The 57181-nt window shown below is 37.3% G+C and carries 69 protein-coding genes, 1 tRNA gene and 4 pseudogenes (2 of these 74 cut by a window edge); 9 read left to right on the forward strand and 65 right to left on the reverse strand.

The features are described from left to right. The 4 genes from AAAT26_RS06725 to AAAT26_RS06740 all read right to left on the reverse strand — a co-directional run. A protein-coding gene (locus tag AAAT26_RS06725; RefSeq protein WP_302682651.1) for a DUF805 domain-containing protein crosses the window boundary here: on the reverse strand, positions 1-954 show its 5' portion. It extends 45 nt beyond the left edge of the window; 954 of the gene's 999 nt are visible here — the first part of the coding sequence; the start codon lies at positions 952-954; its stop codon lies off the left edge, out of view. 820 nt (positions 955-1774) lie between these two features. Further along, positions 1775-2956, reverse strand: a complete 1182-nt coding sequence (locus AAAT26_RS06730; protein ID WP_349209021.1) for a metallophosphoesterase — start codon at positions 2954-2956, stop codon at positions 1775-1777. A 16-nt stretch (positions 2957-2972) separates the two neighbouring features. Continuing rightward, entirely contained in the window at positions 2973-4070 is a 1098-nt protein-coding gene (gene mutY / locus AAAT26_RS06735; protein ID WP_195213336.1) for an A/G-specific adenine glycosylase, read from the reverse strand. A gap of 203 nt (positions 4071-4273) precedes the next feature. Further along, a complete protein-coding gene (locus AAAT26_RS06740; RefSeq protein ID WP_128114475.1) occupies positions 4274-4795 on the reverse strand; it encodes an 8-oxo-dGTP diphosphatase in 522 nt (173 codons plus the stop codon). Positions 4796-4912: 117 nt separating this feature from the next. Here AAAT26_RS06740 and AAAT26_RS06745 point away from each other — a divergent pair, with 117 nt between their 5' ends. The 3 genes from AAAT26_RS06745 to AAAT26_RS06755 all read left to right on the forward strand — a co-directional run bounded on the left by AAAT26_RS06745 (position 4913) and on the right by AAAT26_RS06755 (position 6759). Further along, a complete protein-coding gene (locus AAAT26_RS06745) occupies positions 4913-5686 on the forward strand; it encodes a DUF4931 domain-containing protein (protein WP_227037290.1) in 774 nt (257 codons plus the stop codon). Between the two features lie 65 nt (positions 5687-5751). Continuing rightward, on the forward strand, positions 5752-6519 hold the full coding sequence (locus tag AAAT26_RS06750) for a metallophosphoesterase (RefSeq protein ID WP_227037289.1): 768 nt from the start codon (positions 5752-5754) through the stop codon (positions 6517-6519). Positions 6520-6528: 9 nt separating this feature from the next. Next, positions 6529-6759, forward strand: coding sequence for a hypothetical protein (locus AAAT26_RS06755; RefSeq protein WP_004698256.1), 231 nt, complete (start codon positions 6529-6531; stop codon positions 6757-6759). Positions 6760-7002: 243 nt separating this feature from the next. Here the strand turns inward: AAAT26_RS06755 and AAAT26_RS06760 are convergent, their stop codons facing one another. The 3 genes from AAAT26_RS06760 to crcB all read right to left on the reverse strand — a co-directional run bounded on the left by AAAT26_RS06760 (position 7003) and on the right by crcB (position 11366). Beyond that, positions 7003-9501, reverse strand: coding sequence for an S-layer homology domain-containing protein (locus AAAT26_RS06760; RefSeq protein ID WP_155085872.1), 2499 nt, complete (start codon positions 9499-9501; stop codon positions 7003-7005). A 419-nt stretch (positions 9502-9920) separates the two neighbouring features. After that, complete coding sequence (locus tag AAAT26_RS06765) at positions 9921-10901, reverse strand: molybdopterin-binding protein (protein ID WP_118091249.1); 981 nt, start codon at positions 10899-10901, stop codon at positions 9921-9923. A gap of 84 nt (positions 10902-10985) precedes the next feature. After that, complete coding sequence (gene crcB, locus AAAT26_RS06770; protein WP_004694851.1) at positions 10986-11366, reverse strand: fluoride efflux transporter CrcB; 381 nt, start codon at positions 11364-11366, stop codon at positions 10986-10988. A gap of 189 nt (positions 11367-11555) precedes the next feature. Here crcB and AAAT26_RS06775 point away from each other — a divergent pair, with 189 nt between their 5' ends. Then, entirely contained in the window at positions 11556-11939 is a 384-nt protein-coding gene (locus AAAT26_RS06775; RefSeq protein ID WP_024060888.1) for a helix-turn-helix domain-containing protein, read from the forward strand. A 228-nt stretch (positions 11940-12167) separates the two neighbouring features. On the opposite strand, the gene AAAT26_RS06780 is transcribed toward AAAT26_RS06775, so the two are convergent. After that, a complete protein-coding gene (locus AAAT26_RS06780; RefSeq protein ID WP_004694848.1) occupies positions 12168-12875 on the reverse strand; it encodes a GntR family transcriptional regulator in 708 nt (235 codons plus the stop codon). Positions 12876-13083: 208 nt separating this feature from the next. Between AAAT26_RS06780 and AAAT26_RS06785 the strand changes: the two genes are divergently transcribed. Then, on the forward strand, positions 13084-14025 hold the full coding sequence (locus AAAT26_RS06785) for a diacylglycerol/lipid kinase family protein (protein ID WP_004694845.1): 942 nt from the start codon (positions 13084-13086) through the stop codon (positions 14023-14025). Between the two features lie 80 nt (positions 14026-14105). On the opposite strand, the gene addA is transcribed toward AAAT26_RS06785, so the two are convergent. Together addA and AAAT26_RS06795 are read right to left on the reverse strand one after the other, a co-directional pair. Beyond that, positions 14106-17861, reverse strand: coding sequence for a helicase-exonuclease AddAB subunit AddA (gene addA / locus AAAT26_RS06790; protein ID WP_349209022.1), 3756 nt, complete (start codon positions 17859-17861; stop codon positions 14106-14108). Next, a complete protein-coding gene (locus AAAT26_RS06795) occupies positions 17851-21381 on the reverse strand; it encodes a PD-(D/E)XK nuclease family protein (RefSeq protein ID WP_349209023.1) in 3531 nt (1176 codons plus the stop codon). Before AAAT26_RS06795 ends, addA begins: the two co-directional genes overlap by 11 nt. A 351-nt stretch (positions 21382-21732) precedes the next feature. Here AAAT26_RS06795 and AAAT26_RS06800 point away from each other — a divergent pair, with 351 nt between their 5' ends. Continuing rightward, positions 21733-22725, forward strand: a complete 993-nt coding sequence (locus AAAT26_RS06800) for a hypothetical protein (protein ID WP_004694840.1) — start codon at positions 21733-21735, stop codon at positions 22723-22725. A gap of 168 nt (positions 22726-22893) precedes the next feature. On the opposite strand, the gene AAAT26_RS06805 is transcribed toward AAAT26_RS06800, so the two are convergent. The 21 genes from AAAT26_RS06805 to AAAT26_RS09630 all read right to left on the reverse strand — a co-directional run bounded on the left by AAAT26_RS06805 (position 22894) and on the right by AAAT26_RS09630 (position 34778). Then, a complete protein-coding gene (locus AAAT26_RS06805; RefSeq protein WP_221741195.1) occupies positions 22894-23436 on the reverse strand; it encodes an SGNH/GDSL hydrolase family protein in 543 nt (180 codons plus the stop codon). A gap of 153 nt (positions 23437-23589) precedes the next feature. After that, positions 23590-24816, reverse strand: a complete 1227-nt coding sequence (locus tag AAAT26_RS06810) for an MFS transporter (protein ID WP_024060884.1) — start codon at positions 24814-24816, stop codon at positions 23590-23592. 360 nt (positions 24817-25176) lie between these two features. Continuing rightward, the gene (locus AAAT26_RS06815; protein WP_042986510.1) at positions 25177-25509 is read right to left on the reverse strand and encodes a hypothetical protein; all 333 of its coding nucleotides are present in this window, start codon (positions 25507-25509) and stop codon (positions 25177-25179) included. Between the two features lie 48 nt (positions 25510-25557). Continuing rightward, positions 25558-26103, reverse strand: coding sequence for a hypothetical protein (locus AAAT26_RS06820; protein WP_058948173.1), 546 nt, complete (start codon positions 26101-26103; stop codon positions 25558-25560). A 520-nt stretch (positions 26104-26623) separates the two neighbouring features. After that, entirely contained in the window at positions 26624-27025 is a 402-nt protein-coding gene (locus AAAT26_RS06825; protein WP_004694791.1) for an immunity 22 family protein, read from the reverse strand. A gap of 35 nt (positions 27026-27060) precedes the next feature. Continuing rightward, positions 27061-27696: an Imm43 family immunity protein gene (locus AAAT26_RS06830; RefSeq protein ID WP_004694790.1), complete on the reverse strand. Its 636-nt coding sequence runs from the start codon at positions 27694-27696 to the stop codon at positions 27061-27063. A gap of 285 nt (positions 27697-27981) precedes the next feature. Then, positions 27982-28347 (reverse strand): SMI1/KNR4 family protein, encoded by a 366-nt coding sequence (locus AAAT26_RS06835; RefSeq protein ID WP_349209024.1) that lies wholly within the window; start codon positions 28345-28347, stop codon positions 27982-27984. 66 nt (positions 28348-28413) lie between these two features. Continuing rightward, on the reverse strand, positions 28414-28773 hold the full coding sequence (locus AAAT26_RS06840; RefSeq protein WP_050774474.1) for a hypothetical protein: 360 nt from the start codon (positions 28771-28773) through the stop codon (positions 28414-28416). A 208-nt stretch (positions 28774-28981) separates the two neighbouring features. Continuing rightward, the gene (locus tag AAAT26_RS09620; protein ID WP_080552202.1) at positions 28982-29089 is read right to left on the reverse strand and encodes an HNH endonuclease; all 108 of its coding nucleotides are present in this window, start codon (positions 29087-29089) and stop codon (positions 28982-28984) included. A 188-nt stretch (positions 29090-29277) separates the two neighbouring features. Next, complete coding sequence (locus AAAT26_RS06845) at positions 29278-29673, reverse strand: hypothetical protein (protein ID WP_004694783.1); 396 nt, start codon at positions 29671-29673, stop codon at positions 29278-29280. Between the two features lie 131 nt (positions 29674-29804). After that, positions 29805-30122: a hypothetical protein gene (locus AAAT26_RS06850; protein ID WP_004694782.1), complete on the reverse strand. Its 318-nt coding sequence runs from the start codon at positions 30120-30122 to the stop codon at positions 29805-29807. A gap of 62 nt (positions 30123-30184) precedes the next feature. Then, positions 30185-30661 carry a hypothetical protein gene (locus AAAT26_RS06855; RefSeq protein WP_004694779.1) on the reverse strand — a complete coding sequence of 159 codons (477 nt, stop codon included), beginning with the start codon at positions 30659-30661 and terminating at the stop codon, positions 30185-30187. A gap of 343 nt (positions 30662-31004) precedes the next feature. Next, the gene (locus AAAT26_RS06860; protein ID WP_004694778.1) at positions 31005-31238 is read right to left on the reverse strand and encodes a hypothetical protein; all 234 of its coding nucleotides are present in this window, start codon (positions 31236-31238) and stop codon (positions 31005-31007) included. Between the two features lie 289 nt (positions 31239-31527). Further along, positions 31528-31803, reverse strand: a complete 276-nt coding sequence (locus AAAT26_RS06865; RefSeq protein ID WP_004694775.1) for a hypothetical protein — start codon at positions 31801-31803, stop codon at positions 31528-31530. Between the two features lie 55 nt (positions 31804-31858). Next, positions 31859-32086, reverse strand: a complete 228-nt coding sequence (locus AAAT26_RS09625; RefSeq protein ID WP_211205484.1) for an RHS repeat-associated core domain-containing protein — start codon at positions 32084-32086, stop codon at positions 31859-31861. A gap of 179 nt (positions 32087-32265) precedes the next feature. After that, positions 32266-32823, reverse strand: coding sequence for a DUF4303 domain-containing protein (locus tag AAAT26_RS06870; RefSeq protein ID WP_004694773.1), 558 nt, complete (start codon positions 32821-32823; stop codon positions 32266-32268). 64 nt (positions 32824-32887) lie between these two features. Then, the gene (locus AAAT26_RS06875) at positions 32888-33352 is read right to left on the reverse strand and encodes an RHS repeat-associated core domain-containing protein (RefSeq protein WP_349209025.1); all 465 of its coding nucleotides are present in this window, start codon (positions 33350-33352) and stop codon (positions 32888-32890) included. A gap of 97 nt (positions 33353-33449) precedes the next feature. Continuing rightward, positions 33450-33743: a hypothetical protein gene (locus AAAT26_RS06880; protein WP_349209026.1), complete on the reverse strand. Its 294-nt coding sequence runs from the start codon at positions 33741-33743 to the stop codon at positions 33450-33452. A 31-nt stretch (positions 33744-33774) separates the two neighbouring features. Beyond that, on the reverse strand, positions 33775-33948 hold the full coding sequence (locus AAAT26_RS06885) for a hypothetical protein (protein WP_349209027.1): 174 nt from the start codon (positions 33946-33948) through the stop codon (positions 33775-33777). 251 nt (positions 33949-34199) lie between these two features. Beyond that, the gene (locus AAAT26_RS06890; protein WP_349209028.1) at positions 34200-34487 is read right to left on the reverse strand and encodes an RHS repeat-associated core domain-containing protein; all 288 of its coding nucleotides are present in this window, start codon (positions 34485-34487) and stop codon (positions 34200-34202) included. Positions 34488-34505: 18 nt separating this feature from the next. After that, a complete protein-coding gene (locus AAAT26_RS09630; RefSeq protein ID WP_413085530.1) occupies positions 34506-34778 on the reverse strand; it encodes an RHS repeat domain-containing protein in 273 nt (90 codons plus the stop codon). On the opposite strand from AAAT26_RS09630, the gene AAAT26_RS06895 reads away from it, so the two are divergent. Further along, complete coding sequence (locus AAAT26_RS06895; RefSeq protein ID WP_349209029.1) at positions 34719-34844, forward strand: hypothetical protein; 126 nt, start codon at positions 34719-34721, stop codon at positions 34842-34844. The genes AAAT26_RS09630 and AAAT26_RS06895 overlap by 60 nt on opposite strands. A gap of 62 nt (positions 34845-34906) precedes the next feature. Here the strand turns inward: AAAT26_RS06895 and AAAT26_RS06900 are convergent, their stop codons facing one another. The 3 genes and pseudogenes from AAAT26_RS06900 to AAAT26_RS06910 form a co-directional block, all read right to left on the reverse strand. Beyond that, complete coding sequence (locus AAAT26_RS06900; protein ID WP_349209030.1) at positions 34907-35482, reverse strand: hypothetical protein; 576 nt, start codon at positions 35480-35482, stop codon at positions 34907-34909. Positions 35483-35884: 402 nt separating this feature from the next. Continuing rightward, entirely contained in the window at positions 35885-36460 is a 576-nt protein-coding gene (locus AAAT26_RS06905) for a hypothetical protein (protein WP_349209031.1), read from the reverse strand. A 201-nt stretch (positions 36461-36661) separates the two neighbouring features. Further along, positions 36662-37192 (reverse strand): annotated as a pseudogene (locus AAAT26_RS06910) (RHS repeat domain-containing protein); the annotation flags it as partial. A gap of 58 nt (positions 37193-37250) precedes the next feature. Here AAAT26_RS06910 and AAAT26_RS06915 point away from each other — a divergent pair. After that, positions 37251-37640 (forward strand): hypothetical protein, encoded by a 390-nt coding sequence (locus AAAT26_RS06915; protein ID WP_287513364.1) that lies wholly within the window; start codon positions 37251-37253, stop codon positions 37638-37640. A gap of 173 nt (positions 37641-37813) precedes the next feature. Here AAAT26_RS06915 and AAAT26_RS06920 read toward each other — a convergent pair whose 3' ends face one another. The 27 genes and pseudogenes from AAAT26_RS06920 to AAAT26_RS07035 all read right to left on the reverse strand — a co-directional run bounded on the left by AAAT26_RS06920 (position 37814) and on the right by AAAT26_RS07035 (position 52019). Beyond that, on the reverse strand, positions 37814-38182 hold the full coding sequence (locus AAAT26_RS06920) for a DUF7716 domain-containing protein (protein WP_021148633.1): 369 nt from the start codon (positions 38180-38182) through the stop codon (positions 37814-37816). Positions 38183-38240: 58 nt separating this feature from the next. Continuing rightward, on the reverse strand, positions 38241-38372 hold the full coding sequence (locus AAAT26_RS09650) for a hypothetical protein (RefSeq protein WP_349209032.1): 132 nt from the start codon (positions 38370-38372) through the stop codon (positions 38241-38243). Positions 38373-38379: 7 nt separating this feature from the next. Then, positions 38380-38556: pseudogene (locus AAAT26_RS09655) on the reverse strand (hypothetical protein); the annotation flags it as partial. Continuing rightward, complete coding sequence (locus AAAT26_RS06930) at positions 38501-38827, reverse strand: RHS repeat-associated core domain-containing protein (protein WP_349209072.1); 327 nt, start codon at positions 38825-38827, stop codon at positions 38501-38503. The pseudogene AAAT26_RS09655 and the gene AAAT26_RS06930, both read right to left, overlap by 56 nt. A gap of 262 nt (positions 38828-39089) precedes the next feature. Continuing rightward, positions 39090-39557 (reverse strand): hypothetical protein, encoded by a 468-nt coding sequence (locus AAAT26_RS06935; RefSeq protein ID WP_004694754.1) that lies wholly within the window; start codon positions 39555-39557, stop codon positions 39090-39092. Continuing rightward, the gene (locus tag AAAT26_RS06940) at positions 39551-40360 is read right to left on the reverse strand and encodes an RHS repeat domain-containing protein (RefSeq protein ID WP_349209073.1); all 810 of its coding nucleotides are present in this window, start codon (positions 40358-40360) and stop codon (positions 39551-39553) included. Before AAAT26_RS06940 ends, AAAT26_RS06935 begins: the two co-directional genes overlap by 7 nt. A gap of 19 nt (positions 40361-40379) precedes the next feature. Further along, positions 40380-40715, reverse strand: coding sequence for a hypothetical protein (locus AAAT26_RS06945; protein WP_349209033.1), 336 nt, complete (start codon positions 40713-40715; stop codon positions 40380-40382). A gap of 295 nt (positions 40716-41010) precedes the next feature. Beyond that, complete coding sequence (locus AAAT26_RS06950) at positions 41011-41370, reverse strand: DNA polymerase III (protein ID WP_349209034.1); 360 nt, start codon at positions 41368-41370, stop codon at positions 41011-41013. Positions 41371-41813: 443 nt separating this feature from the next. Continuing rightward, the gene (locus tag AAAT26_RS06955) at positions 41814-42206 is read right to left on the reverse strand and encodes a hypothetical protein (RefSeq protein ID WP_004694747.1); all 393 of its coding nucleotides are present in this window, start codon (positions 42204-42206) and stop codon (positions 41814-41816) included. Positions 42207-42297: 91 nt separating this feature from the next. Continuing rightward, entirely contained in the window at positions 42298-42555 is a 258-nt protein-coding gene (locus AAAT26_RS06960; RefSeq protein WP_281782525.1) for a hypothetical protein, read from the reverse strand. Between the two features lie 110 nt (positions 42556-42665). Next, on the reverse strand, positions 42666-42941 hold the full coding sequence (locus AAAT26_RS06965; RefSeq protein ID WP_058948186.1) for a hypothetical protein: 276 nt from the start codon (positions 42939-42941) through the stop codon (positions 42666-42668). A gap of 257 nt (positions 42942-43198) precedes the next feature. After that, positions 43199-43714 (reverse strand): hypothetical protein, encoded by a 516-nt coding sequence (locus AAAT26_RS06970; protein WP_058948188.1) that lies wholly within the window; start codon positions 43712-43714, stop codon positions 43199-43201. A gap of 82 nt (positions 43715-43796) precedes the next feature. Then, positions 43797-44900, reverse strand: a complete 1104-nt coding sequence (locus AAAT26_RS06975) for an ankyrin repeat domain-containing protein (RefSeq protein ID WP_281782526.1) — start codon at positions 44898-44900, stop codon at positions 43797-43799. 298 nt (positions 44901-45198) lie between these two features. Continuing rightward, positions 45199-45516, reverse strand: coding sequence for a hypothetical protein (locus AAAT26_RS06980; protein ID WP_004694732.1), 318 nt, complete (start codon positions 45514-45516; stop codon positions 45199-45201). A gap of 264 nt (positions 45517-45780) precedes the next feature. Next, the gene (locus tag AAAT26_RS06985) at positions 45781-46053 is read right to left on the reverse strand and encodes a hypothetical protein (protein ID WP_229055759.1); all 273 of its coding nucleotides are present in this window, start codon (positions 46051-46053) and stop codon (positions 45781-45783) included. Between the two features lie 109 nt (positions 46054-46162). Beyond that, the gene (locus AAAT26_RS09640; protein WP_432049349.1) at positions 46163-46444 is read right to left on the reverse strand and encodes an RHS domain-containing protein; all 282 of its coding nucleotides are present in this window, start codon (positions 46442-46444) and stop codon (positions 46163-46165) included. 522 nt (positions 46445-46966) lie between these two features. Then, the gene (locus tag AAAT26_RS06990; protein ID WP_050774472.1) at positions 46967-47278 is read right to left on the reverse strand and encodes a hypothetical protein; all 312 of its coding nucleotides are present in this window, start codon (positions 47276-47278) and stop codon (positions 46967-46969) included. A gap of 22 nt (positions 47279-47300) precedes the next feature. Next, complete coding sequence (locus AAAT26_RS06995; protein ID WP_349209035.1) at positions 47301-47822, reverse strand: tetratricopeptide repeat protein; 522 nt, start codon at positions 47820-47822, stop codon at positions 47301-47303. A 276-nt stretch (positions 47823-48098) separates the two neighbouring features. Next, a complete protein-coding gene (locus AAAT26_RS07000) occupies positions 48099-48380 on the reverse strand; it encodes a hypothetical protein (protein WP_004694725.1) in 282 nt (93 codons plus the stop codon). A 183-nt stretch (positions 48381-48563) separates the two neighbouring features. After that, positions 48564-48950, reverse strand: a complete 387-nt coding sequence (locus AAAT26_RS07005) for a hypothetical protein (RefSeq protein ID WP_270279006.1) — start codon at positions 48948-48950, stop codon at positions 48564-48566. After that, on the reverse strand, positions 48928-49476 hold the full coding sequence (locus AAAT26_RS07010) for an RHS repeat-associated core domain-containing protein (protein WP_349209036.1): 549 nt from the start codon (positions 49474-49476) through the stop codon (positions 48928-48930). Before AAAT26_RS07010 ends, AAAT26_RS07005 begins: the two co-directional genes overlap by 23 nt. Positions 49477-49505: 29 nt before the next feature. After that, positions 49506-49856 carry a hypothetical protein gene (locus AAAT26_RS07015; protein ID WP_270279007.1) on the reverse strand — a complete coding sequence of 117 codons (351 nt, stop codon included), beginning with the start codon at positions 49854-49856 and terminating at the stop codon, positions 49506-49508. A 251-nt stretch (positions 49857-50107) separates the two neighbouring features. Further along, positions 50108-50539: a DUF4265 domain-containing protein gene (locus AAAT26_RS07020; RefSeq protein WP_195394726.1), complete on the reverse strand. Its 432-nt coding sequence runs from the start codon at positions 50537-50539 to the stop codon at positions 50108-50110. Between the two features lie 96 nt (positions 50540-50635). Next, complete coding sequence (locus AAAT26_RS07025) at positions 50636-50968, reverse strand: hypothetical protein (protein ID WP_195394725.1); 333 nt, start codon at positions 50966-50968, stop codon at positions 50636-50638. Positions 50969-51040: 72 nt separating this feature from the next. Next, positions 51041-51463, reverse strand: a complete 423-nt coding sequence (locus tag AAAT26_RS07030; RefSeq protein WP_049514526.1) for a hypothetical protein — start codon at positions 51461-51463, stop codon at positions 51041-51043. 8 nt (positions 51464-51471) lie between these two features. Further along, positions 51472-51849, reverse strand: a pseudogene (locus AAAT26_RS09660) (hypothetical protein); the annotation flags it as partial. An 11-nt stretch (positions 51850-51860) separates the two neighbouring features. Further along, on the reverse strand, positions 51861-52019 hold the full coding sequence (locus tag AAAT26_RS07035; protein WP_229055754.1) for a hypothetical protein: 159 nt from the start codon (positions 52017-52019) through the stop codon (positions 51861-51863). A 46-nt stretch (positions 52020-52065) separates the two neighbouring features. Between AAAT26_RS07035 and AAAT26_RS07040 the strand changes: the two are divergent. Further along, positions 52066-52215 (forward strand): annotated as a pseudogene (locus AAAT26_RS07040) (helix-turn-helix domain-containing protein); the annotation flags it as partial. Positions 52216-52368: 153 nt separating this feature from the next. Here the strand turns inward: AAAT26_RS07040 and AAAT26_RS07045 are convergent. The 4 genes from AAAT26_RS07045 to AAAT26_RS07060 all read right to left on the reverse strand — a co-directional run. Further along, positions 52369-52457: transfer RNA gene (locus AAAT26_RS07045), tRNA-Ser, on the reverse strand. 188 nt (positions 52458-52645) lie between these two features. Continuing rightward, positions 52646-53599: a magnesium transporter CorA family protein gene (locus AAAT26_RS07050; RefSeq protein WP_287551696.1), complete on the reverse strand. Its 954-nt coding sequence runs from the start codon at positions 53597-53599 to the stop codon at positions 52646-52648. 445 nt (positions 53600-54044) lie between these two features. Further along, the gene (locus AAAT26_RS07055) at positions 54045-56174 is read right to left on the reverse strand and encodes a heavy metal translocating P-type ATPase (protein ID WP_349209037.1); all 2130 of its coding nucleotides are present in this window, start codon (positions 56172-56174) and stop codon (positions 54045-54047) included. Between the two features lie 256 nt (positions 56175-56430). After that, positions 56431-57181, reverse strand: the final stretch of a protein-coding gene (locus tag AAAT26_RS07060; protein ID WP_349209038.1) for an ABC transporter permease/substrate-binding protein. 782 nt of this gene lie beyond the right edge of the window; the window shows 751 of its 1533 coding nt (coding positions 783-1533); its start codon lies beyond the right edge, outside the window — the gene reads right to left on this strand; its stop codon occupies positions 56431-56433.

Below are 57181 nucleotides of genomic sequence, written 5' to 3' on the forward strand. Positions count from 1 at the left end.
TGCAGATGTTTTATTATATAGTAAATACAGCACATATATATTAACTAAAGGTACAAATAAGCAAATAAGCCAAAAAATACTACTATTGGTATCCATCAAGCGTCTACATATCATAGTAATTACAGTATATGTAAGATAAATGTATAAAGTATATCTTAGAATGGAGGGCTCAATAGTATAAGTTACAACAAAATTATACATAATAAAAGCTAAAAACACATTAAACATATGCCACTGACGAACAGTACTGCGTCCATAAAACCATAAACTATCTATTAAAATACTTTTATAGATATCAATCCAAAAAGGGTAGGACTCCTGTCGACTATAATATAACTTTAAGGTCTTAATTTGCCCATCGGTTAAATCATTTCTATTGCCCCACCACACATCAATAACTTTATTATCAAAAATAATCCCATTAGTTTCAATAGTATTATGAGCAGACCACAATTTATCGATTCCAAATGCCCCAAATAGTATCAGCCCCATCAGAAAAGGAAAGAACATCTCAGGTGTATCTACGCTCCATAGTACCTCATTCCCCAATATATAATCAGTAGTGCCTCTAAAGCTAAAATTAGAACTAGAAATAGTAATACTTTTACCCAAAAGTAAAACCATTACTAAAGAAATCATTATAATAACATTAAGCCAATTAAGAGAAGCCTTTTTATAATAATTCAACCGCATGTAATTTGTAATAAAAACAAAAAGAATATAAAGAGTATGCCCTACATAAAATAACATATTATAGTATTCTTGATTATATATTCTATCAAAAGGAAGAGAAAGCATGAAAATATTTGCTTCTATGCCCAAGAAAACTAAAATATTTATTGAAAGATAAGTTTGTACATTCATCGTAAGTGTTTTAAGCTTCCTTACATATTGAATTAACGCTATTACTTCAATCTTAAACTTACAAAGTTCATCAACTAAAAACTGTTTCATACTTTTAATTATCATATAGATACCAATAATGGTGAAAGTTTTTTAACAGTATTTTATATAAGCCAATATAAAACAATCACCGAAAAAAGATAGATTTCAGAACTAATGGTAAATGAATGTGCACAAATGCTACCCTCTTTTACGTCTTAAATAGTTATAAATATAGTTCCATACCACATAAAACAAAAGTATTATAACATATGCGATAACAAAGAAATAAAAATCTACTTCATCTTCAATCAACTCTGGATTTGTGACAAGACTATATGGAATACATATAAGTAAAAAAAGTACTAAGCCTCGCACAAAATAATTATAAAGTTTTAAAAACATATGCTTACTCCCAACATAAAACCTATATATTCATAACACAACCAAAATTTTTAATTCTAATATATCACACTTATTATATAAGTTCATATAATAAAAAGAGGTATTATATTTTCAAATACAATACCTCTTTTTGTTTGTACCCTATATTTTTCTAATATTTCACAAGGTTTATAGTCATTAATACAATCAAGAATATGATGAGAACAGCCTGTTTTGTATTTAACAGTTCATAGGTCTCGTTAAATGTATCATTCTTAAACGCCTGTATTAGCAGTATTTCTTGTTTACTAAGTTCCAGGTATAAATCTAAATGGCATCCAATTGCCACTAGTATTGCTATTTTGAGATATCTCTTATATATATCCGCTGTCATATCGTAGATTAGAGAGATATCAAATAGCATAAGCACAATAATACATATAAGGATTTTATAAATAAAGGATTTACTATACATTAATGTATACCTATAGTGAGTTTGTCTTTCAAACTAAGCTACTCCATCAAAGAATGTAATAACCGTAATTTCTCGTGGACAGTTGATACGAATTGGGAACCAGTGTCCTGTGCCGTTATTAACGTAGCATACGCTTTGTTCTTCTACATAGCGACCTTTTGTATATGGTGTGCCTGTTGGTACTAACGGCATACCCATAAATACGATTTGACCTCCGTGGGTATGTCCAGATAGAGTCAACGGAATCTTTCGTTCAATAGATTCTTCGAAGAATTCAGGGTGATGAGCCAATAGGATAACAAAGGCATAGTCTGGAATTCCAGATAAAGCCTTATCAATCATAGCTTCACGCTTTTCTTTTTCCCGATCGTTATCGTACGCAACGCCCGCAATATATACAGGTTGTTTGCCCCCCATGATTTGAATATTACTATTCACAAGAATATTCATAGGTGTATTTCGTTTAAGTGAATCCAGCACCTTATTTACATCGTGATGATACTCGTGATTTCCCAAGATAAAGTCAACCCCATCTGGGATTTGTTTTGCAAAGGTTGTCAGTCTTTCACAGACTTGCGGCAACCATGCAAGCTTATCAATGAGGTCACCAGTGATAACAACGCGATTAGGCTTTTGTAAAAGCGCTAGTTTCAGGATTTCATCAAAGTCATCTAAGTCGATACTCGGACCTATATGAATATCACTAAGTTGAACAATTTTATAGTTTTTCAAACCAGGTGGTAGATTCGTGTAGCCAAAGCTTTCATGCGTTACTACTACCTCTTGTTGACCTGCAAAGGCAGCATAGCTAGAACCACCGATAGTAGCCAACGGCACTATAGTTGCAGCAGTTCTAAAGAAAGCACGACAACCCGTTCTATTTTCCTCTGGTGTTTTGCTCCAAATCTTATTAATTGTCCAATATAATAGACTAAGTATGATAAATACAGGAATCGCTAGGAATACGCCAAAGAGGAATCCATAGCTTTCAGTACGGAACATATTCATCAAAGGATAGTACATCGTACCATATAAATCCACTTGATTGAGTATATAGTATCGGATAGCCACGAACCACGCACCGATAATGATGATATAGCCCACCCAGGCTGGCCATTTCTTTTTAGGCTTCCACAAGTTGAGGAATAGAGCCCAAAATCCTACCAGACCTATTGCGAGGATGGCAGAAAAAATGATATTAAATAGAATTCTCATTCATTGCTCCTACAAATTACTTTGCGATTTCCGTCAGTTTACCATGAGGTCCCGCCCAAGCATAGTCGGAAAACTCATCGCGCTTGATGAGCATCCAATCCTTTGGCAATTGCTGTTGGATATCTGCAATCGATATATTATTTGCGTCCCCTGTGTATGTTAAATCACCGCGGAATGCTTTCATAAACCATTTTCGGTGAGAGAAAACATGTGTTATTTCTTTCACAAGTACTGGTTGCAAAGATAGATCAAATCCAAGGGCCTGAACTAATTTCTCAAGGCCTCGTTCTCCGTCCTCAAAGGCAGATACCATTTCCAGAGATGGGAATTCCCACATGGATCGTAAAAGTCCACGATTCAGCCGTTTATGCAATAAATAATAGCCTTTATACTGCAAGATCCCCACGAATAAAGGCACCTCTACTACCTTTGTTTTCTTGATGCGCACAGGCAGTTTATCTGTATCCTCATGTTGATAGGCAGCGCACATATTTACAATAGGACATTCCCCACAACGTGGAGTTTTTGGAATGCACACAGCAGAGCCAAAGTCCATCAAGGCTTGGTTAAAATCACCAGGTCGATCGTGAGGCAAAGTCTCCTCTACGATAGCCGTAATAGCCTTTTTACCTTTAGTACCCAAGATATCGTCAAAGATGCGATATAAACGAGCATAGATGCGCAACACATTGCCATCTACAGCCACCTCTGGTTCGTTGTACGCCATGGATAGCACAGCCCCTGCCGTATAAGAGCCTACGCCCTTTAAGGATTCCATGGTCTTACGGTCATAAGGCACGATACCACCATAGTTTTCAACGACATCCTTTACACCGAGCCGTAAATTACGAGCACGGCTATAATAGCCAAGCCCTTGCCATGCGTGAACTACCTCATCTTCGGAGGCCTTTGCCAAATCCTCCAAGGTTGGAAATAGACGCATCCAGTTATCATAATAGGGTTTCATCGCCTCAATGCGCGTCTGCTGGCTCATCACCTCGGAAACCCAAATCTTATAAGGGTCCCCACAACCGCGCCACGGCAACTCCCGTTTATGTACATCATACCACGCCAATAGCTGTGGCACCCACTTTGGGTTCTTTTTATCAGTCATATTACCTCAAAATAGTATAAATTATGGAGCATATTACCACTCTCATGGTCATATAGCCCCTTTTTACATTTTAAAATCCACCAAACCATCATCTTGATGTTAGTAAATTTATGTTAATAATTAAATAGGTATACACTAAAATTCGTCGGCATAGTATAAAGAATACCTATATTCGACAATATAACGCAAATAATCTATACGTATCAGCCATTAATATACAAATCAATGCGCGCCAAGTGTTCGCTTTCAAGAACGGTATCAACAGTGGTCAAATCCATCTTATCCACCATATTATTATCTCGTCCAAACACAATAGGTCCTTTTAATTTCTTACCTTCTAACAACATCGGCAACCATCTGCAGTCACCATCCCACATATGTTCATAAGGAATTTGATTCGGCTCTAACCAATGAGGCTCCATTTCATCTGTTTCCTCTACAGTACCTGTGAAAGTACGCAAGAAATACACATAGCTTACGTGCGTTAAGCTCTCATCAAAAGGAAATTGAAAATCAAAAGCCGCTACACATTCTAAGTCTTCGACACGTCCTTGAAGGCCAGATTCCTCATAGAGTTCACGAATGGCACACTCTCGGAAGCTTTCACCATCATCAAGTTTACCACCGAAACCATTATATTTATTAGCCCCAAAACCACGCTTCTTACGCCCTAACAATATACGATTTTGTTCATCAATGGGAAATACGAGCGTCGTTGGTTTCATAGGGCCTCCTTAGTCACAAAAATAACACACTATTATTATACCATTATTTCATGTACGAATGCGCTAGTTGTGGTATGATTAAGAGTATAGAGTTTCTTACAAGGAAGGAGGCACATGATGAACAAACCACTTAGATTTAATATCGAATTAGGGCGCACAAAGCCCGTCAATATTCGCAATGAACAAGTGCGTTGTCCCTTCTGTGATCGTTCCAAATTAACGGATATTCTCGATACATCAGGTCATATTATATGGCTCATGAACAAGTATCCTGTATTAGAAAAAACTTGGCCTACCGTCATTATCGAAACGGAAACCGACGAAGGCGAATTTTCCACCTTACCTGCAAATGAAGCTGCCCACATTCTCCAATTTGGTCTCGATAAGTGGCGCGAAACTCGTCAGCGTAAAGAGTTCAAATCTGTACTCTTTTTCAAAAATTATGGCTATATGTCCGGCGGCTCTATTCGCCATCCACACAGCCAAATCATAGGTCTTGAAAATTATGATTACCACAAAGATATTACGGTTCAAAACATGGAGGGCTGGCTCTTGCACGAGGATCAAGATGTACGTATCACCTTGTCTACCCATCCAATTATCGGGTTCTTTGAGTACAATATTCGCTTCAAACCAGATTCACCGGTTCGTGCTGTAGCCCTTCGACTACAACAAATTTTGCGCTATGTATTGCATAGTGTAGCAAACTTTAGCCAGTCCTATAATTACTTCGTATATAATCTTGAGGACGGCTATGATTACATCAAGGTAGTGGCGCGTTATGTAACGACGCCCCTCTATGTAGGCTACAAAATTCCTCAAACTTGTGATGAGGAACGAGCTGCTAAAATCAAGCACGATATTACGCCTTATTTTCAAGCTACTAAATAGTTCTGACCATATACCGTACATAATTATATATATGGTTTTAACCATACATAATTGAAAGGATTTTTATGAAAGTATTTGCCATCGGCGACCTCCATCTATCTGGCAATCCTCCAACAAAGCCGATGGATATTTTTGGCCCTCACTGGAATGATCACTGGGCCCGCATCAAAGAGCATTGGAATACCAATGTAACCAACGAAGACATCGTCTTTCTTGTAGGTGACATGAGCTGGGCGCTCCGTCTCGATGAAGCTGCCTGCGATTTACAAGAAATTGCATCTTTACCTGGTAAAAAATATATGATTCGTGGCAACCATGATTATTGGTGGGCATCAGCAAACAAGATGCATAATCTCATGGGTGACGCTATTACCTTTATACAAGGTCACGGCACCGCAGAAGTCATCCAAACCGAAGAAGGTCCGCGCCTTATTGCATTTGGTGGAACACGTGCCTACCTCTGTCCTGGAGACTCCCACTTCTCCCCAGAAACGGACCAATCCATTTACGATAGAGAAGTGATGCGTACCGAAGCAGCACTACAGGAAATGGATAAGGCAACGGCCTATTTATCATCAACATCTGATTTAAGTATAGATATAGAAAATATTCCTGTAACAAAGTTATTGTTGCTACACTACCCTCCATTCAACGAGTCCAACGCACCTTCGGGCTTTACGGATCTCATGGAGCAATATAACGTAGATATCTGCATTTTTGGTCACTTACACGATCAAATTTCTTTTAACCGGATTCCAAAGGAATTTAGTACGACAAAACTAGAGTTGGTATCTGCAGACTATCTAGATTTTAAGCTAAAGCAAATTATTTAAGGAGAGACCATGAGTCGGATTCATAAAGAACATTTACAAGCTGGCTATATCTTTGGTGACAATGTTAACCAAGAATATATTTACTTGCCTTCTGGTGAGGTAGGCACGGAGCATCCGTTAGCAGTCCTAGAAACACCAACGAAGCGCGAAGATATTACATTGGACGAAGCAGTCCATATGATTGATACCCTAACACTAAAACGTTGTAGCCACCCTACACTAGGTAAAAAATCATTTTAATAACGCCATCAATAATGTAATTAATTGAACAAAACAATAAAATAGCGGATAGTTGACTATAATCTGCACTCCAGAAAAGGATCATAATTTCTAATTTCTGAAAGTGCAGATTGTTATTAACTCAACTATCCGCTAGATGAAAAGAGGCTGTTTATCACAGCCTCTTTTGTTTTTTCTTTAGTTTATACAAGAACTATTTTGTTGTCTTCCTTTTAGTTTAAAAGGTTAATTCATGACAAGTAATTACTTCGCATTACGCTCGATATGACTACCATAAACATCTCTGTAATCATTAGTTTGCTTATTGTCTTTATTGTTTACACGAAGTCGTTCTACCTTATGACGATCATTGTCTTTACCAGAGATTCGATCCACACGAATGCGATCCAAGTCACGAAGACGAGCCAATTCAGGATTAAATTCGTTAATCGCACGCCCCATTTTACCATCAATTGGAGCACCCAATTGTAAAGCACGGTAAATGATCGCAGCATACTCATAACGAGTCATCGTACGATCGCCTTTAAATTCGCCATCAGGATAACCTTCAACAAGACCTTTATCAGCCAAGTCTTTTACATATTCATAAGCCCAATGATTAGCCGGTACATCAGGGAAGTTCACATCTTTCTTGTCATACTGAGGTGCCATTCCCATGGATGCCTTCATTTGTTGAATCTCTACATTTTGGGCTTTTACAATGGCCTTTAAGTCCTGAACCTCTTTAGCCAAAGCTACTCTAGAAGTAGATACACCATTTTTTTGACCTAATTTCAAAGAAACGCCGGCATTGACCATGTTTTCACCGTTACCCATGGATCCAGCTACGCTGAACATAGTGTCTTCATTTGGTCTGTAGAAAGCACCTAATGCCATCGCATTTTCACCGGCATAGTTACCGTAACCAGCCGCAAAATTCCATTTATCATCAGGATCAAAATCCAATGGATGAATAGCCGCTAATGCAGCCGCACCAGCACCAACTTTTCCTATTTTGCTATTTAATAGGTTCACACCATTACTAATACCGCTAGTAGCTTGATACAATTGGCTACCGTTAACGGCATCTTTAGATGTAGCGGATACTTCACCATCGGCTACATTAGTGATTTTATTGCCACCATTATTTAGACCTTTATTGTCCAAAGAAACATTACCAAATTTAACTTTATCTACAGATACTTTGTAATCAGTACCACCAGCAGCATTTGTGCTTGTAGTTACAGTTACATTATTACCTGCAGAAATACTAGTATGTTTTTTAGCTTCTTTTAATGCTTCTGTGGCTAAAGTCTTATTATATTCAATACGACGTTCATGACTTTCGATACGCTCACTATGATTTTCAATTCGAGCATCATGATTATCAACACGATTATCTAAATAATCTAAACGCTTATCTTGATTGTCAATACGTTTTTCTTGATTATTCATACGTTCAGTTTGATTTTTTAATTGAATGTCATGATTTTGAATTTGATCTTCATGACGAAGTAAATCAGCATCTTGACGAAGATTTTCTTTAGTTAAACGAGTAATTTGATTATCATGATTTACAATTAATTTATTATGTTTTTCTAATTCTTGACTATGTCCATTTAAAATATCTTCATGTTTTTGTAAGACATCTGTATGATCTTTTAATTTTCGTTCATTGTCGGCAATTTTTTCTTTATTTTTATCGATTTCATTAATATTATTTTGAATTAATGTATTGTGATTATTAAGAATTCCGCCCACTGTATTTGCTACTGCATATAATTGACTACCATTTATAGCATCCGTGCTATCAGAAGATACTTTCCCAGATGCTACATTAATCACCTGACGTTCTTTACCAGATGCACCAACACTCGTAACGCCGTTACGAGCTGACCCTACCCCGGCAAAGCCGGAATAGTTAATACCATTTATATTAGCTTGTGTTTCTGTTGTGGCAGCTCTATCGGTAGATGCATTGCCTAAGAGAACACTATTTCCTTGTGTCGACGTCACATTACTACCCAGTACATATGTATTTGCTTGTGCTACGTTATTACTAACCCCAAAAGCACCAGAATCAATGCCAGAAACAGAATTACTGCTACCAATTCCAACTCCACCACGTGCAGTAATCGTATTACCTGAACCTAGTGCAACAGCATTTGCAGCACCAGCATTAGCATTATTACCTACAGCAGTTGCACTCTCTTCAGCTTTTGCATTATATCCAACGGCTACTGAACGATTTCCCTTTGCTCTAGCATCATTACCATATGCTGAAGAGAAATTACCAGATGCCTCAGCATTAAATCCAGTAGCGGTACTTGAAATACCACTAGCCTTTGTACTATTGCCAACCGCTGTAGAAGCTTCAGCAGATGCTTTAGCGGATGAACCAAAGGCATTTGAATTACGGCCTGAAGAAACTGATCCATGACCTATTGCAGTAGCATTTTCACCTTCTGCTCGTGCACTCCGACCAATAGCATTAGTATTATTAGCAGTTGCCTGTGCACTTCGTCCGATAGCTAGTGAAGTCTCACCAGATGCGGTAGAAGACTGTCCTACAGCAGTTGAATATGAACCGGATACCGTATTTCTGAAACCTACTGCTAAACTATGGTCACTGGTAACCGTATTTTCATCACCAAAGTGACGTGAATACTCTGTCGGATTTCCTTGTGCTTCTACATGTAATACAGTTCCCGTACCTAACGCAAGTAGTATTGCCAATGATAATGCAACTTGTTTGCTTTTCATCGTTTACTATTCCTCCCTACATCTAAAATTATAAATACAACGGATAATATATTATCATTTATAATATATATTCAACAAAACTCAGCATAAAATATGTCCATTATTAAATAATGTATTATCATTATCCTTAACTATTATTGTACTTTAAATATTAAATGAAGTAAACGTTTTTTTAACAAAATAGATAAAATTATCAATTTTATCGATAAATAAAAATTCTATCAAATTCATCATACTATAATTTAATAGCATAATAACAATATAAGGAGATAAGATTTATCTTATCTCCTTATATTGGCTATATTAACTATATTCATTATACTAGCTATACTAATTATTCTAGTTATATTATTTGCTTTAGCTATATTACTTAAAATAGCTATATTGGTTATTCTAGCTAATCTTGTTATACTAGCCTATTAGCCCAAGAATCCTCCATGACCCATAGCTATACAATCTTCTTTGGTGATTTCATCATCTGCGATGAGGCGTGGCACAATTTCATCAAAAGCAGTCGGTTTGCTGAACAATACACCACCTGGTACACCAAGAATTGGTGTGCCATCTGCACAGTAAGCAATGCAAACCATGGACCCTGGTAACACAGGTAATCCATAGGTAACTACTCGATTTGCATAGCGTTTAATCGCTCCTGGAGTGAGATCATCTGGGTCAACGCTCATACCGCCAGTGCAGAAAATGATATCTGCGCCTGCTGCTTTCACCTTGTCGATAGCCGCCACGATATCGTCTGTATTATCCGTTACAATTTCGTGAGCTACCTTTATAACACCAAATTCAGCACAACGTTCTTCAATGATTGGTGTGAAAGCATCTTTAATACGACCTTCAAATACTTCAGAACCAGTCGTAACGATACCCATTGTTTTGCGCACGAACGGCTTTACATGTAACAAAGGCTTACCATCAGCAATTTTCTTTGCATCTTCTACTTGTTGTTCTTCTAACAACAATGGAATACAACGCATGCCTGCTAGTTTATCGCCTGCTTTCACAGGTGTATTATTAAATTTTGTTACAATGGTCAACTCACCAATGCTATTGATAGCATGTAATCGGTCTACATCAACCTTAAAAAGGCCATCTACATCCGCAATGGCTTCAATTTTACCTTGTGCCATAGGGCCATCGTGCATGTTTTCACCGCCTGCCATATGGTATAAAGCACGAGCTACATCCTCTTCATGCAAGAACCCCTCATCTTCCGGCTCCATTACAAATACATGTTCCTTGCCAAGATCCAAGAGTTTAGGAATATCCTCTTCTGTAATTACATGGCCACGGCGGAAGGGCGTGTCTTTCACCTCACCTATGACGATTCTTACGAGATCGTGTAATAATGTTTGCCCTACGGCATCTTGTGTTCTAATAGATTTCATAATATCTCCCAAGTCATTAATAACAAAATACGCTATTATATAACATCAAAATGTATTTAATACTATTATTCAATATTAATATGTTTACATAGTACAGAGTAGACGCACTATTAGCATACCAACCCAACAGAGAATTAGGCCCCCTATTACTTGTACCACACCGTACCATAACGCTTGTACATAGGATTCAGCCATCATAAGCTGTAGCATTTCAAAGGCAAAGGTTGAGAAGGTGGTAAATGCACCTAACCCACCTACAACGAGGAAGAATCTCGCCCATTGAGGTAGATCTGGCTTTTGCATATAAAGGCCTAAGACTAAACCGATAATGAGGCAACCAACGAGGTTTACTACTACCGTACCATACGGAAACGAGCTGACCTTTGTCATCACCCATTCACCGAGAGCCATACGGCATAAGGCCCCAGTGGCGCCACCGAGGGCAACGGCTATGTATTTTTCCATATTGCCTCCTCTACTCAAGATAACATACTAAATGGTATGATCACATTACTATAGCATACATGTAATACTACTTTCACAATTCGTGTAATTATCTGTAATAGCCGATAATTATCTAGTTTTCTATATTAGTCAGATACTAACAATCTCAGTATACTATATTTAGAGAGTAGGGAAAAGGAAGGAGTCCCTATGCACCCCTCGTCTACACCACTCACCAAACTGCGGATCAACACATACGAAGACCCGTTTTTACAACATCAATATGTTTGTTTAGGTCATAAAATTGCCATTATTCGCGTATCCCTAAATATGTCTCAGCAAGAGTTAGCTCGTCATATTGGTATCAGTCGTAGTTATTTAAGTAAATTAGAATGTGGTACAGGCATCTCTGGCATGTCTTTGGAAATTCTTTTTAAAATCGCCCAAGCCTTTCAAATCAACGTAGGTCAACTCGTAAGACTGCGTGTTGTAGATTATAAAAACTGTAATGCGCACCTAACATCACACTATAAACGACTAGAGCTTCTGAACCACACCAAAAGAACGTCTCGAAACAAAACAAGAACAAACTAATCCGATAGACTAAAAGAACAGTTAATTAAATACAACAAATGATAACTAATTTATATCAAGATGCTCTAAATACTCTAAATGAAAATTGAATTTACTATTCAAAATAACAATCAAAAAAGCTCCGTCAATGGCGGAGCTTTTCATATGTCATTATGCCTATTACATCAGCATCAGCATCAGCATCAGCATCAGCATCAGCATCAGCATCAGCATCAGCATCAGCAGACATTATACTTCATTAAGTTTTTTATGTTGTACTTCTGCATTTGCTTTTTTAAAGATAAATGCATTGTTGATATGCTGACGCATAGCTGTTTCTGCAGCTACTTCGTCGTGACGTTCAATAGCGTCTACGATTTGATCATGTTCATCATCACAGTCATGTGTACGTACAGCATTGAAAGAACTGATGTACATGTCGCGATTTACGCGTTCACGGAAACCTGCTAAATAATCTACAATGCGTTCATTGCCAGAGTAATGAGCAATCATTGTATGGAATCGGCTGTTTACATCAACACGTTCTGTGGCATCTTCAATTTCATGCATTTCTTTACAAAGGGTTCTTAGCTCTTGTACTTGCTCAGGTGTAGCATGACGAGCACATAATCTAGCACCAAGTCCTTCCATTACTTCACGAACTTGGTAAAGTGCTACGATTTCTTCTGGCGTGTCAGCTTTTACAGTAACACCTTTCCAAGGAACGATAACTACGAGATTATCTTTAGCCAATTTGCGGAATGCCTCACGCACAGGTGTAGCACTCACTTGTAATTGTTCTGCAATCTTTACTTCGTTAAGCTTCTCTTGAGGCATCAATTCGCCTGTTAAGATAGCTGTTTTTAATGTTAAATATACTTGTTCACTGAGAGGTAATCTTTCGATAGAATCCACTGCGGACAATTTGTATTTATCTTTTGAACTTTGTCTTCCCATTACTAGCCCCTAAACCTTACTAACCATTCATGCTTTCAGACTTTCAAAGAACGGTTAAAATGAGTATAATATAGTATACAACATATCTTAGACAGTATGTTGTGCGAAATTAAGTGCATACATTACAATTATAGAACTCATCATTAAGACTGTCAATTTAACTATAGATAATAGCTATATCTCATTTTTGAAAGTAAGGAAGTATACTATGAGCCGTTGTTTGATTATCATCAACCCTGTCTCAGGAGGCGGTGCAGCGCGCCGTTACGCCCTCGATTTACAATGGAAATTGAGTACCTTGTTCGAAACGATTGAGGTCAAATTCACCAGAGGTGAAGGCGATGCTACACGTTTCGCTAAGAACGCTTGTGAGCGCGGGTTTGATGCCGTATTCTGCATGGGTGGTGACGGCACTGTTAACGAAACCGTTAATGGTATTGCCCAAGGTGGATTCTCCTGTACCTTTGGGTTTATCCCCGTTGGTACAGTAAATGATATGTCTCGTGCGCTCGGTATTCCCCAAAATCCAACACAAGCTATCAGGCGTATCGATATCAATGAAACTCGAACCATTGATATCGGCCGTTGTAATGATCGGTATTTCTGCAATAACATTGCAGCTGGCGTTATTCCTAAAGTTGTAGATGAGGTTACACCAAAGGAAAAAAGCATACTCGGCCCTCTCGCGTATTTCTTGAGAGCAGGCCAAGCATTGTTCACTACAAAGGACTACACGTACCGCATCAAAACAGAGGACGACGATTTCATTTGCAAATCTCCTCTCGTTTTAGCCCTACTTACCAATGTAGTCTCTAGCTTTGAGCGTTTTATGCCACAAGCCTCAGTAGATGATGGTTATATGCGTATCATTATCTTCAAGGAATATTTTATCCTCGATATTCTCAGCGTATTACCACTCATTATCAGTGGTGCCATCTATAATTCTCGTTATACAACGACATTAACGGTGAAAAAAGCTCATATCGAACTTCTATCTGACGTCGATGATTTATCGACCAATATGGATGGTGATGCGGGTCCGGATATGCCTGTGGATATTGAAGTATTGCCACGCGTACTCAAAGTATTTGCACCTGCAAAACACAAAAAGAAAAAAGCCTTAAATCTGCCTAAACTACCACATATATAACAAGTAATTGGTAACACAAAAGCTCTCTATCAAAAGATAGAGAGCTTTTGTGTTTATTAGTTTATAAGAATCTATGTACATTAGTCCACGATGATTGCATCATGCAAGCGGAAGCTATAAATATAGCATGCTTTCACGGGCATCCCCGTCAATCGCTGCAAGGCCTCTTTATAGAGGTCCATTTGGATTTTATATCGTTTAATGAGTTCTTCTCCGGATGTAACGCGATCCGTTTTGTAATCTACGAGAACCCATTCGCCATCCTCCTCAAAGGCCGTATCAATAATACCTTGAAGGAACAGATTTTCCCCGTCCTCTAAGGTGTCGTATACGCGTTTTCCTTCAAAGAGCATGCTAAACGGCAACTCTCGCTCGATACGTTTTGCATTGATAAGGCGCTTACCAAGATCAGAGCTAAAAAATTTATACAAACTCGTATCGCTTAATAAATTCCGTTCTTCCTCTGTAAAAGTCCCATTCGCCACCAGTGCATCGAGTTCTTTCGTCAAAGAAGCTTGCGTATACGTCACAAGAGGTAGCCATTGCATAGCCTCATGCATCAAAGTCCCCCATTGAGCACCGGTTAATACATCATCTTCAGACTGTAATGCTTGTGGCTTTCGACCGAATACGGAGTTTGCTAGGTCATCTGCTGAAACTTCTACCGTTGCGATTGGTTCATTCAAAGTATCAATAGTTCCTGCTTCAAGTTCTCGTTCTTGGAATCGTCGTTTTAATTCACTGACAGAAATTTTTGCGGTTCGGCGAGTAGCATCATTGTACGGATAGCTATAGTTGAAGCGGTCCACGATTTCCTGCGGTAATTCTACGGAATTAACAGCTTTTAACTCACGCACCTTGTTGATGGTTGTCTCGTCGATATCCGCTTTGTAATCGAGATCACCATAAAGAGAGCCATCATGGATTTCAACCTTTAAACGGCACTGTTTATCCGGTAAATCAAAATAAGTTGGCCCTTCGTACTCAATGGCTACGCGCAATGGATTGCCACCATCTAAATGACGAGCAAAGCCCATAATCATCCAGTCTAGATAGGTATTAGCTTGTGTAATAATATCTGTCGGTAACTGTTGAGTTTCTACGGAAGCCGCATTTTTAATGAGCTCACCTATGGTGCTTAACACACCTTTAGAATTTTTAAAGCCTTTAATAAAGCCTGTCATGAACAGCTTATCTCGTGCCCGTGTCAAAGCAACATAGAGAATGCGCTGCTCCTCCGCCTTGAGGGCCGCTTCTTTTACGTCTTTCACATAAAACCAAGGCATGGTCGGGAAGGATACTCGAATATCTGGGAAATACCCTTTCAAACCAAGACCTGCATTTTTATCGATAAGAAGTTCTGAACGCAAGTCCATCATGTTGAATCGCTTTTGTACACCAGATAGGAATACTACAGGGAATTCAAGGCCCTTGCTCTTATGGATGGTCATGAGGCGCACCACATTATCCGCCTCGCTCACCACATTGGCAAGAGGCATATCTTGGTTGCTGTCGCGCAAGCTTTCCACAAAGCGCAAGAACCTAAAGAGCCCACGGAAGCCAGAGGCTTCATAGCCCTTGGCTCTATCGTATAAGGCGAGCACATTGGCACGGCGAACGAGGCCATTCGGCATAGCTCCCACATAATTTACATAGTCTTGAGATTCGTAAATATCCCACAACAAGTCGGTCACACCGTGACGACGCGATAAGGTGCGCCACCTTTCCATATGTCCAATAAAGGCCAATAAACGCTCATCTTGAACCTCTTCTGCATAGGCTGGCATAAGAGACCATAAGGAGCCCTCACCAGACAGACGCAATGCACCTAGTTCGTTGGCATCAAGGCCTACCAGGCCAGAATGCAATACGGCAGCCATCGGCAAATCTTGTTCAGGATTATCTATGATGGATAACAACGCCAATAAGAGTTGAATCTCTTGGGCTTCAAAGTAACCGTCTCGCTCGTTTACCACCGCAGGAATCCCCGCTTGCCGCATGGCTTCTACGGCACGGGTGCCCCAGCCCGCTAAGGATCTGCGCAAAATAGCAAAGTCTCGCCACTCGATTTGACGGAATGTGCCATCTGGATTTTGCACCTGCTTCTTAGCCGCATGGATTTCTTTGATTTTTTGAATGATAAAATCTAGCTCACGCTCGTTATTTTCAGGGTCATCCCCTTCATCTTCGTCACTTTCACTAGCACCAAGGGTATCCTTACTCACATCTAAAAGCTGTAATTCCACGTCACCACCGACCCAATCCTCTGGCGCATCCTCTACGATGCGGCCAGGAATGAGCGATTCAGCCTCTGTGTAATTGAGCTCTGCCGCTTCTTCCGTCATGATTTGATAGAACAAGAAATTCGTTGCAGCCAAGATATTTTCGTGAGTTCGGAAATTCTTCGCTAGGTCGATACGACGTTCTACCGCATCATTGCCGCCGTACGTATTATATTTCTCCATGAACAGAGAACTGTCGGCCATACGGAAGCTATAAATAGCCTGCTTCACATCCCCCACGTAGAACCTATTATCAATGCGAGAAATCAAGTTAATAATCGTCTCTTGCACGCCGTTCGTATCTTGGTATTCATCGACCATGATTTCTTTGAACGTATCTTGCAGTTCCTTCGCCACTTCAGATGGCTGAGGATCATCCTCTGTGCCAGGCTCAACGAGAAGGGCCAAGCATAAATGCTCAAGGTCGCTGAAATCCATGATGCCTTGCTCTTGTTTCATATCCCGATACGCTTGATGGAACGCAATTGTGAGCTCTACTAACCCTTCTATGATTGGATATTGAGCCTTGAACTGGTCTTGCAAGGTAGCTTCCGGAACGGTAAATATAGCGGCTTGCATAGCTTTAAGGTCATCTTTATTTTGACCACCCAAAGATTTAAACTCTGCCACCAATATAGGGTCATAGGCTTGCGCCTCTTTTGAGCCCATACGGAACTGATCCTTAATAAAGGTATCCATATGTTTACAAACTTCCCCCATGTCGTCCCAAGTTTGAGCCGCTGAAAGCATCCCCAGTGCAGCCCGTTGATTATCGTATATATTTTGCCATTTATGAGGCCCTGTCGGATCGAGCAAGATTTGTTCCATCCGCTCTAAGCGCTCTCGAATGCGATCGATGACAGCCATGTGATTAGACCACATATATTGACCCCACAATGTATCACTAGGGTTTATAGTCATCGCCTCTTTATAAGGCTCTAAGGCTTTTCTTAGCCATCCATCGGGATTAGCGAGGGACATGGCGTAGTTATACAGTGACATAATCTTCGCCGTTAAGCCTGCATCGGATTTATCATCGCTGAAGAAATCCGCTAGCTCATAGATATTATAAAGGCCCTCTTCATAGGATTTAGTTAATAAATCGGCTAATACCTCTTGTTGTAGCAATGCCATTTCTGCTTCATTGCCGATGCGCGCTGTCGGATTAATGTCGAGCTTATAGAAATAGGACCGGATTACCCATTGGCAAAAGGAGTGCAATGTAGAAATATGAGCCGAGGGCAACAGATTGAGCTGTCGTTCAAGGCGCGCTTGTAGTGCAGCATCATCTGTAGATTCCATGGCTTTAGCCAAGGCAAGGCCAATACGAGCGCTCATCTCTTGAGCTGCAGCCTTTGTGAAAGTTACAACCATGAGTTCTTGAACAGATAAGGGATTATCCATGTCCTTAAGACGCGTAATAATGCGTTCTACAAGAACCGCAGTCTTACCTGAACCGGCAGCGGCCGCAACAAGTAAGGTCTGATTATCTAAGGAGGAATCCTTAGGCGCTATAATAGCAGACTCCTGCTCTGGCGTCCATTTAACACCCATGGTCTTCACCTCCTTCGCTACTATTATTTCTGTCGTTACTGTTATTACCTTCGTTGCTATTATTTCTGTCGTTTAAGACCTCTTTCATCCGTTCTAATGCGTCATTCTCGGACAATCTAGACAAATAATTATATCGATTACGGCTAGAGTCAAAGCGACATACCGTTCTGTAATCGCAGAATGTGCAAGGTCTAAGGCCATTCAATTGATATGGCTTAATCGGGAACTGCCCTTTCCCAATGTGACGACCCGTCTCAGCCATCACGTGATTTGTATAGCGGCACATTACATCAAATTCACCTGTAGACTTAACCTTTCGCAAATCTCTGCTAGAAATGGTTTGATCTTTTTTCGTAGCAATCGGCACATAAGGCCCACGCTTAGATCCATAGGACAAGAACTTATTGTCAATATGCGTCAACAACTCTATATCATCGGAGAAGTACCCACTGTTTTGCCAAGCATCGCTTTCATTAGCCAACGAAACGGCCTCTTCATAAGATATAGGCGCATCAGCAGGGATTTTAGGGTTCTTCACGTAGGAGTAAACCACCGCCGCAGGGGACATAGATCCGCCATGTGTTTTACCATAAGCGGACTCCAAAGCCAACAGATAGGTCATGAGTTGCAGTTTAAGTCCATAATACACATCTTGGGCCGTCACATGAGCACCACCCGACTTGTAATCGATAACCATGCCATAGGTTTGATCATCCCGTGTATATTCGTCGATGCGGTCAATTTGACCGATGAGTCGCAAGTAACGGTCTTCACCAAGAGGGACCCGAATAGGATCCCAGCCACCTTGACGACCAAAGTCTTGCTCTAAATACTTCGTATCAAAATCGCTGCGCTTAGACCACTCTACGAGACGATCTACCGTCACATGTAATGTTCTCTGTACACGCTGCTCGATGGCCTTTTGGTAGGCATCACTCGTTTCTTCACCTAGCTGATTTTCTTGCAAGATTTCATCTGCCACAGTACGGCATAGATTTTCTTGTTCCTCTTCGTCAAGGTCACGCCATTGTTTGTTATTTTCTAATAGATAATTACCTAAGCGCTCTAAATTAGCATGTAAGAACGTACCGATTTCAGGAGCTCCAAAGGAACGCACTGGACGCGGTTCTAGCTTCAAACCATATTGAGCATAGAACTTAAACGGACATTGTTGGTATCGTTCAAGGCGCGTCACAGAACCAGACATGTAGCCTTTAGACAAGAATAGACCATTCACTAAATCCTGCGTAATGACAGGCACATCGTTGTTATCTCGAATACCACGTGACACCTCCGCTAAACGAGGACGATATGTTTCACTTTCACGAGCCCAGTTATAGAGTCCCCACCAAAGAGGATTGACCTCATAACCACTAAAGAGCGCCCCCCAACGCTCCGATAACAATGACAGACTTTGGAGCGGGCGCCACACGTAATCTGCCTCTGTATCAGGTGCAATGGAGAGCGGAATATCTACTACCTGATCTATGTACCCAAGAGATTCTAATCGTTTCACAACGAGGGATGGCTCAAGACCTGTTCCATCCTCACCAGAGCCCGCATAGGACAAGGTCAACGAATCAGACGCCCGTGTCATGGCGAGATATAATAGGAAATTCTCGTTGAAAGCCTTCGGCAAGGCCCCTTCTGCTAAGGTAATGCCTGCATCGGCCAATTCTTGACGCTCCTTATCCTTGATGAGACCTTCATCTCCCATACTTTGAGGGAATACGCCTTGGTTGAGGCCCATTACGAACAGCTTAGGCCACCACTGGCTGTAACCACGTTCGATAGTGGTGATCACCACATGATCTAAAGACGGCGGAATCATAGAGTAGTTTACATCGCTAAGGCCTTCTTCGAGGAGGAGCATCATCTCATCCAGAGTCAATATTTCATCCTTCATGACCATAGAAATTTCGTCTATAAAGGAAAGAACCGCATTATACATCTGTTCATGACTAGCTTTGGATTCTTGATCACCTATAGTTTCTGCGTCCTTCGCCCATTCATAGAGCCGCTCTGGCACTTGTAAGATTTCTAATAAACCATAAAGTTGTGTACCCCACTCAGCCCCTGTATGACCCTCCGCATTAGCAGCAAAGTCAAACCATGGAGATAATATATCCATAATGGTTTGTCTTGCTTTGTTAACACGTGCTCTGCGTGGTGCATCTACGTGGCTCTCTTCATCTTGCCCCTCATGAAAGCCTCGTAAGTACGGCCAGCTTTCACGTTCCCATTTATAATGGTCGATACCAAACTCGAGAACGTAGTTCTCTAACTCATCTACAGCCTCACGAGTAAGCGGCATCAAGTCCGTCTTGAGCAATAGAAACATGCTGTCCCGACTATAGTTATGACGCACGATATCAAAGAGAGCCGTCAATAGCTCACCTAATGGATGGTTTTTCATAGGCCGCTGACGGTCGATAAAGTGCGGGATGCCGTAGCGAGCAAAAATCTTTTCTAAAGTGTCACCATAGGTTTCAGACTCGCGGAGCATGATACATACATCTCGGTAACGAGCCTCTTCAGATGATTCTATATAGGCTAAAATACGACGAGCCACCGCATCGGCTTCGCGTTCCCTGTTATAGCCTCGAATAAGCGGAATCGTTGCATCTGTAGTATTTTTCTTACTAGGGCTAGCAAAGTAATTAGCCTCTAGCTCTTGAACGATTTGAGGGCCTCGTTTCCCATCAAAGCCAACCCAGTTGATACTAGAGCCATAACGAGCAACTAAGGTGTCGTAAATCTCTAAAGGGCGGCTGAAGAGATGCTCCCCTCGACGAGCTAAATTTAACGCCTTTGGGGCCATCGGTAAATCGATAGTAATAACGGCTTCCTTTGCCAAGTCAAACAAGGTATAAATCAGCTCGTAGTGTGTGGGCGTAAACCAATGAAAACCATCGATAAAGACGTGGCTATTCTCCATGAGAGGAGATTGTGGCAAAGCCTCTACGATTTCCATGATAGGATCGATGTCGCGCTCCCCATGACGACTGAGTTCCTCTTCATAAGCAGACATACAGATAGCTAGCTCGCGTAATTTCTTTTGTAATACATTATTTTTAACAGATTCTGCCCCTCGTTCTAGGTCAGCAGGGCCTGCACGAAAGGCGCGGAATTCAGAAAAGAGCTGTTGCAATACGGAGGAAAACTCAGGCCGCTTTGTAGCCTGTTCTAACAGCCCCAGTTCCTTTTGCTTTCGTTTCATTACAAGGCGCAACAACATAGACCGGCCAAAGCTTGATAAACTTGATTGACCAGCCCCTTTTGAGCCTATCGATTGATATACCTGATAACCCAAACGCCCAAAGCCTACGATACGAACTGTAGTAAAACCTTTTTCAGGCATAAATTCAGCTAGCTCTCGTTCTACCCGATAGGTGGCAGGTTCAGGAACAAGCAAAATTATTGGTTCTCCTGGACAATCTGTCATGACCTGACGGATGCGCTCATATACGGCACGTGTCTTGCCTGATCCAGCCCGTCCATAATAGACGCTAATACTCATGAGACCTCCCTAGTGAAACTTTCACCATCTCAATTGATGTAATTCACAAATGTATGTTGCTCATATCATTTAACGCATTAGATATAGCACTACACAAACTAATTGTAGCACTATACGAATTAGATATAGCATTAAACGAAGTTTTTCGATATAATAAATTACTATACTGATTATTATTATATAGTAATATGACATTCTATGGCTAATTGTACAATATTTGACTCATCTGATTATATTTATTTATAATTAAGATAATATTTTATATTTTATTTACAATTAGCATGAATTCCTATATAATACAAGTTAGTATCTGTGTTATTTGTAAAATCATGTATTTAGGAGTAAATTATTATGAACAAAAAACATTTAGCAACTGCTTTTGCAGTATTTGCAGCGACAACAATGTCTTTCTCTGCTTTTGCTGCAACTATCGATGCTAATGCACGCGCTTATGAACGTGCTTCAGCAGAGCAATATTCTTATCCGGCACCACAAGCGGCTACGCCAGCTTACCAAACTAGTTATGCCACAAGTGCACCGCGCCCTGGTTACAAACCATTGCCAGCAGTGCCTTATACAGCAGGCGATATGGCTCAACAAATGCCTGTATCTAAAGAATTAGGTGATCCAATCTTTGTGGCACCACAAACAACAGCTGTAGGTCTTCAAATCATGGATCCTATCCCTACTGAAGCCCAACCTGTATACCAAGAAACTGTAAACTCCGTAACAGCTAATGGCAACGGCAGTTCCTACGTTTCTCGCTACAAAGCTAACCAATTGAATGCGTTTGACTTATTGTTAAATGGCAAAACTTACACTTATGACTTGCCTGCATACACTAATGGCTACCAAGTAAAAACTGCTAGCTCTTACAACCGTGCTGGTAACGGTGTTGCGAATGTATTCTCTACAAACGTAATCACTGAAGCAGTTGTAAATAACAACTCTTTGCGCATCACTGTAAACATGACTCAACCAACAGCTGTAGCAGCTGCTAAATTGCGTTCCATGCAACAATCTGGTCAAGTAGCAAGTGGTGAAGTAGCTGCATTGTTCGCTTACAATGAAAGCTATGATGGTGTAAAACAAGCAGCTCATTACGATATCTTCAACAACAACGGTCGTTACATTGTTGTTAAATCCGGTGCTGTAACTGTACCAAATGGTGCGCAACACCCTTACGCAACTGCATTATTCGCAGTAACTGAAGACACTGTAGCAGCTGTAACCGTATCTGGCAACACTGCTGAAGCTTCTGATTTAGTAAAAGGCACTGCATACGCAATTGCACAATCTGCTAAGGTGTCCAATAACAAAGTATCTACTAAATCTAAAAAATAATTCGTTACGAATTTAATTTTATCTGGTGAAAGCCCCCAACTTTCGCTAGCACAAAAGACTATAAATCACTAACTCCCCCAATGAGGCAACTCATTAGGGGAGTTTTTATGTTCTTTATATTACGTTGTATTATAATCCCGTTCCAGTTCTATTATAGCCCCGTTATAATCACGTAAAGACCTCTAATGCCTTATACGCCATTAATCGATAACCACGCTCGTTGGGATGAACCTCTCCGGCAAAGACAATTTGTCCAATTTGATCTGCTTCAAACAAGGTAGTATAGAAATCTATAACTTTAATATTATGCGCCTCTGCGTAAGCTTTTAGCTGTTCATTAACCTCTCGTACAACCAGATCCAATCCGTCCATATCGCTATCAATTTGAGTTTCTAAACCGATGATTACCGTCCCTTTTGTACTAGCAAGCTCAATAGCTTTCACCAAAGTCTTGTACACATAGGTACTATCTCGACCTTGTAAAATATCGTTAGTGCCACACATCAAGAAAATATGACGTGTTGGATCGGATACAGCAGTAACCGCCCAATTTTCAATATTATAAATCATACCCTGTACGGAGCAGCCATCTTCACCGTAGTTTGTAAAATTAACACCCTCTATGGATGCATCACAGATTTCGACCCAACCGCGTCCATAGGGCACATCATAGCCACGCGTAATGCTATCGCCAAAACAGATGATTTCCATCTTCACCCCTCCCTCCTGTACTATGACTTAATCATATAATAAAAGAACACCATACACAATATACATATTAATTACAAAAAAGGATCCGTTTTGATCTGCCCTCCAATTAGACGCAATTTTTAGAAGAGCAATTCATGTACGGATCCATTTATATTATTTAAGACGAATAAAGAATAATGCACATGCACCAATAATAGGAGCTATAGCGATAGACATCAAAGACATTTGGTAGCTACCCGTCATGACAAGGACATTGCCCAAGAGAAGTGGTGCCAAGAGTGCACCAATTTGGTTAAACAAGTTTACAAAGCCCGCTGTAGTACCGCGCAAATGAGGTGCTGCAGATTGAACTACGAGAGCATTGGTCAACGCACTATGCATGAAGGCCCCAATACCAAGAATCGGACCTGTTACAAAGAGCATATTTGGATTTGACGTGCTTGCAAACAAAATTAAAGCTGGCCCAAACAAGAACATAACGAGAGCCGCTAAATGGTTCTTCTTAATTGGTAAGATATCAGATAAAATACCGATCGTTGGTTTCGCAATGAGCGCAGCCGTACCGAACACGCTCATGACTTGGCCTGCATAGATAGCCGTTACACCTAATTGTTTAACCATGTACAAATTCGCCCATTGCGTTACGCCCCAAGTCGTACCTGTGGCGAAAAAGCCAGCAATTGCCAAGCAACGAATGTTACGGTTTGAAACGATATGCTTCAAGTTTTCTACTAAAGACGTTTGGCCTACGCCAAGTTTAGCAGCCGCTTCAGAAGCCTCTGCTTCTCGTTGTGCGAGAATTTCTGCACTCGGCTTACGCACTGTAAAGTAACATAATACAAGTACTACCAACGGCAAGATGGCTGTAGCAAGGAATGCAGTTTGCCAGCCGTAATGTGTAGCCACATAGGGTGCGTAAAGGTTTACCGTAGTAATACCAAAGGAGGTACAACTCATGAAGATACCTACGGCCGCACCCCGTTGGTTCGGACCGAAGTGATCGCCGATAGCACTCAAGCAAGAAGCTTGTACAGGACCAGACATAATCCCTAATAAGAAGCGCAAGCCCCAAGCCATGTTATAGTCTGTAATGGTACTCATCAAAGCTGTTACAGCGGCCATACCAATCAAACTAAACAAGATAGTACGTCTGTAGCCGATTTTATCGGCTAAGATACCTCCTGGCAATACCGTTAACGCATAACCAAAGTAAAAGGCCGAAATGTGTTGAGACCCCATTTTAGCTGTAAAATGCAACGCCTCATTGAGGATAGGCATAACAGATGCCCAAGATAAGCGCATTACGAAACTCAACAAGAACGTGAGCCATACGCTAAGGAGAATTAAAATCTGAGTTCGCGAGAAACTAAGTCGATTCATACGAGCTCCTTTCTACAGAATAAAAACATATAAAGTAATCATACTATAAATAGAAATATTTTTTCAAATACAAAGCATGACGAGTAATACAAAAGAACCCTCTACCGATTAGATAAAGGGTTCTCTCTAGTATTATACAAGGAACGGGCTCCAATTGCCTTACCAAGTATATCAATAAATCAAAAGAAACGAGCAACAGGCAACAAATGGCCCAACCAATCTCTAAAGATTTATAGTATACAAATAGTATAGCATGGGTGCGAGATTAAAGATATATATAAAGCGCTCTAGGCATAACCTAAAGGGCTTTATACTACTTGCTTACATAAAAGTACGAGACCAATCATAGGTATATCTAGATTACAGTAAATCTATTATAGGTAATTCAAGAATATCTTTCGTTGTTAATTCTCCAATTTTCTTTTCGATAAAAGACAACTTCCTATTTTTCACTAATTTGTCATCATGGAACGCATATTCGTAGATTTTTCCATTTGTTTTATTATAGACATATCCATAATAATCATCCTGATCATTCTCATCTTCAACAAAATTCATGAAGAATATTTCATCATCTTGATTTAATCTCTCTATTACTGCACTGTATAAATTTGGCACCTCATTTACTACAAAACTTGTACATTCCAAAACACTTTCCAGTAAAATTCCAGATGTTAATTCTTTAGGCTCCATTGATTTAACTCCTATCTTTCTAAATAGGCTACTCAGGCTTGCATCCATTTATCTATATTTCTTAATATCCTGTAAGGTAATTATACTATTTCTTAAATCATCTAAAAATAACAATTGAATTTCATATTCACGTTTTAAATTTTCGTCCTCTATTTTGCCATCTTCGGAGTATGGGAAATTCGCTAAAGCATCTTTCCAGTTAATTACGTTTTCAGCACATGCAGCAAAGTAATAACTATCAGATGATTTTTGTTGTATACCTAGTAACATATTTCTAATCGAAGCTAATAATTCTATAGTTCCTTGTGTTTCTACCATATCATTTAATGGATCATCATCATCCCAATTTATATCTTCTATAGCTTTTTGAGAGATTCCAATATTTATTTGGGAGAAATCATACCAACCAGCTTTAATGATAGCATCACAGAGTTGGTAGTTCACATTTGAATGAGTTATTTTAGTCATATTTTCATTTATTTTTTTCTCAATGATCAGTGCATTACAGCACCAAGCCGCAAATTTACATTTCTTCTGTAGATCCATTTGATCTAAAAGAGATTGTACTTTTTCAATATGTAATTCTATATTCATAACTCATCCTTTCATTAATCATATACACCACCAGCACCGTCAACACTTTGTTATGGACAGATTGCTTTTTTCATTCGAAAGAAAATTTTAACATCTTTGATAACCGATCTATAAAATATAGAATTGCCAAATGTTCATCTTGGTAACAATATTCTTCGGTTCTCAATCCTCTTTCAGAATAGAATATATGCCATTTTTTATTTTCTTCAACAATACATAATGATTCATCATTTACTTCATTGATTGAGTAACTATCTTCTGGTACTCCTTTACTTTTAAGATATGAATTCAATTCATTAATTTTTAACATTTTCCTATTTTTACCTCTTCCAGTTGCCCAGATTCTATATGATTTAACAGATTTTGGTAATTCATACTGTGTACCTAATCCAATCTCTCCGAACGGGTCGTAGGCGTAGTCGATGGTGCAACCATCAGATTGCCGTTAATCTAATTGTTTAAGGCCATCTGAAAAAACAACTTTCAGACGGCCTTTATTCTGACTAATGTTTCACTATCACTAGCGATATTTTTTTCTTGGGTCCTTAAAGGTTCCTATAAACTTCAGATCATTGTAAAGTTTACCTGGATTTTCCTCATAAAATGTTGCATTAGAATAGTAATATAAAGAATTACCTTCATTTATTCCTTTCTCTTTTGCAACTTTCACAATATCTTTTATAACTTTATTGGAGTGTGCCCCAACTTCTTCTGCTAACACTTCAACTGGCACAATTTCTCCATTATCTGTCTGGAATGCCACAAAATAATCAGAATCAATAAATGAAACTCCAAAATCTGCAAAAGCTGGACAATGAGAATCTGAGTCCTCCATACCATCTGTATATTCATTAAACTCATCAGGTGTTTTAAAAGATGTCCCCATCCACACAGAAATCATATCTTTAGTTGTTTCAATCATATAATACCTCATAATTCAAAATGTTATATATTTTATTAATCCCAATAAAAGTCTAAATTATTTAATTCCTTCCACTCTTCCAAAGAATAAAGAAAAGGCAAAGAAAATTTTTCCAATATTTTACCCTTTAAATTTTCTGATACCATGAATGCTCCTGAATAATTATGATTGGAAGACAATAAAATATCCTTATCTGAATTAGTATATGCCTCCAGTGAAAAATCATCTTCATCTAATGCTAAATCTGGGTAAACAATTTCATCCTCAATTTCCCAAACAACTATTCTTACTAAATAATAGACTTCATTCGTCAATAACTCACCTTTTGTATTGACAATAATCGCTTCGCTCATACCAAAATCATAATCAAACCCATATTTTTTTATAAATTCCAAAAAACGCGCTGACATGATAAAGAAATCATTATATGGAAGAAAATCAAAAGTAACACCTCTTGCTTTCTTTAAGCAGACATAAACCTTTTCAGGCATTGGAGGAATTTCTTGCCCTTTTACGAACCAACTCCAGGGAAAGTCAAAATCAGGATGCGTTTTTTTAGGGTTGAATACCTCTGATATACCTAGGACTCCACTACTTACTCGTGGCAACCCCATTTTTTCTACTTTATCCATACTCTGCAGAGCATATCCCCATACTAATAACTTTTTCATAATACCCTCCTAAAATAAAGGATCAATCCATTCTTGAGTATTCGGAGCAAACTAGTTCTGAAGGCGGAAGGGTTTGTCAGGGCTACGGCTTGCTCCTTCGAGATTGAATGCTTCATGCGAGCTATGGCTTGTTACGCTTACTATATATACACGATGCTACGCCAGTTTATTAATCATCAGGATTTTCTTCTAAATAATTTAAAAACTCCTCAAATGATCTCGCAATAACATTTGAATTTCTTTTAAAATTAGCTTCCCTTGATATATTTTCACTCCATACGTCCCTTACATAATAAATAATTTGCCAACTATTTTTTCTAAACAGAGGTAATTACCTCCCCAATCAAAAGCAAAAGGAATTAAATTCCTAGGTAACTCATTAAGATCCCATTCATTTATTGCTCTTCCTTCTAATGTGAAATCTGGATCATCCTCAAACTGCTTAGAATATTTCATTGGAATAAAGTCGCGAATTTCAATATAGTCATAATCAATATTATCATTGACAAAACAAGAAAGATTGGGAGTACCTCCATTCCATTTGAAGTAATGTGACTTGAATGAAGATGGAATAGATACTTCTAGTTTTTTTTCAACTTCATTAAAATCGTTTTCAGATAAATTTTTATCACAATCATAAAAATTAAGCATAACAACCTCCTTTAATAATTTAACAAGCACAGTTTTTTTCTTCTACATTCTCTTTTGGATCGGTTTTCATGCCTCAATGTTATTTTTATAAATTTTGATTAGATTTCCCATCTCATCATATTCATAAGCAAAATCCATCACTTTATTAGCATTAATATATTTCTCAAATTTAATTAATTTTCCATCTTTATAAAACCCAATATAATAAGATATAGTCTCTTTGCTTTTTCGGATATTGTCCACCTTATCTAAATTGATTTCATCATACAATTTTGCAGGATGGTTATACTTAGGAAAGGTCATTCCTAAATAGTATCCAACAGTCAAATCATTATATTGAGAATTTTTTGTAAGTTGTTGTGACATTTTTAAAGCTCCTGTCAAAAGCAAAATAGTTCCAATCATTCCAATCAGTAACTTTTTCATTTTACTTGCTCCAATTTTAAACCGTATTTTACAAAGAATTCCATTTGAAGTAATGTAACTTGAATGAAGATGGAATAGATACTTCTAGTTTTTTTCAACTTCATTAAAATCGGTTTCAGATAAATTTTTATCGCAATCATAAAAATTAATCATAACAACCTCCTTTAATAATTTAACAAGCACAGTTTTTTTCTTTTTCCTTCTCTTTTCAGCCGGTTTTCTTCCTGTTAACCAACTGCATTGTTATCTTACCAGTTTTCGGATCAAAATCATCAACATGATGCCATGTGTAGCCTTTAGCATCAGCTCTAGAAATACCTGCCTTCTTAAAGGCGGCAGTAAAATTATGACCACGGCTACCTTGCTACGTCAGGACTGAAGGTTTTGTGCGTGGCTACGGCTTGCTTATCCGTAAGAAATCAAACGAAGGTCATCTGAAAGTTATATTTCAAACTACCCTATGGTTTAGTTTTGTCTTGACTCCACCAACTTACTAGGTTTGCTTTAATATTTTTCCCAGGATAAATCTAAATCGTTCTGTGGAATACATCCCATAGTCAAACATCTTACAGCACATTTGAATGCTATTTCTTTAGATAAAATATATTTAGACTCAAATAAGCCAATTTGTCCTCCCGTATTTAATTCTATTTTTAAGGCACTTCCTTCGTTAGGGTTTATTAAATTAAAAATAATGCCATTTTCTTCACCTGTTACAACATATTTCTCTCCCCCTCCCCCAATCATTAAATAGTTTTCTTCTGATAAAACTAAATTTACAAGAGTATGTTGCTTAGCATCTAATTTTTCTAAAATTTCTAAAAGTCTTTCCGAGGAATTAATATGATAAACCTCTTCCTTACAATGAGATCCATTCCAGTTATCCAAAGTAATTTCCATAATAACTTCCTTTTTTAGGTGGGAAATATCTTTTACTTCCACTAGGTGTATGTACATTAATTGACTCAAGCCCTAACCTACGACTACTGTTTGTTAAGTTTAAGCCATGAGCTATGTTTGTTAAGAGGAGTTTATTGTCCTTGACCAAGAATTTCTTCTCCAATTATTGCATCTAACTCTATCCATGCATCTTCAAGTTGATTAACAATAGAAGATTCATTTTTATTCGGATCGTCTTTTAAATTGAGATACCAAATATGTGTTAATTTCGGTATTTCATATAAAATAGACGCTAGTCTTTTTTCAATTAGATTATGATTATGAGTATAATGCTTTATTTCATTTAAAATTTTTAATAATTCTTGATAGTCCTTTACATCGAATTCAAGATCTATTCTGACCTTATCAATAAAACTATTATTTTCAAGTTTTTCTAATAATTCTTTCATGGTAAATACCTTTCAGTTATACAAAGCCCGCTTCTGCTGGAATAGTTTATTTATTTTTAAAGTTAAGCGTTCACTCCAATAGAAATAGATAATACATCTTCCTCATTGTCGAGTAGAGATATATCGATAACTTTATCTATTTTATTACTAAAGAATTTTAAACAATGAAAATTAGGTTTGTTTATTAATTCTAGCCAATTGCTAATATTTTTTATTTTGATAATAAACAAGGGGAATAATTCTATTGGTATTTTAGCCGAATCATTTATTCCTCCATAAAAGTATACATAAGCAATATCATTTTCCTCTGGTGTAAGAAATTTTAATATTTCATTTTTTATCGATAAACTAAAATTTTCTTTTGATAATTCTATATTTCTATAGGGGGTAAAAGTACGATTTACTATTTCACATGAGAGTGGATATGGAATGATTTTTTCAGAATCTGAGATTAAATTATTTAAAAAATGAATTTCTTTCATTTTTTTCATTAAATGATTCTGTTTTAAAGTAAAGATCTTATCTTCTAAAGTTGTCATGATACTATTTCCTATGTTGTACGGTTACATTATCTTTGTATTACTCCCAAGAAAATGTACGATTCCCATTATTTCTTTTTTGAATAAGATTTCTATCCATTTTGGCAGTAGCTACATGCCAGTATGGGCAAGGGTGTTTTGCAATCGGAAGGGTTTGTGAGCAGTTCTGGATATGTTGGTTTCCTCTTCGAGGCCGTCTGAAACTTCTTCGTTTTTCAGACGGCCTTTGCCTATCCTTATACCCGAGGCATCGTAGGTGTAGGCCCAAGTTTCTTTCGTGCCGTCTTTTTTGAAAATTTCGGATTTAAACAATTTGTTGAGACTCGTTTCAATCTACAGCTTGCTAATTATTGATAATAGATTTTTTAGCTATATGTATTAGATTTTTATAATTTTCCATAAAAGGTTCTTCTAATGTGGATTCTAATAAGCATTCTAAGTCATATAGTATTTTTTGCTCAGCTTCATCATTAATTTCATTATTTTCAACGAACTTAACAAGCCAGTCAAAAAAAACTAAGACTTCATAGTTGTTTAATTTAATAATATAATCGTTAGACTTTTTTGTAATTTCCATAATATTATAATGCTCCTCGAGAAACTACATTTTGTAACTGACTAGAATTTAATTTCCAACCACTTATAAAATCGTCAGATTTTTTGGTTATAACATTTAACCCATTAGATTTGTTAAGGAAGTGAATTACTGCTCCGGGTTCTTCTTCGAGGCCGTCTTTTTTGAAGATTTCAGCTTTAACTAGTTGGTCGTGCAGATCGTAGAAGTAGTTCTGTACTTCGCCATCGGCCAGTTCGCGGTGGATCAGGTTACCGGTACAGTCGTATTGGTAAATGGTCTTAAAAAGGTCTTAAAGAGGTTTGTTACCTTTAAATATATTAAATCTTGATAGATTAGCTCCTTTTGATTGAATATGTTTTATAGCTAATTCAAGTTCATTAAATTCATTAAATTCTTCTATCTCATAATCTTCAGCCTGATCCAATTTATTTTTTGGTACTGTATAGTAATATGTGCTATAAGTTCCATTATTTCTCTTAATAGCAAATACTTGATAAACAATCTCTCCATCAATTTCAATAAGTTCATCATATCCTTTTGTTTGTAAATTAGTTAAATTTAACATATCTATTTTCCTATAATATCAATACGCACCTGTTTCCCATCCGGACGTCTAAGATTTATATGCGGGTACTTTCCATGTCCTGTTCCTTGTGGATCATCATGTCCTTTACACCGTCCTGTTGCTTTATCCATAGCATAATCTTTTCCTGATTAACAAACCGACCCGCATCAGGCTCGTAATACCTGAAGAAGTTGTAATGCAGCCCCGTCTCACGGTCGACATACTGGTTTTGCAGGCGGAAGGGTTGGTATGCGCTATCCGTTACCTTGGTTTCCTCTTTCAGACGACCTCTATGTTAACTGCTAATGAGATTGTTAAAGAGCAAATAGTTCAGACGACTTCAAAGAAAGTATTTAGGTCATCTGAAAGACAGAAACTGCGTGCGTGCAAACCGCCCACCCCCTACGTTGGGATTGGAAGTTTTGTGCAGGCTACGGCTTGCTTACTATCAAGAAAAGTTAATTATTCCACAGTTTCAGCAGCTTCTTTTAACCAAAATTGGATTGATTCGATAGGATTTAATTTTTTCGCACGAATAGTATTTGTATAATCGGGTGGTAATACTTCAACATTAATCATTATTTCTGAACGAGCTTGATTTAAGGAGAATATTCCCTTCATATCACACCGATGAAGTGCTTCCTCCATCGCATTAATCCGAAAATTGAATTCTTTTTCATATTCCACTTCTGTTTTTAATGAGTGAATATCAGTACGACCTAAGAAAGCTTGGTTTACTTGATGGAAATATTGTGAACCAAACTCTAAGTAAGGACTATCTATCGAAGACCATTTAAAATCTGCAATATCATAAGCATCCCAATTTTGAGCAATGCTTTGTTTTTTTAGTGCTTCATATGACCAAGCACTCACAAAAGGAGCCAGTGCCTCACCTGTGGTACTTAACACAAAGAAGTAAAAAGTTTCATTTGTCGAATTGAACAAATCTATAGCCGCCTGACTTGTTGCCTCTTCGATTGTAGCAACTAACTTTTCAAATATATCATCAGAATAATTCATCCTGCTAACTCCTTAAGTATTACATTTTTTACCAATCTGTCTTAAAGTACGTCTCAAAGCACGTCTAATTGCTTTTTTCCACGTCTCTATTCTTCATAGTTTCTACTACATTTTTTAATCTATCTCGTACCTTTTCATGAAATTTTCTATTATGCATTTCATTATGAGGGCGAGAATGACCAACAGCGATCCCATTAGCAGGATCATTAATATCAATATTGTAGTCTCTTAAAATCTGACAAGATTCTATAACTGGTTCCCAAACATCAACCCACTCCTGCGCATTCGGCGTAAACCGATAAAAGTTAAATCCACCTTCCACTCCAATCGGATCCTGATTCACAAACCGACCCGCATCAGGATCATAATAGCTGAAGAAGTTGTAATGCACCCCCGTCTCGCGGTCGGCGTACTGGTTTTGCAGGCGGAAGGGTTGGTAAGCACTGTCCGTTACTCGGGTTTCCTCTTTCAGACGGCCCCAACCAGTGTAGTTGCCAAACCAAACCAGATTACCGTCCTTATCGGTCATCTCACGCAGTTTAGGATAGTATTTTCAGACTGCATGGTGTTATTTTTGTTAGATTTGCTAAATGATAAATATTTTTAAAATTGGTTATTCAATTTTTTTAAATTTCCTCTAGTTTTTCTTTCATCAAGTTTTCTAGCCAGTCTTCAAATTTTTCAAATTCAGTATCCTCTTCCCACTCTTCAGAAGGAATATCAGGGAAAAAAACACCAAAATTTTCATTTTCTTTTGTAAGAAGGAAACCAGCTTGCTCGCCAGTTCTTGGAATGGAAATTGTAATTAAGATATTAGGGAATAAATTACAATCAGTTCCTTCAAAAACTTGTTGTGACCAATCATAAAGTTCGTTAGGAGCTAAAAAATCGAATCCAGGTAGTAACTCATCTTGAAACAAAGTACAAGATCCTACTGTTAGAAGAAATTCTCTATATATTAGGGAATTTGACTTTATATTTTTTCTCAAAATCGTTTATCTCATTTAAAGAAACATCATATCTTTTTTTAAAAATAAAATTTGATTTTCCATAATTAATTAAGTTTCCATTAGTAGATTTGATTAAATCTTGTATATCCACAAGAATTTTTTTGAAATTATCCATAACTTAATATCCTTCATTCAATTTTTATATCTATTATCTAGGAAGAATCTGGTTAATTATTCCTGTTGGGGTGGTATATGGCAAATGTGTTCGTAGGGTAGACCCAGTACCGTGTATAGTTCCAGTACAAGGGTGTTTCACAGGAGTTAGATTCCACCATGTATTTGAACCACCATTTTTAAGTGGAATTATATGATGAGGAGTAGCTCCTGCAGGCCATGTATGCCCTGTTTCACGTTCCCACTCTCGTATTAAGCTTTTTTGTCTTCGAGAAAAGTCTTTACCATCATGCGATTTTGTCGGACGCTTCTTTGTTTTGCACTAGGTAGTTTATCCTTAATCAAACATTTTTGTCTTTGGCTAACAGGAACCAGTGACCACTTATCAACATCATCCATAATGTCATCATATGGAATAATTCCTCTAGGCTTCTTATTCCGTTTTTTCTTCAAACCCAATGGATCAAACCAAGCATTTGTATTAGAAACAAAACTATACAAATTGCTCCCACCTAATAGTAAGATAGGATCTTGATTCATAAACCGCCCCGCCTCAGGCTAGTAATAACGCATCAGGTTATAGTGCAGTCCTGTCTCACGGTCAGCGTACTGGTTTTGCAGGCGGAATGGCTGGTATGCGCTATCCGTTACCTTTGTTTCCTCTTTCAGACGACCCCAAGCGGTGTATTCGCCGTACCATAACAGATTACCGTGGATGTCGGTCATCTCGCGCGGGCTGCCGACTTGGTCGTTGTGGAAATAGGCGAGGTATTGCCCTTCGTCTTTGCTTTGTCCGTTGCGGCCGGAGACTTTGCGGCTTTGTTTTTCGATCAGTTGTCCGGTGGCATCGTAGCCGTAGGCGGTGATTTTGCCATCCTAGCCGGTTTCTTGGATTAGGTTGTCGGTTCGGTCGTAATCTACATCGGAATTGTAGGTTTCATTGGCTACAGCTTGCCCATTTATAGAGACTGTATTACTTCTGTATATCTATCTGATTTTTTATCCCAAAAAATGTACAAATAAGTAGTATCATGCTTCAACTTCGATATATCTAACTGCCCTAGAAACATTGCGGGAGTATTATCAACGATAGGCCAATCAGGCTCCTGTAACCATTTGGGATGTTTATCCATGCAAATGAAATGTTCCTTAATAATCTTTTTAAAAGTGGTCACCGTCTTAGGTTTGTACTTATCATACAAGGAATTTAAATAACCCATATCAGCTGGTATCCAGTTAGGAATAGCCTCCAAAATCAAATCAAAATCTTTTTCTGTCGTTGAATTTGAAGAGTACGGAATATGCTTGTAATCTAAAATTTCCCTGAAAATATCCAACAAATTTAACTTTGCATCAAGAGATGTCAAATCCTGACTAATTAAATATTCATAAGTGGAATTACTATTCATATAAGGTTTAGCTTTAGTATTTTCCAACAGGGAAATTAATTCCTGATTGGAATACAACGCCACTTCCAATTCTTCAATTGATAATTTTTCTTCCACAAAATTCTTTAAAATTTCTATTGCTTTCATAGCTAATCTCCTAGATTCCTATAAGGGTCAAGCGCTGCATGTTGTTCTCTAGTTACTTCTCTCAAATTAAAAGGACTATGCCTATCTGCATGACCTAAGCGTTGCGGTACATGATGATGCAACTCCATGGGATTTCCATTTGCATCTAAAGGAGCACTTCCGTAGTCGTAGCGCACCAGTTTCTTGCCGTTGGAGGTGACGGAGGCGAGGCTGTACACCGCCATCGGAGGAGGCGATTTGGCAGAGATCGTCTGAAAAACAGAAACTGCGTGCGTACCGCACACACCCTACGTCAGGACTGAAAGTTTTGTGCGGGCTACAGCTTGCTCGCTCCCTATCTGTAGGTTTTGGGAACTATATAGGCTACGGCTTGTTGCTAATGAAAGAAGTATTATTGATGAATTAAGAATATTGCCAAAATCCAGCTACTACATCAATATTATCTTTATTATCTTTATAATATATATACAATGCCCCATAACCAAAAGGGTAATTACCATTAAGCAGATTATCTGGGTAATAATCTTCATCTATACTCATCAAGTACAAATATCCGTTTTCTTCTAAATTTTTATAAAAATATTCTTCTTCTTGAATCAGTTGCAATTCTCCTCCTACTGTTACTAAACCTGATAAATCATCACTATTTGCTTTCCTATACGGTTCAAAATAAATTCTATTTAAGTCCATATTTGTAAATGAAGTAATTTTACTTTCCTCAGATTTTGGATGAGTAAAAACTTTTATTGCACAATTAGGATAAATATTATTATCAAGCATAATATCATGATTTTTAGGCAAGAAAATAGATAAGACAAAATTAGTTTTTAATGGATGTTCAAAACATCCATAAAACATCATTTCTGAAATACAATCTTGTTTGTCATCAAAATATTTAGGAATATTTCCTCCTATTCGATTAAGGCTAATTTCCTTAATCTCGTTCAAAATAACTTTTTCTTGAATAGCTTTAGTCATTTTTAATTCCTTATTTGTATTAAACTTATAAATTGTTTTTTCTAGCAAAATTTATCGCTGAAGCTCTTAAATTTGAAGCGAGTTTGGTTGCATAGGCACGAGTAGATGATTTTTTCCATCCTCTTCTTAACAAGCCTATATAGATTCCATGTCTAGTTAAATTTGTATTTAACTCAATGTTATCCATTGCCGATTGTGCTTTCAATTTTTAGGATCAAATAAATTAGCATTTCGTTGCAACCGAGAGATATGTTTATGTACATCCTGCTCATGTAAAGCCATGGCTGGATTACATTTGGCAATACCACTATTTCTACTAGGAACCTTATTATTTTGCCTGAGCCACGCATTTTGTAATAACTCATGCGCTGATAATTTATCATTCTTATGTCGAGAATCTTTATAACCCGCAATACTAAACTCTGGCAACACCCCTAAACAATCTGTCCAACTAGTAGCGTTGTTAGCAAACGAATAAAGATTGTCCCCACCTACCAACCCAATTGGGTCCTGATTCACTAACGGCCCTGCATCAGTCTCATAATGTCTGAAGAAGTTGTAATGCAGCCCCGTTTCACGGTCGGCATACTGCTTATGAAGGCGGAAGGGTTGGTAAGCACTATCCGTTACTCGGGTTTCCTCTTTCAGATGGCCCCAATCAGTGTAGTTGCCGAACCACAGCAAATTACCGTCCTTATCGGTCATCTCCCTAGGGATACCAATTTGGTCGCAGTGGAAGTAGTGCGTTTATTGGCGGGTTTTGTGTCCGACGGGGTCGCATTCTACGGTAATGCGGCCGAAGTCGTCGCGTTCGCTGTCCTTCGGCATCGATGCGGTAGACGAGTTCGCGGTTTTCATCGAAACCGTACACTTCCGTCTGTCCCAATGCGTCGGCAACGACGGTATGGTCTTTGCGGTAGTCGAACGTCCATTCTTCGCCGAGGTTGTTGCTACTTTTGAGCACTTTGACGTCGGTGTCGTAACGGTCGTATTCGTAGTAGGATACCAATCCGTCGGGCTAGTTGTGTTCGACCATAATGTGGTTGCGGTAGGCGAAACCGCGCAGTTTTTTGCCGTCGCGTCCGTAAACGGCGGTCAAATCACCGTAGCCAAAATCGACTTCGGCAAACAGCAGCCTTGCGCCGCCGTCGGGGGAGGCGATTTGGTAGAGGTCGTCTGAAAAAAAGGTTATCTCTACTCAACAACCCAATCGATTCCTGATTAAACAAACTGCCAAGTTTGAGGTTCGTAGTAACGTATCAAGTTGTAATGTAGATAAGTCTCCTAGTTTCCTTACACTAATATATCCGTAGTCGTAGAGAGGAAATCTAAAATAATACCTAAATATAGATTTTAAAATTCAATGTAATCATCATTATCCATGTAATAATTTAGAGCATCAATAAATTGATCTTTTGTAAAATTTGGATACCGTTCATCTAAGTCATCGTAAACATCCATAAATACATCCCCACTACATAAAATATCTAATCCATTTTCGTTTACAAAATCAGGAAAAACTTCTTTTCCATCCATTATTTTTGGGCCGTTATCCAAATAACAAACCGTCTCTAAATCAAGAATACTCTCATCTTCATCAGAAGAAATATATATGTATGGAAATTTGGCAAATTTATCAGTATCATCATCATTGAATAATCTAGCACAATCAATAGCTTCTGATATACTAATTTTTCTTCTATAAAATTTATCTAAATTCATTTTTTGTTCCTTCTATGATTAAATTAACATTTACCTAATGGTTTACTAGTGCGACCGTTTAATTTTCCTCGTAGACCTGGTCTACCACCTCCCCATATACTTCTTCCGCCTTTTCTTTGTGGCTGATATAGACCATGATTTCTTCTATGGTCATTATAATCAACCAGTACCGACCTTTTTGTATCCTCATGATGATGCCACGTTAGTCCCTGTTTATTTTTACCTTTTCCCCAATTGGGACTTGAACTCATATCTCCAGATTTCATCCATTCTTTTATTTCAGGATAACGATTAAGCATATCCCGTTTAAATGATGGATTAGATTCCATTTTTTTTAATAAATGCCTTATTTGCATCATTAAATTGCACAGCATCACTTGAATATCTAATTCCTGAATCTAACTTATGGTCAAAGAAAATATGGTCTTTCCCATTATTAGGTCGAGTAGCTAATCCTAACGGGTCAACCCACTCCTGCGCATTCGGCGCAAACCGATAAAAGTTAAATCCACCTTCCAACCCAATCGGATCCTGATTCACAAACCTACCTGCATCAGGCTCATAGTACCTGAAGAAGTTGTAATGCAACCCCGTTTCACCGAAGGCGGGCAAACCCTCCAGCAGCGATACCGACAGCAGACGCATTTTGGGCGACTGTTCGTCCGAACTGTCTTCCGCCACCACCAAAGGTGCAAAACGCAGCGCTATCGAACCGTCCAGCGAAGCAATGACGTAATGGCCGTCCGGATTTTTGCTGAACCAAATCTGTTCGCTTTTTTAGGGACATATAAAAGGGATGCGTCTGAAAATTTTCAGACGACCTTACTACACTGTTGGGGTTTAACACAGTCTATGCTTGTCAGGAGATATAAAAAGATATCAAAATACAGATAGAGTAGTAAAAGTTTTAATATATCTTTAGGCTCTCTTGGTAAAATTCAAATAACTCTTTTGCATATTTTTTATAAGAAGGAATCTTAATTGCTTTCAAAAAATTTATTAAATCTTTTTCTGATTTTCTCAATAGTAAAATTTCTATAGAGTTTACAATGAGGAAAGTCTTAGCCTGACCAATTAATATAATATCATCACTATCTTCTTCATCTTCCTCAAAGTCACAGTAATCTTCTGACAATTTTGATATTTTTAATTTTGAGAAATTAAAAACTAATTTATCATTTTCAATAATAAAATCTAATATTAACTCAGGTGTTAATCCTGATTTATTAATTTCATTAGCAATAGAATTACATTCTTGTGAAATACTTTCGTCATTGTCATAAATTTTAATTCCATATTCATGTTCAGCCTTATCTAATAACCTTTTGTATTCATGAGATTGAATTAAATTTTTGATTTCTAATCCTGTTACCATGTGCTAGTTCCTTTCAAAATTTTTAATAATACACTACCTGTGTGTCGGAATGGGTCCATTGCGGCATGAGCCCATGGTGTTGCAATAGATAAGTTCCAAGCTTCATGAGCTTTATTTGAACCTAATCTTTGTGGTAAGTAAGTGTGATGTAGTTCTAATGACACATTGCGTTCTTCAATTCCTCTTCTTGTTCGAATTCTAACTTTTATTCGTGGTGCTTGACCTTTCTCCATCCTTTTTAAATTACGTTCAGAATATTTACATTTTGGACTTGAACCAGGATTTTTAGCTTTTTCTTTAGCTATACGGTCCCTTTCTTTTTTTGCTTCTGCTTTCCAAAATTGTTTTCTAGCAGTATTCCATGATAATAGTCCTAATGGATCTATCCAGCTTTGTATGTTAGGGGAGAATAAATAAATATTATCTCCACCTTCTAACCCAATCGGATCCTGATTCACAAACCTACCCGCATCAGGCTCGTAATACCTGAAGAAGTTGTAATGCAGCCCCGTCTCGCGGTCACAATACTGGTTCTGCAGGCGGAAGGGTTGGTATGCACTATCCGTTACCTTGGTTTCCTCTTTCAGACGACCCCAGCCGGTGTAGTTGCCGAACCATAAGAGGTTGCCGTCCTTATCGGTCATCTCCCTAGGGATACCGATTTGTTCGCAGTGGAAGTAGTGGGTTTGTTGGCGGGTTTCTCGTCTTCGTTGATATGGTTTAGACAGGCGAAACCGCGTACGTGCGTACCGCTCATGCCCTAAGTCAGGCTCGGAGGTTTCGTACGGGCTACGGTTTGCTATAACTTACTTACAGAGTCTTTCATGTTAGAGGAAGAAATTCCATCTTCAAATTATTACTAACAACTAACTCTTTGAATTTATCAGAAAAAGCCCAAATTAAATCATCATTTATATCTTTTGCACAAAACTCAAAACCAGATATATTTCCTAAAAATACAGGTGGATAATCAATAAACTTCTCTCCATCTATTTCATAAAAATTTGATTTTTCTATATCTACTAATTTAGCAGTTAATTTGATTTTTCCAAGGAAAAATTTATATTCATCATTCTTGATTCTAAGTTTAGCCGGAAAAAAATCTAATTCATTTTTTAATTTATCAGCCAATTTATTAATGAAAGTTTCAGAGAACAATAACATCTTAGGAATTGTTTGAATATAATCTGTATTAGAAATATTTTTGGAGGTATATCCACTCTAAGCTATAAAAACTGCTTCATCTGTATAATTACCTTTATTGTAATTAATAAATTCCACAATTTTTCTATCATCCTGTTTTAAGTCCACATACGCTTCTTCATTATCAACAGCAGAGTATATTTGATAAAGAGTCATCATTTTTTCCTTTCTTACTATTACTTTTAGAAATTGGTGCAGCATAAGTATATTTGTAAAATGTTTATTTAAAGAATAAATATTTCAGACAACCTTAATAAAATATTGAGGTCGTCTGAAAATATAACATTACTTTTTCGCAGCACGAATTTTTTTTCAACCCGTTCTCTAAAATAGTAACTTTCTCGGGAGGAGTTCCCCTATCCAAAGCATTCCACCAATTATTTACTGGTTTAACAAATAATTGGAATCCTTCATCAGTTACATTCGACTTTCTAATGATTATATCTTCTTTGATAGAACCATCCTCATTAAATGGGTCAATATCAACAAGTAAGTTATTGTTTTTGAGAAACGTCATAAGTGCAATAGACATTCTGATAGTATCTTCACGATAATCTTCATCAGCATTTGCTTCCCAAAATGTCCGAAAATTAAATAGTGTTATATCCATGATAATCTCCTAAGGTAATCGAATAATTTCGGATATTCCGTCAACATGAACTAAGCTTTTACCATCTCTGACATATACGCCACCTGCATCTCTAATCCTTTCTTCTTTTGCAAGTTGACTCCTTTTTGAAGCAGTCTTGCTAGTAATTTCTTGAGCAAGTCCACCACCATTTTTACCAGATCCCTTTATAACAAAATCAAGCTTACGAGACTCACCTGTTACGGAATCTCTAACAATTTCGTACCGTCTTTTTTGAAGATTTCAGCTTTAACTAGTTGGTCGTGCCGATCGTAGAAGTAGTTCTGTACTTCGCAGTCGACCAGTTCGCGGTGGATCAGGTTGCCGGTACGGTCGTAGTGGAAGCGGATGCTTTCGGTAACGGACAGGTACAGCATGTCGTACTGTGCATCGCGCCAGTCGGTTTCACTAAAGCCTACAGCTTGCTAATTTTGGTTTGATTCCTGGTATTTTGTTGTATCAGAAATAGTAATATCTTCATTATTAAACATATCATCCCAAATTTGTTTATAAAGTTCTTTTGCGGTCATTTGTTGAGGTATTTCAAATGCTGCATCGGTACTAGGAAATTGATCACGTAGTCGTTCTTCTGTCCAGAAATTTAATCCAAATCTTAAACTTTCTTTAATTCTGAACTGGGTTGATATTGTAAAATTTTGATACTCGGGGTACAGATATTCTTTGACTAATCTCTTTACGCTATCTCGATTAACCAAATTTAGACCTGATAAGTCCTCAAGTTTGTTATCTACACCTTCGTGTAATAGTCCAAGAAAAAGTCTAATATATTCAGGACTAACTTTATATAATTTATTCATTTTAATTTTCCAAAAATTGAAACTAATTGACCAGCTTTATTGAATGTAGCTTGTACTTGAGATGTTTGGATTAATGATCCTCTCCCTGCTTTCAGATAGCCCTCTGCAACAATTCTACCCATATCAAAGACAACGGAATCCCCTTTATTAGGAGCTTTTTTAATACAATCTGAATAGCTTCTGCTTGGTCTTCAGGAGAAAGGAATCTTGATGAGTCTTCAGGTCTTCCTCTCTTGCTGTCTGGGCATACACCTGTTCGAGCACGGTATCTCTGCTGTGCTCTTGTTGTACCCGCATCAGGCTCATAGTACCTGAAGAAGTTGTAATGCAGCCCGTTTCGCGGTCGCAATACTGGTTCTGTAAGCGGAAGGGTTGGTATGCGCTATCCGTTACCTTGGTTTCCTCTTTCAGACGACCTTGCGTTTTTTTTGGACCTCGATCCAACTACAGTTAATAAAATTAGATGAATGTATCAGAACACTTGTGTAGTTTATATTTTTCCCAATGAAAATTACTAATATCGTCTTCTGAAGCATTCGCTATCTTTGACTTAATAGAATATTCCATAAATTTCTTTCTTTGTTGAGTTAAGTCATCCTCATTTTCCCAGCAACTCATACATTCATCGCAACAGAGAAATAATTTATTAGAGTCAATATTTTTTTTTATAATTAATCTCCCCTGCCTATCGCATATGGGGCACTCTCTAAACCAAAAATAATCAGTACTTATCATGATGGGTCTCCTGTAATAATTTTATTGGTGCCGTTCATTACAATAATTTTGACTTTTGTAAGAATTGCTCCTGTATCTCTATCATAGCCGATTGGCTGATTCATTTCTACGTTATCTGTATCTGTATCTTTTTCTGAACTGTGCGGATGGGGTCGTCTGAAAAACAGAAACTGTGTGCGAACCACATACACTCTACATCAGGACTGAAGGCTTTGTGCGGGCTACGACTTGCTTAATAAATTTATTGAATATTCCAATTAAAAATACTTAAATGGATAAACATTAAACAAATTATTACTTATACTATTTACTGAATATATAAACTCAGTTTTTATATTATCCGTAAGTGTCTCTCCTTCATCTAATAGGTGCTCTAAATCTCTGTATAACAAAGCTAACTGGATAAATTGTGAGAAATCTATCCCTAAATTTGTAAAGCCAGATCTGGTATACTCTCCAGCATCATGATTATAATGAAAAATGGTATTATCTATTTTATTTAAAAACCATCCATCTCCCTGTCCTGCTTGTCCAATACTCCAAAAACACCTTGATATTTCGGGATAATTACACTCTAGGTATCTATTTTCATTTAAAGCCTCTTCATAATTAAAAAGAGAAATATCAGGTATTATTTCTACTTCCTGATACTTAGCAATAAATAACAAATAGTTATTATCCAGCTTAGGAAGTTTATCTAACTTTTTAACTTCTACTTTACGCTTAATACATATATTAAAAAAATCCTCGGGCATTAATTTTAATTTGAACATAAAAGTATACTCCATAAATTTCAAACCATGTATAGGATTCACCGTCCGACCGACGCCTGCCGCCCCCTTTACGGCCAGGAAATTATAAATAAAGTTGAATAGTACTTGTTATTTTTTTTTGTGTTTCAACACTAATTTCCTGGTTAAAATTTTGGATTAATTTTAAAAAATCAATAATTAATTTGATTTGAGTAGTGTTAAATATCGTACTTTGGTTTCTTAGGGCAATATATAAAAATTCAACAACGTAACCATATAAATGAAATTTAGATAAATTAGAAAAAATATATTTTAAACAGCAAGGAGTAAAATATAATAAAGCCTTATTAGTAAAAGCTTGCCACTCTAGTGATTCAAGTATTGAGAGAAAATCATCGTATGTGATCTCAATCCAAGTTTTAGTAGATAGTTGCATTATAGAAAATATATAAGAGTTATCACTATCATCAAAACTTATGATGTTATTTTTATCAACTTTGAAAACTGGAAAAGTAGGCCTAATTTTTTCCTCTAGATAATTTCGTTCTTGTATATATTTTACCTCCGTAAGAAATTTTTCAAATTCACAATATACTCCTAAGTCTTTGACAAACTTTGAAATATATTCTAAAAAATCATAAATTATATTGATTTCATCTTTGGCTAAAGATTGCAGTAAATTAAATAGTTCACTTACTTCTCCTTGGGATATGTTAGAATAATAGCTAAATAATTCTATGAAACAATCATTATCTATACTAGGGTTTTCTATTGAGCTTAGTAAAAATGTATTTAAATGTAAGGCATTTTCATTTTTTTGTTTATCTAACATTTGATTTTTAATTAATAGTTTTACTATCTTCTCTTTATTTTCGCTGGATGAGTTAATTGCAATTCTAACGGCATTTTCTCCAAATTCATTTTGTATATTTTTATCAGATCCATTATCAAGGAGTAATTTCACCATTTCTATATTTCCAAACATGCATGCATAATGTAGGGGAGTATATCCTAAGTCCCCTTTAAGATCGATCAATGCCCCATTTTGAAGAAATACAAGAGCATCATTTAAAGAATTATTTCTAGCTGCAATATGTAAAACTGTATCATCCATACCTCCTGCTTGATTTATATCTTTAATAGTGTCACCCAAAAAATCAGGATGTGCCTCATATTTTTTTAAAATACATAATAATTCTTTTTCCATTAATAATACCTATAGTTGTAAGTTAATAAATTTAATATCTTGATCTTATTTATTACACGTAACGCAATTTTCTTTATGCTCTTTTTTTAGCTTGTGATTTTGAATTTGCTTGTACTTTCGAATATACCCATATTCCTGCATCAGATACGACTGCTAAAGTAAGTACAACTCCCCAGCCGGTATAGTTGAAGCAAGTGAGGAGAGCATAAGGAAAAGATCGTCTGAAAATTGATTTCAGATAACCTTGATATTTAGCGGAACTCGACCTAACCTACGACTACTGTTTGTTAAAAGGTATTTATTGTCCTTGACCAAGAATTTCTTCTCCAATTATTGAATCTAACTCTATCCATGCATCTTCAAGTTGACTAACAATAGAAGATTTATTTTTATTTGGATCGTCTTTTAGATTGAGATACCAAATATGTGTTAATTTTGGTATTTCATATAAATAAGACGCTAGTCTTTTTTCAATTAGATTATGATTATGAGTATAATGCTTTATTTCATTCAAAATTTTTAATAATTCTTGGTACTCCTTTACATCAAATTCAAGATCCATTCTGACCTTATCAATAAAACTATTATTTTCAAGTTTTTCTAATAATTCATTCATGCTAAATACCTTTCAGTTATACAAAGCCTGCTTCTGCTGGAATAGTTTTTTATTTTTAAAGTTAAGCGTTCAGTCCAATCGAAATAGATAACACATCTTCCTCATTGTCGAGTAGAGATATATCGATAACTTTATCTATTTTATTACTAAATAATTTTAAACAATAAAAATTAGGTTTGTTTATTAATTCTAGCCAATTGCTAATATTTTTTATTTTGATAATAAACAAAGGGAATAATTCTATTGGTATTTCGGCCGAATCATTTATTCCTCCATAAAAGTATACATAAGCAATATCATTTTCCTCTGGTGAAAAAAATTTAATATTTCATTTTTTATCGATAAACTAAAATTTTCTTTTGATAATTCTATATTTCTATTGGGGGTAAAAGTACGATTTATTATTTCACATGAGAGTGGATATGGAATAATTTTTTCAGAATCTGAAATTAAATTATTCAAAAAATGAATTTCTTTCATTTTTTTCATTAAATGATTCTGTTTTAAAGTAAAGATCTTATTTTCTAAAGTTGTCATGATACTATTTCCTATGTTGTACGGTTACATTATCTTTGTAGTACTCCAAGAAAATGTACCATTCCCATTATTTCTTTTTGACTAAGATTTCTCTCCATTTTGGCAGTAGCTACATACTAGTGCGGACAAGGATGTTTTGCAATCGGAAGGGTTGGTGAGCAGTTCCGGATGTGTTGGTTTCGTTCTTCAGTTTGCCCCAGCCGTAATAATCCCCGAACCAAACCAGTTTGCCTTCGCTATCAGTCATCTCACGCGGAATGCCGATTTTATCGCAGTGGAAGTAGTGGCTTGTTGGACGCCTTTTTCGTCTTCGGTTGTCCAATCGCGAACCTGTGCCAAGAGCTCGTAGTTGTCGGGATCGGTGTAGATATAGATATATCTGCCGACCCAAACGAATCCAGTTTCCTCTTCGAGGCCGTCTGAAACTTCTTCGTTTTTTAGGCGAACTGGGGATCGAGTTCGTAACGGCTGGCGAGTTTACCCTGTGTGCGTTCGATTTCGGTAATGACTTCGTCGTCGAGGCTGATTTGGTGTAAGTGCCCGCTACCGTAGTACAGGTAGTTGATCTGTCTGCTGTCGGACAGGACGGTAGCGGTACGGTTGCCGTTGAAATCGTAGTGGTAGCGGATGGTTTCTGAACGGGCAGGTACAGCATATCGTACTGCGCATCGCGCCAGTCGGTTTCAGGCAAACCGTTTCGGGCGTTCTCTTCTTTAGACGGCACTTTCCATTGGTGCTGGCCGTTTTCGTTGTATACGAAGCAGGTAAGGGTAAGCGTATAGGGCAAAGTCGTCTGAAATAACCTTCAGACGACCTTGATATTTTGTTGGGTCTTGACCCAACCTACGCTTGCTAGAAACATTTACAGTTATTTGGATTTTGATTAGCTTTATATAGTTTGAAGGATTTAAAATTAGCAAATTATAAAAGAATTCAGATTTAAAATGAATGTATTTAAATCTCTCTTCCATAACTTAATGCTCTTAGAAAAGTATAATGATATAGCTGGCTCTTCAGATAAAAAACATGCATAACTTTTTTCGATTGGTAAAACTTCCAAGTCATCCATTCCTTCAAAAGCTAGAGTACAAGTTTTGTTTGGTTGGTATCTATGACGAATAGTCCAATATTCTGATATATCTAAATCATTTCCTTCTGATTCTTTTAAAACAATCCAGTTATGGTTATGTAATTGGTCTCTTAAATCTTCAATATGATATTTCATAGTATATTTCCCTCTAGTTATACTACATCCAGGTCGTAGGCGTAGCGGCGGTTAAGTACGGGACAAAAAAGGTCGTCTGAAAATATCGAATCTTACTTTTTGGTTTTTTCTTAGGATTTAATTTTTCTTTACGTTGCTTATAAAATTGCCAATATTTTTTGTCTTCCATAGAGAAAGGTGTGTAACGTAGCTCATTATAAGTTAGGTCAAAATATTTATAAGCATTTTCCATATCACCTAGTTCGTAATAGATAATACCTGCCCATAAAAATGGGCTGCCATCAGGCACTGTTTTTCTAGCCTCAAGCGCAATAAGTATCCACTCAAGAGCTTTGGGATAATCACCTAATTTTTTATAGCTTCCTGAAATACCACAGGCGATTGCCGAAGTAGGCTCAACGAATTGAGTGGCTGGTTTAGGTAAAAGTTCCCATGCTTGATTCAGAATATCAATGCGTTCCTCCGGCGTAGTAGCATCATTTGAGTTACATACAAAATCATTGATTTGTTTGTTTAATTCATAATTTACTTGATCTAAATACATAATTTCTCCTTCTTATGTGCATTCTTTAAAGAGTATTTATTACCATGTTGGTCCAGGTGTGTACCTGTGCCAAAGGTTCGTAGATATCGGGATCGGTGTAGAGATAGGTATATCTGCCGTCTGAATTTTTCTCCTGTAACAGATGGCTACCGTCCTAAATGAAGTAGGTTTGGTTTTCGAGGTCGTCTGAAAAACAGAAACCGCGTGCGTGCGTTCCGCACATACCCTACGTCGGGACTGAAGGTTTTGTGCGGGCTACGGCTTGCTTTATTTTATTTATTTAAAGGATACAATAGAAGTAATTTTATTAATAAATTTTTTAGCTAAATCTTCATTCTCTTTTTTGAAAAATCGAATATCTAAGCCGTCATCTACATCACTAACTAAAATAAATTCTTCTTTCATAAATAAAAAATACCACATATCAGCATTAGGGCTTATAACCACTTCTTGTAATTCAATATCCATTACCTTTATTAATTCATTGATTTCACTGCTATCAAAAGAAAAATCTAATGGAAGAGACCATAGAGATTTATTAATTTTTAATGCCTTCATAATTATCTCCCTAACTCTGCAAGTAATTTGGCGCAATTACCATCATCTAGCAATATCTAGAATTATTTATTTAAAGTACGAATATTTCAGACGACCTCAATTAAAACATTAATATTGTTTAAAAAGCAGATACCATGTATGTTCTACTCACACCTAGCGTAGAAACTGGAAGTTTCATGTAGGCTACAGCTGGTTAAAATATTTTTTTTCATAAGAAATAACAATATTTTCAGCCATAATAATAAATGATGGCGTATCTAAATCAGTATTATTAAACCTTAAATAAAAACAATTTTCTCGTAAACTTGGTAAAATATTTGAATCTATTTCATCAATAATTTTAACAACACAAGTATCTTCATCAATATCAATAGTCCACGTTAAATTTCCAGATAAATATTTAACTCCATACAAATTGATTTCATAATTAAAATAATAACTTGGATCATCACTAACAATAATATTCATCCTTGTAAAATCAAGTAATGTAACTTGAAAGTCTAACCAATCGAAGTTTTCTTTGACGTGATTATTGAATTTCATCAATTCATAAGTTATGGATTCTTTCATATTTATTCCCCTCTGTATCTTTATCTTCAGTTGTTGAACCGCATGATCCAAGTGTATGACCCACCTTTTTATTTGGATCAATCTGAATATGTGTATCTCTGGCAGCAGTACTATTATAGTTAGGATTGATATTACCTTTTTTCCCAGGCTTCAAAGTTGATTCATGATACCACTTACCATCAGTTCCCAAATAACTAGTCCCTTTCCCAATTTCTTGTGCAGAAACTCTAAAAATACTTCCTGTTTTCCCATAATTTGGATCTGCCGGATGAGCTCGTACAGTATATTTCAACCCATCAGAACCCATCCAAGAATACTTCAAATTTGCTGGATAAGCTGAGCCATTCTGAATACTTCCTTGTCGTTGGATTGCTTCATCAAAAAAAGCATAGGGATCTAAAGTTAATCCCAGCGGATCAGCCCAGATTTGTGTATTCGGCGCAAACCGATACAGATTCTCTCCACCCCACAGCCCAATCGGATCCTGATTCACAAACCGCCCGGCCTCAGGCTCGTAATACCTCAAGAAGTTTCATTCGGGCTACTGCTTGCTGTTTATTTCTTAATATATTTTTCTATATATCTGTATTGCTCTTGTGTACATTTAACTGAAAAAAATATTTTTCCACTTATAATACTTTGAGCAGAAAAAATACCTTTCTCATATTTGAATTTTATTTTACTTAACGGAATCCTTCCTTTTCCATTTTCTTTCCCACAAAAAAGCTTATATTGTAACTCATTATTACTTATACCTATGTCTCCACAAGTTTTTTGACTATTATATTCTGATACAATTATATTTAACCAGCCATGTTGAAAATCATACGAGTAATGTGAAACATAAGGTAATTTAGAAGAGGAGGAAACTATTAGAGATAAAATTGAATTTAAAATAGATTTCATAATTTATTTACCATTTAATTTATTAATGAGATTGTCAAAAAACAAATCTCTCAAAGATCTTGATGAAGGTTTGAAGTCGACTGAAAATTATTTTAAACGAGCTTATGGGTGTAGATATAGGTATATCTTCCGTTCGGGTGGACTTCTTGTAACAGGTGGCTGCCTTCACATAGTCTTAAAATTTCTATTACATAAACAATGCTAGAATTTTCTACATATTACGATATTACGCAAGTTATAGCTTGCACAAATTATTGTGCCAAATACCCTGTGTCATAATCTAAATCGTCAGTTTCCACAAACTCATCTAAGAAAATATATATTTCTTCTATATCTACTTGAATTGGTATGTTTATTGCATGGAAATTTGCATTAAATGCTTCAGACTCACATCCAAGACCTAGTAGTTTAGTTAATATTTTATCTTTAAATTTCTGATTTTCATTGAAGAAAACAATCCGCAATGTACTATTTTTACTATGAATTATAGTTTTATCATATAATAAGTAATTTTCTTCTGTTTGTATTACGCTAACAATATCACCTAAAGAGATTTCTTTGCTATAAAAAGGAATATTATTTATTTTAAGATAGCCTTCTTCGGTCTCTTCTGCCCAAATGCTTTCCATAGATACTGGAGGATAACCATCAATTACTTCTAGATTTAAAAAAAGCTTTTTCATTTTAATTACCTCATATAACCTTGCTACCTACTGTAGGATCTTGACTTAACAATTCGCACTTTCTTAAGTTAAACCTTAGTCATATTCTTTATAGAATTAACCATTAATTCTTCCCAGTTCATCAATAAGGATTTCTCGGTTATCTGCAAAGCCGAAATTTCTTAATTTTTTGCCAATAGATTTTTGATAAAAAATATAATCTTTATCATCTATAGAGTAGTCAAGTAAGGTATTTGTAGTTTCCCCAAAGTTATGCAGTACCGTAGATAGAAAGATGCGTCCATTACTACGATAATAAGCGTCATAGCTAATTGTTAAATACCATATTTCTCTTATAAATTTTTTTACATTATCAGGTAACTCCTCTAAATGGCGGGGTAGAGAATCTAAAATAATTTCTCTATTCTCATACCAGCCTAAAGCAATCATTTTCTAAAAAAAATCTGAGTGTATTTCGTATGGTTGTTTCATAAATACTTCTTATTATTTTACTGTAGTATTTTAGAATGAAATATTCAGCCTTATTGACGCCTGTTTGGAGTCATAGATGAACAAAAGGGAATTCCATGCCAATTCAGGTCCTTTAAATTCGAGTACTGGAGCACTTTTTAGTACACAATATGATTTTAAAGGAGGATATAAATTAAGAAAATTTTGAATAATTTTTGATTCTAAGATGTTTTTAGTTAAATAAAAATAGTCATTAAATAAGATATCAATTTCCTTTTTGTATATGTCAATAAATATTTTTCCTTCTTCTCCAAGGTAATAAATATTTTCTTGAAATAAATAAATACCTTCTTGTATATTTTTAAAATTTATTAATTTAGTTTTTTCTTTAATGTCTTTAATATCATTAAAGTTTAAGGAGAGATTATTGATGACAATGTTTTTTTGTTGTATAAATAATTTAATTTGATTCATATGTAATTTTACCTCCTGAAAGATCGAAGTTTGCCAGTACTTGTTAATTTCGGTTTATCCATATCTCGAATATAATATTGGGTTGCTCCCCCATCGCCATATTTTTTATTTGCTTTTGCTTTTGATTTTCCTACGCAAATATCTTCTTCTACTACAAATATATGTAATTGTTTTCTCATGTCACGTGCGGCAGTAGCATTTCCACTATGTCTCACCTATACAGAATCGTTAAATGCTCTGGCATTTCCTCTTGCAGAACGTACAGCGTATCCTCGAACAAAATAATTCCCAGGGGCAGAAGCCATACCTGCCGGCCCATGTGGATACAGTGTAAACAATATTGTCCCTTTTTCTAGGACAACATTTTTCCAATTATCTACACCTGGATAGTCCTTACTTACTTACTTCCTTGCCAGCCAGCCGCTTCACCGGCAGGATCTTGTCCTGCACATGGATCATTACATGTTCCAGGCGATTTTTTAGAACTTAACCCTAATGGGTCAGCCCACATTTGACTGTTTTGTAAAGCCCAATAGAGGTTACTACCACCAGCCAATCCAATCGGATCTTGGTTGATAAATCTTCCACATTCCGGCTCATAGTACTCTGTTCGCAGAATTGCTAGCTTAATCGGTGTTCACCATTCTACTGTAGCAAGAGAATTAAATCGCGTTGAAGGAGAATATTCTGCGATTAAAGCACAGCAGTTAGCAATTAGTAAGTCTGCTAATAATGGTTGCCCTTTAGATTTATTAATAAGACCATTGTATCCCAAAGTTTTGTATTTAGATAGAATAATTCAATTGCTTTTCTTTTAAATTCATAACTATATCTCATTAAAATACCCCCTTTACTGGTTATCCAGTAAAGGGGGTAGATATCATAACCTAAAGGGCTTTCTAATGTGGCGGAGAGGGTGGGATTCGAACCCACGGCCCCTTGCGGAGTCACTGGTTTTCAAGACCAGCTCCTTAAACCACTCGGACACCTCTCCATAACGGTATTATTATATCAGATTGGCCCAATAATAAGCAATAACGTAATATAGAGTAAGAAAAAAGCTGGCTCAAAGCCAGCTTTTTCCATGTGTATTTAATGTTGAATAAAGTTTTCAACTATTTACTATCAAATTATGCTTTCATCTATTTGCTACGGAATTAAGCATTCAACAACTCTCAAATATTAGAACAAGTCTTTTTTCCACATGCCAAAGATGGCGATGGCAGAGCAAATAACAGAAATAATGACAACTTTCACAAAACCGTCTGGATCATCTTGGAACGGCAAGTGCACGTTTGTCCCCCACAAACTGAATATGATGGTTGGCACAGCCATTGTAATGGTAAGGGTTGCCAACATTTTCATAACCATGTTGAGGTTATTAGAGATAATAGATGTGAAGGCATTCATCATATTCATCAAGATATTAGAATACATTTCAACCATCTCGATGGCCTGTTTATTCTCGATGATAACGTCCTCTAGTAAGTCCTCATCCTCTTCGTACATCTTGAGCAAATGTCTATAAGTACTGTGTCCACGCAAGCGCAATAGACGTTCCATAACGGTACCATTCGTACGCAACGCAGAGGTAAAGTACGTCATGGATTTCTGTAATTCCAACAATTGGAAGAAGTCTTTGTTCTTTGTTGTATGACGCAATTGGATTTCAATGTCGTCTGTACGGCGATTGATTTGTTGCAAATAACGCAAGAACAACGTCGCTGTACGGTACAAGATTTGGAACAAGAACCGTGTCTTTTTATACGTATAGAACGTAGACAGTTGGTTTGAAATGAACGGATACAACACCTCGGACTCTTCAAGACATACGGTAATAAAAAAGTCAGGAGTCAAAAAGATACCAAGTGGCACCGTATCGTACATATCATTACCACGAATCGCAGGAATGTTGATAACCACGAAAATATAGTTGTCCTCTAACTCCACGTGAGAACGTTCTTCCATATCGAGGGCGGTCTTTAAAACGTCCGTTGGAATTTCCGTCAAAATATTGATGAGGGACAACTCATCGGGGTCTGGGTTCACCAAATTTACCCAAGAACCTTTTGTGGCATCTGATACAGTGCAGTCTGAAACTAACTCTTCTTCTATGTGTTTGTACACCGTGATCATGCTATCCCTCCTTCCAACGAACATATAGTAATCATCTAATAAATTATATACTATTTTATAGCTATTATTCAATTCAATTGTGAAAGTTTTGTTTATGTAGTATATACATAAATCACTTTATGTCTATTAACAATGCACAATTGTATATGTTAAAAGTATCTCAAAACATTCTTATATCAAATCTACCAAAAAATCTAGCGAACAGATAGATTAATAAGGCTGCTAAACTAAAAAATCCACCAAAAGATTAAACCACTAAAACTTACAGTGAGTAAGTATGCAAACAAATAATCAGCAATATATCATTAGGTTAAATCTTATAAAAATAACCTCTATACTAGCTTGTCGCTAATATAGAGGCTATTCGTTTTATCCTACTCTATCAGTTCAGAATAGTATTATTTGTTATATTTCTGTATGGTTCTATAAGATTACTTTCACCAAATTAACGGCGTAAGATACGAATAGAGTTCAAGATACAAAGAATGGATACACCCGTATCACCGAATACGGCCCACCACATAGATGCATAGCCCATAAGACCTAGTGCCATAATAAGGATTTTAACGGCAATAGCGAATACTACGTTTTGCCAAGCAACGCGCAAGGTCGCTTTGGACAAGTCAAGGATATGTGCAATAGCAGTCAAGGATGGACGCATGAATACAACATCTGCCGCTTCGATAGCCGCATCAGCACCGCTACCCATCGCACCACCTACATCAGCACCAGCAAGCACTGGAGCATCGTTGATACCGTCCCCTACGAACATGGTAGGACCATATTCGGAGCGAATATCTTGTACAACGGATAATTTATCTTGAGGCAACAATTGAGCACGCACAGCACTTACGCCAGTTTCTTTGGCAATATACTTAGCACTTGCTTCAGCATCACCTGTAAGCATAACCGTTTTAATATCTTGACCATTAAGATCAGCGATAGCCGCTGCGGAGTCTGGACGAGCTTCATCGGCGATGATGATGCGACCAAGGTATACATTACCTTCTGCGACCAAAACCTCTGTGCCGTATTCAGTAGCTTCTGTTGGATAACCTTGAACAGCATAGCGTTCCATAAGACGACGGTTACCAACGAGTACTTGTTGGCCGTCAACCATGCCCACCATACCTTCACCGGCTAATTCTTGAACGAAATCAGAAGGTTCCACTGTAAGGCCTTGATCTTTTGCTTCAGACACGATGCTTGTTGCGATTGGATGTGTAGAAACGGCTTCGATAGCTGCCGCCATGGATAACAATTGACTGGAACTTACATGAGAGCCTACAGTTTCTACGCTGTGAACTTTGAACTCACCAGATGTGATAGTACCAGTTTTATCGAGAGCCACTGCTTTCACACCAGCTAACGCCTCGATAACACGACCACCTTTAAGCAAAATACCGTGTTTAGAAGCATTACCGATACCGGAGAAGAATGCAAGTGGCACACTAAGTACCAATGCACATGGACAGGAAATAACGAGGAATGTTAAGGCTGTATAGATCCATTTATGCCATTCACCTGTAATAAGGGATGGGATGATAGCAACCACCAAGGAAAGAGCTACAACAATTGGTGTGTACACACGAGCAAAACGCGTAATGAAGCGGTCGATTTTAGGTTTGGAAGATGCTGCATTTTCAACGGCATCAAGGATTTTTGTAACCATAGATTCTTCAAGAACCTTATCAACGCGCATCGTAATACGACCAGATTCATTGATACAGCCAGACATAAGTTGTGTGCCAGGTACAGCGCGAACAGGTACAGGTTCACCTGTTACAGGAGCTGTATTAACGCGAGTTTCACCTTCTAAAACGGTACCGTCTAGAGGAATTAAATCGCCAGGGCGAACTTCAATAGTACTGCCTACCTCAACCTTTTCAGGAGCCATAATTACGATTTCACCACCGCCGCATGTGTCTACAACGCGCACCTCTTGAGGACGCATATCGACAGCGTTCATGATTTCTGTACGACTACGATCAGTTGCTTTTTCTTCGAAGAACTCACCGATACGGTAGAACAAGATAACGCCTACGGCTTCAGGCAATGCATCGATAGCAATAGCGCCCAATGTAGCGATAGACATCAAGAAGTTCTCGTCGAATACTTGACCTTTTAAGATATTGCGACCTGCGATACGCAATACGGGGAACGCAAGTAAGATATAGGCAATATAATAAATTGGAGTTTCAATACTCTCTGGCAAGCCGATGGATGGGACAAAGGATGACAAAACTTCATAAATCATGAATAACAAACCTGCTACAATGACTACAATTGTTACAGCATCACTACCACGATCCTGGTCAGGACCATGATCATCCATAGCCGCTTTAGATTTACGCTCGTAATCCGCTACGGTTACGCCCTCTTCGATGGCATCACAAATATCTTGAATGTCACGTTTAAGCGCTTCACGGTCTTCCCAAGAGCCGGTTAATTTTAATTGATGTGTAGCAAGTGTAAAATTGGCAGTCTCTACAACATCCATTTTACGGATACGATCTTCAATTTTTGCTGCGCAGTTCGGACAGTTCAAATCCTTCAACAATAATGTTTCTTCCATGATATCTCCTTTGATAATAGTGAAAGTTTCTATCTTGTATTATAAGTTAATTTATTGTCTATTTCTAATACTTATTAGACATATCTTGTTTCATATCTTGTTATATATGTTCCTAAACATTATTCATCAGATATTTTTTATTTATATGAATATCTGTTCATATGTTTATATTACATCAAAGGAAATTAAATGTCAATACAAAATCATATTCAATATATATCAAATTTTATTTACTTTAGTTCTAACTATATTCACCTTATATCAAATTTCGTTCTACCAGGAATTTATGTGCTACATCAGCTGGCAGTTGATGTTCCGTTTCAACGGCGTAATTCATCTTCGCCATCTCTTGATCTGTAATCGTATGATTTAAACTTTCTAATACAGGCCGCAGTTCAGGATGAGCAATCAACACTTCGCTACGTACGACATTACCAGCCATATAGGATGGATATAAATGTTTATCATCTTGTAACACCGTAATCGGTGCAATACTTAATTGACCATCAGTCGTGAATATCGGCATTGCATCCACCTCACCACGACTAATAGCCGTATATTTTAGCCCTATATCCATATCTTTAGTAGCTTTAAAGCTCATGCCATACACATGTTGTAATCCAGCATAGCCATCCTCACGACCAAAGAAATCATACTCCCCACCTAATGTTAGGGATGGTGCTATACGAGCAAGATCGGAATACGTTTTTACACCATAGGCCTGAGCAATCTCATTGCGCACTCCTATGCCATAAGTATTATTAAAGCCGTACATGCCGACCCACTCAAAATTATATTCCTCTTTGTAGGCCTGTGAAAGCTCATTAAATAGGCTTTCATCATACGCATCCGTACGTTTCAGCACAGCAGACCAAGCCGTACCAGTATATTCAGGATATATATCAAATTGGCCGGAAAGCATAGCTGGTTGAATATTTGATGTACCACCGCCTACACCTTCTGTAACCTCTACGGTTAAATCAGTCTTCTTCTCGATTAATTCTTTT

This window comes from Veillonella parvula, from assembly GCF_040094895.1.
Taxonomy (GTDB): domain Bacteria; phylum Bacillota; class Negativicutes; order Veillonellales; family Veillonellaceae; genus Veillonella; species Veillonella parvula_L.

Coding starts and splice junctions, on each gene's coding strand:
- AAAT26_RS06730 (WP_349209021.1), bottom strand. CDS start 2,956: ATGAGAATTCTATTTAATATCATTTTTTCTGCCATCCTCGCAATAGGT.
- mutY (WP_195213336.1), bottom strand. CDS start 4,070: ATGACTGATAAAAAGAACCCAAAGTGGGTGCCACAGCTATTGGCGTGG.
- AAAT26_RS06740 (WP_128114475.1), bottom strand. CDS start 4,795: ATGAAACCAACGACGCTCGTATTTCCCATTGATGAACAAAATCGTATA.
- AAAT26_RS06745 (WP_227037290.1), top strand. CDS start 4,913: ATGAACAAACCACTTAGATTTAATATCGAATTAGGGCGCACAAAGCCC.
- AAAT26_RS06750 (WP_227037289.1), top strand. CDS start 5,752: ATGAAAGTATTTGCCATCGGCGACCTCCATCTATCTGGCAATCCTCCA.
- AAAT26_RS06755 (WP_004698256.1), top strand. CDS start 6,529: ATGAGTCGGATTCATAAAGAACATTTACAAGCTGGCTATATCTTTGGT.
- AAAT26_RS06760 (WP_155085872.1), bottom strand. CDS start 9,501: ATGAAAAGCAAACAAGTTGCATTATCATTGGCAATACTACTTGCGTTA.
- AAAT26_RS06765 (WP_118091249.1), bottom strand. CDS start 10,901: ATGAAATCTATTAGAACACAAGATGCCGTAGGGCAAACATTATTACAC.
- crcB (WP_004694851.1), bottom strand. CDS start 11,366: ATGGAAAAATACATAGCCGTTGCCCTCGGTGGCGCCACTGGGGCCTTA.
- AAAT26_RS06775 (WP_024060888.1), top strand. CDS start 11,556: ATGCACCCCTCGTCTACACCACTCACCAAACTGCGGATCAACACATAC.
- AAAT26_RS06780 (WP_004694848.1), bottom strand. CDS start 12,875: ATGGGAAGACAAAGTTCAAAAGATAAATACAAATTGTCCGCAGTGGAT.
- AAAT26_RS06785 (WP_004694845.1), top strand. CDS start 13,084: ATGAGCCGTTGTTTGATTATCATCAACCCTGTCTCAGGAGGCGGTGCA.
- addA (WP_349209022.1), bottom strand. CDS start 17,861: ATGGGTGTTAAATGGACGCCAGAGCAGGAGTCTGCTATTATAGCGCCT.
- AAAT26_RS06795 (WP_349209023.1), bottom strand. CDS start 21,381: ATGAGTATTAGCGTCTATTATGGACGGGCTGGATCAGGCAAGACACGT.
- AAAT26_RS06800 (WP_004694840.1), top strand. CDS start 21,733: ATGAACAAAAAACATTTAGCAACTGCTTTTGCAGTATTTGCAGCGACA.
- AAAT26_RS06805 (WP_221741195.1), bottom strand. CDS start 23,436: ATGGAAATCATCTGTTTTGGCGATAGCATTACGCGTGGCTATGATGTG.
- AAAT26_RS06810 (WP_024060884.1), bottom strand. CDS start 24,816: ATGAATCGACTTAGTTTCTCGCGAACTCAGATTTTAATTCTCCTTAGC.
- AAAT26_RS06815 (WP_042986510.1), bottom strand. CDS start 25,509: ATGGAGCCTAAAGAATTAACATCTGGAATTTTACTGGAAAGTGTTTTG.
- AAAT26_RS06820 (WP_058948173.1), bottom strand. CDS start 26,103: ATGAATATAGAATTACATATTGAAAAAGTACAATCTCTTTTAGATCAA.
- AAAT26_RS06825 (WP_004694791.1), bottom strand. CDS start 27,025: ATGATTGAAACAACTAAAGATATGATTTCTGTGTGGATGGGGACATCT.
- AAAT26_RS06830 (WP_004694790.1), bottom strand. CDS start 27,696: ATGAAAAAGTTATTAGTATGGGGATATGCTCTGCAGAGTATGGATAAA.
- AAAT26_RS06835 (WP_349209024.1), bottom strand. CDS start 28,347: ATGCTTAATTTTTATGATTGTGATAAAAATTTATCTGAAAACGATTTT.
- AAAT26_RS06840 (WP_050774474.1), bottom strand. CDS start 28,773: ATGAAAAAGTTACTGATTGGAATGATTGGAACTATTTTGCTTTTGACA.
- AAAT26_RS06845 (WP_004694783.1), bottom strand. CDS start 29,673: ATGGAAATTACTTTGGATAACTGGAATGGATCTCATTGTAAGGAAGAG.
- AAAT26_RS06850 (WP_004694782.1), bottom strand. CDS start 30,122: ATGAAAGAATTATTAGAAAAACTTGAAAATAATAGTTTTATTGATAAG.
- AAAT26_RS06855 (WP_004694779.1), bottom strand. CDS start 30,661: ATGACAACTTTAGAAGATAAGATCTTTACTTTAAAACAGAATCATTTA.
- AAAT26_RS06860 (WP_004694778.1), bottom strand. CDS start 31,238: ATGGAAATTACAAAAAAGTCTAACGATTATATTATTAAATTAAACAAC.
- AAAT26_RS06865 (WP_004694775.1), bottom strand. CDS start 31,803: ATGTTAAATTTAACTAATTTACAAACAAAAGGATATGATGAACTTATT.
- AAAT26_RS06870 (WP_004694773.1), bottom strand. CDS start 32,823: ATGAATTATTCTGATGATATATTTGAAAAGTTAGTTGCTACAATCGAA.
- AAAT26_RS06875 (WP_349209025.1), bottom strand. CDS start 33,352: ATGACCGATAAGGACGGTAATCTGGTTTGGTTTGGCAACTACACTGGT.
- AAAT26_RS06885 (WP_349209027.1), bottom strand. CDS start 33,948: ATGGATAATTTCAAAAAAATTCTTGTGGATATACAAGATTTAATCAAA.
- AAAT26_RS06890 (WP_349209028.1), bottom strand. CDS start 34,487: ATGAATCAAGATCCTATCTTACTATTAGGTGGGAGCAATTTGTATAGT.
- AAAT26_RS06900 (WP_349209030.1), bottom strand. CDS start 35,482: ATGAAAGCAATAGAAATTTTAAAGAATTTTGTGGAAGAAAAATTATCA.
- AAAT26_RS06905 (WP_349209031.1), bottom strand. CDS start 36,460: ATGACTAAAGCTATTCAAGAAAAAGTTATTTTGAACGAGATTAAGGAA.
- AAAT26_RS06915 (WP_287513364.1), top strand. CDS start 37,251: ATGCGGCCGAAGTCGTCGCGTTCGCTGTCCTTCGGCATCGATGCGGTA.
- AAAT26_RS06920 (WP_021148633.1), bottom strand. CDS start 38,182: ATGAATTTAGATAAATTTTATAGAAGAAAAATTAGTATATCAGAAGCT.
- AAAT26_RS09650 (WP_349209032.1), bottom strand. CDS start 38,372: ATGAGGATACAAAAAGGTCGGTACTGGTTGATTATAATGACCATAGAA.
- AAAT26_RS06930 (WP_349209072.1), bottom strand. CDS start 38,827: ATGCGTCTGCTGTCGGTATCGCTGCTGGAGGGTTTGCCCGCCTTCGGT.
- AAAT26_RS06935 (WP_004694754.1), bottom strand. CDS start 39,557: ATGGTAACAGGATTAGAAATCAAAAATTTAATTCAATCTCATGAATAC.
- AAAT26_RS06950 (WP_349209034.1), bottom strand. CDS start 41,370: ATGGATATAACACTATTTAATTTTCGGACATTTTGGGAAGCAAATGCT.
- AAAT26_RS06955 (WP_004694747.1), bottom strand. CDS start 42,206: ATGAATAAATTATATAAAGTTAGTCCTGAATATATTAGACTTTTTCTT.
- AAAT26_RS06965 (WP_058948186.1), bottom strand. CDS start 42,941: ATGATAAGTACTGATTATTTTTGGTTTAGAGAGTGCCCCATATGCGAT.
- AAAT26_RS06970 (WP_058948188.1), bottom strand. CDS start 43,714: ATGTTCAAATTAAAATTAATGCCCGAGGATTTTTTTAATATATGTATT.
- AAAT26_RS06975 (WP_281782526.1), bottom strand. CDS start 44,900: ATGGAAAAAGAATTATTATGTATTTTAAAAAAATATGAGGCACATCCT.
- AAAT26_RS06980 (WP_004694732.1), bottom strand. CDS start 45,516: ATGAATGAATTATTAGAAAAACTTGAAAATAATAGTTTTATTGATAAG.
- AAAT26_RS06985 (WP_229055759.1), bottom strand. CDS start 46,053: ATGACAACTTTAGAAAATAAGATCTTTACTTTAAAACAGAATCATTTA.
- AAAT26_RS06990 (WP_050774472.1), bottom strand. CDS start 47,278: ATGAAATATCATATTGAAGATTTAAGAGACCAATTACATAACCATAAC.
- AAAT26_RS06995 (WP_349209035.1), bottom strand. CDS start 47,822: ATGTATTTAGATCAAGTAAATTATGAATTAAACAAACAAATCAATGAT.
- AAAT26_RS07000 (WP_004694725.1), bottom strand. CDS start 48,380: ATGAAGGCATTAAAAATTAATAAATCTCTATGGTCTCTTCCATTAGAT.
- AAAT26_RS07005 (WP_270279006.1), bottom strand. CDS start 48,950: ATGAAAGAATCCATAACTTATGAATTGATGAAATTCAATAATCACGTC.
- AAAT26_RS07015 (WP_270279007.1), bottom strand. CDS start 49,856: ATGAAATCTATTTTAAATTCAATTTTATCTCTAATAGTTTCCTCCTCT.
- AAAT26_RS07020 (WP_195394726.1), bottom strand. CDS start 50,539: ATGAAAAAGCTTTTTTTAAATCTAGAAGTAATTGATGGTTATCCTCCA.
- AAAT26_RS07025 (WP_195394725.1), bottom strand. CDS start 50,968: ATGATTGCTTTAGGCTGGTATGAGAATAGAGAAATTATTTTAGATTCT.
- AAAT26_RS07030 (WP_049514526.1), bottom strand. CDS start 51,463: ATGAATCAAATTAAATTATTTATACAACAAAAAAACATTGTCATCAAT.
- AAAT26_RS07050 (WP_287551696.1), bottom strand. CDS start 53,599: ATGATCACGGTGTACAAACACATAGAAGAAGAGTTAGTTTCAGACTGC.
- AAAT26_RS07055 (WP_349209037.1), bottom strand. CDS start 56,174: ATGGAAGAAACATTATTGTTGAAGGATTTGAACTGTCCGAACTGCGCA.